At 50.2% G+C, this 57,671-nt stretch carries 44 protein-coding genes (2 of these 44 cut by a window edge); 33 read left to right on the forward strand and 11 right to left on the reverse strand.

From position 1 onward, the window contains the following. Positions 1 to 1,821: the 5' portion of a DNA polymerase II gene (locus tag QNM19_RS09755; RefSeq protein ID WP_049864830.1), read on the reverse strand. The gene continues 522 nt to the left of window position 1, outside the view; only the first 1,821 of its 2,343 coding nucleotides appear in the window; the start codon lies at positions 1,819 to 1,821; the stop codon falls past the left edge of the window. A 67-nt stretch (positions 1,822 to 1,888) separates the two neighbouring features. On the opposite strand from QNM19_RS09755, the gene dinG reads away from it, so the two are divergent. From dinG to QNM19_RS09790, 7 genes are all read left to right on the forward strand, one after another. Continuing rightward, entirely contained in the window at positions 1,889 to 3,958 is a 2,070-nt protein-coding gene (gene dinG, locus QNM19_RS09760; protein WP_049864831.1) for an ATP-dependent DNA helicase DinG, read from the forward strand. 3 nt (positions 3,959 to 3,961) lie between these two features. Continuing rightward, entirely contained in the window at positions 3,962 to 4,741 is a 780-nt protein-coding gene (locus tag QNM19_RS09765) for a TSUP family transporter (protein WP_049864832.1), read from the forward strand. Continuing rightward, complete coding sequence (locus tag QNM19_RS09770) at positions 4,738 to 5,337, forward strand: primosomal replication protein (protein ID WP_284026638.1); 600 nt, start codon at positions 4,738 to 4,740, stop codon at positions 5,335 to 5,337. Before QNM19_RS09765 ends, QNM19_RS09770 begins: the two co-directional genes overlap by 4 nt. A 19-nt stretch (positions 5,338 to 5,356) precedes the next feature. Beyond that, positions 5,357 to 6,283: a histone deacetylase family protein gene (locus QNM19_RS09775; protein WP_284026639.1), complete on the forward strand. Its 927-nt coding sequence runs from the start codon at positions 5,357 to 5,359 to the stop codon at positions 6,281 to 6,283. A 104-nt stretch (positions 6,284 to 6,387) separates the two neighbouring features. Further along, the gene (locus tag QNM19_RS09780; RefSeq protein ID WP_049866118.1) at positions 6,388 to 6,660 is read left to right on the forward strand and encodes a late competence development ComFB family protein; all 273 of its coding nucleotides are present in this window, start codon (positions 6,388 to 6,390) and stop codon (positions 6,658 to 6,660) included. Beyond that, positions 6,657 to 6,821, forward strand: coding sequence for a YbaM family protein (locus QNM19_RS09785; protein ID WP_082225578.1), 165 nt, complete (start codon positions 6,657 to 6,659; stop codon positions 6,819 to 6,821). The genes QNM19_RS09780 and QNM19_RS09785 overlap by 4 nt, the downstream gene beginning before the upstream one ends. An 85-nt stretch (positions 6,822 to 6,906) precedes the next feature. Then, a complete protein-coding gene (locus tag QNM19_RS09790; RefSeq protein ID WP_049866119.1) occupies positions 6,907 to 7,701 on the forward strand; it encodes an NPP1 family protein in 795 nt (264 codons plus the stop codon). Between the two features lie 42 nt (positions 7,702 to 7,743). On the opposite strand, the gene QNM19_RS09795 is transcribed toward QNM19_RS09790, so the two are convergent. After that, positions 7,744 to 8,202, reverse strand: coding sequence for a hypothetical protein (locus tag QNM19_RS09795; RefSeq protein ID WP_049866120.1), 459 nt, complete (start codon positions 8,200 to 8,202; stop codon positions 7,744 to 7,746). 432 nt (positions 8,203 to 8,634) lie between these two features. Here QNM19_RS09795 and QNM19_RS09800 point away from each other — a divergent pair, with 432 nt between their 5' ends. The 3 genes from QNM19_RS09800 to QNM19_RS09810 all read left to right on the forward strand — a co-directional run bounded on the left by QNM19_RS09800 (position 8,635) and on the right by QNM19_RS09810 (position 13,960). Then, a complete protein-coding gene (locus tag QNM19_RS09800) occupies positions 8,635 to 11,757 on the forward strand; it encodes an efflux RND transporter permease subunit (RefSeq protein WP_049866122.1) in 3,123 nt (1,040 codons plus the stop codon). A 9-nt stretch (positions 11,758 to 11,766) separates the two neighbouring features. After that, positions 11,767 to 12,855: an efflux RND transporter periplasmic adaptor subunit gene (locus QNM19_RS09805; protein ID WP_284026640.1), complete on the forward strand. Its 1,089-nt coding sequence runs from the start codon at positions 11,767 to 11,769 to the stop codon at positions 12,853 to 12,855. A 187-nt stretch (positions 12,856 to 13,042) separates the two neighbouring features. Continuing rightward, on the forward strand, positions 13,043 to 13,960 hold the full coding sequence (locus QNM19_RS09810; protein WP_049866121.1) for a glycoside hydrolase family 16 protein: 918 nt from the start codon (positions 13,043 to 13,045) through the stop codon (positions 13,958 to 13,960). 18 nt (positions 13,961 to 13,978) lie between these two features. Here the strand turns inward: QNM19_RS09810 and QNM19_RS09815 are convergent, their stop codons facing one another. After that, the gene (locus tag QNM19_RS09815; RefSeq protein ID WP_284026641.1) at positions 13,979 to 15,610 is read right to left on the reverse strand and encodes a winged helix-turn-helix domain-containing protein; all 1,632 of its coding nucleotides are present in this window, start codon (positions 15,608 to 15,610) and stop codon (positions 13,979 to 13,981) included. 405 nt (positions 15,611 to 16,015) lie between these two features. Here QNM19_RS09815 and QNM19_RS09820 point away from each other — a divergent pair, with 405 nt between their 5' ends. From QNM19_RS09820 to QNM19_RS09835, 4 genes are all read left to right on the forward strand, one after another. Next, entirely contained in the window at positions 16,016 to 17,977 is a 1,962-nt protein-coding gene (locus tag QNM19_RS09820) for an FAD-dependent L-amino acid oxidase (protein WP_049864606.1), read from the forward strand. Positions 17,978 to 18,058: 81 nt separating this feature from the next. Beyond that, complete coding sequence (locus tag QNM19_RS09825; RefSeq protein ID WP_049864607.1) at positions 18,059 to 19,849, forward strand: alpha-keto acid decarboxylase family protein; 1,791 nt, start codon at positions 18,059 to 18,061, stop codon at positions 19,847 to 19,849. A 214-nt stretch (positions 19,850 to 20,063) separates the two neighbouring features. Further along, positions 20,064 to 22,754 (forward strand): PAS domain-containing hybrid sensor histidine kinase/response regulator, encoded by a 2,691-nt coding sequence (locus tag QNM19_RS09830; protein WP_049864608.1) that lies wholly within the window; start codon positions 20,064 to 20,066, stop codon positions 22,752 to 22,754. Further along, positions 22,744 to 23,088, forward strand: a complete 345-nt coding sequence (locus QNM19_RS09835; protein WP_049864609.1) for an Hpt domain-containing protein — start codon at positions 22,744 to 22,746, stop codon at positions 23,086 to 23,088. Before QNM19_RS09830 ends, QNM19_RS09835 begins: the two co-directional genes overlap by 11 nt. A gap of 46 nt (positions 23,089 to 23,134) precedes the next feature. On the opposite strand, the gene QNM19_RS09840 is transcribed toward QNM19_RS09835, so the two are convergent. Both QNM19_RS09840 and QNM19_RS09845 read right to left on the reverse strand, forming a co-directional pair. Then, positions 23,135 to 24,478: a response regulator gene (locus QNM19_RS09840; protein ID WP_049864610.1), complete on the reverse strand. Its 1,344-nt coding sequence runs from the start codon at positions 24,476 to 24,478 to the stop codon at positions 23,135 to 23,137. A gap of 92 nt (positions 24,479 to 24,570) precedes the next feature. Next, the gene (locus QNM19_RS09845; protein ID WP_082225441.1) at positions 24,571 to 25,944 is read right to left on the reverse strand and encodes an MATE family efflux transporter; all 1,374 of its coding nucleotides are present in this window, start codon (positions 25,942 to 25,944) and stop codon (positions 24,571 to 24,573) included. Positions 25,945 to 26,124: 180 nt separating this feature from the next. On the opposite strand from QNM19_RS09845, the gene QNM19_RS09850 reads away from it, so the two are divergent. Next, positions 26,125 to 26,847, forward strand: a complete 723-nt coding sequence (locus QNM19_RS09850) for a hypothetical protein (protein WP_049864611.1) — start codon at positions 26,125 to 26,127, stop codon at positions 26,845 to 26,847. Here QNM19_RS09850 and QNM19_RS09855 read toward each other — a convergent pair. From QNM19_RS09855 to QNM19_RS09865, 3 genes are all read right to left on the reverse strand, one after another. Further along, positions 26,795 to 27,301, reverse strand: a complete 507-nt coding sequence (locus QNM19_RS09855; protein ID WP_049864612.1) for an Ntn hydrolase family protein — start codon at positions 27,299 to 27,301, stop codon at positions 26,795 to 26,797. The two genes, QNM19_RS09850 and QNM19_RS09855, sit on opposite strands and share 53 nt — an antisense overlap. Positions 27,302 to 27,626: 325 nt before the next feature. Next, positions 27,627 to 28,094, reverse strand: coding sequence for a winged helix-turn-helix domain-containing protein (locus QNM19_RS09860; protein ID WP_049864613.1), 468 nt, complete (start codon positions 28,092 to 28,094; stop codon positions 27,627 to 27,629). Positions 28,095 to 28,231: 137 nt separating this feature from the next. Further along, entirely contained in the window at positions 28,232 to 29,137 is a 906-nt protein-coding gene (locus tag QNM19_RS09865; RefSeq protein ID WP_049864614.1) for a DMT family transporter, read from the reverse strand. 652 nt (positions 29,138 to 29,789) lie between these two features. Here QNM19_RS09865 and pigA point away from each other — a divergent pair. The 18 genes from pigA to QNM19_RS09955 all read left to right on the forward strand — a co-directional run bounded on the left by pigA (position 29,790) and on the right by QNM19_RS09955 (position 55,063). After that, complete coding sequence (gene pigA, locus QNM19_RS09870) at positions 29,790 to 30,944, forward strand: prodigiosin MBC biosynthesis dehydrogenase PigA (protein ID WP_049864615.1); 1,155 nt, start codon at positions 29,790 to 29,792, stop codon at positions 30,942 to 30,944. A gap of 2 nt (positions 30,945 to 30,946) precedes the next feature. Beyond that, a complete protein-coding gene (gene pigB, locus QNM19_RS09875; protein ID WP_049864616.1) occupies positions 30,947 to 32,974 on the forward strand; it encodes a prodigiosin MAP biosynthesis oxidoreductase PigB in 2,028 nt (675 codons plus the stop codon). Continuing rightward, the gene (gene pigC, locus QNM19_RS09880) at positions 32,971 to 35,619 is read left to right on the forward strand and encodes a prodigiosin ligase PigC (RefSeq protein ID WP_284026642.1); all 2,649 of its coding nucleotides are present in this window, start codon (positions 32,971 to 32,973) and stop codon (positions 35,617 to 35,619) included. Before pigB ends, pigC begins: the two co-directional genes overlap by 4 nt. Before the next feature lie 143 nt (positions 35,620 to 35,762). Next, entirely contained in the window at positions 35,763 to 38,315 is a 2,553-nt protein-coding gene (gene pigD, locus QNM19_RS09885; protein ID WP_049865998.1) for a prodigiosin MAP biosynthesis protein PigD, read from the forward strand. Continuing rightward, positions 38,312 to 40,864, forward strand: a complete 2,553-nt coding sequence (gene pigE / locus QNM19_RS09890; protein ID WP_049865999.1) for a prodigiosin MAP biosynthesis aminotransferase PigE — start codon at positions 38,312 to 38,314, stop codon at positions 40,862 to 40,864. The genes pigD and pigE overlap by 4 nt, the downstream gene beginning before the upstream one ends. Before the next feature lie 67 nt (positions 40,865 to 40,931). Further along, positions 40,932 to 41,951: a methyltransferase gene (locus tag QNM19_RS09895; protein WP_049866000.1), complete on the forward strand. Its 1,020-nt coding sequence runs from the start codon at positions 40,932 to 40,934 to the stop codon at positions 41,949 to 41,951. A 27-nt stretch (positions 41,952 to 41,978) separates the two neighbouring features. Then, the gene (locus QNM19_RS09900; protein ID WP_049866001.1) at positions 41,979 to 42,227 is read left to right on the forward strand and encodes a hypothetical protein; all 249 of its coding nucleotides are present in this window, start codon (positions 41,979 to 41,981) and stop codon (positions 42,225 to 42,227) included. Positions 42,228 to 42,238: 11 nt separating this feature from the next. Continuing rightward, on the forward strand, positions 42,239 to 44,185 hold the full coding sequence (locus QNM19_RS09905; RefSeq protein ID WP_284026643.1) for an aminotransferase class I/II-fold pyridoxal phosphate-dependent enzyme: 1,947 nt from the start codon (positions 42,239 to 42,241) through the stop codon (positions 44,183 to 44,185). Positions 44,186 to 44,187: 2 nt separating this feature from the next. Then, positions 44,188 to 45,684: a D-alanine--poly(phosphoribitol) ligase gene (locus QNM19_RS09910; protein WP_049865694.1), complete on the forward strand. Its 1,497-nt coding sequence runs from the start codon at positions 44,188 to 44,190 to the stop codon at positions 45,682 to 45,684. Between the two features lie 16 nt (positions 45,685 to 45,700). After that, complete coding sequence (pigJ, locus tag QNM19_RS09915) at positions 45,701 to 47,992, forward strand: prodigiosin MBC biosynthesis protein PigJ (protein WP_049865693.1); 2,292 nt, start codon at positions 45,701 to 45,703, stop codon at positions 47,990 to 47,992. Beyond that, entirely contained in the window at positions 47,989 to 48,303 is a 315-nt protein-coding gene (locus QNM19_RS09920) for a RedY (RefSeq protein WP_010382568.1), read from the forward strand. Before pigJ ends, QNM19_RS09920 begins: the two co-directional genes overlap by 4 nt. Continuing rightward, positions 48,300 to 48,977, forward strand: coding sequence for a 4'-phosphopantetheinyl transferase family protein (locus QNM19_RS09925; protein ID WP_049865692.1), 678 nt, complete (start codon positions 48,300 to 48,302; stop codon positions 48,975 to 48,977). Before QNM19_RS09920 ends, QNM19_RS09925 begins: the two co-directional genes overlap by 4 nt. Further along, positions 48,958 to 50,043, forward strand: coding sequence for a hypothetical protein (locus tag QNM19_RS09930; RefSeq protein ID WP_284026644.1), 1,086 nt, complete (start codon positions 48,958 to 48,960; stop codon positions 50,041 to 50,043). The genes QNM19_RS09925 and QNM19_RS09930 overlap by 20 nt, the downstream gene beginning before the upstream one ends. 100 nt (positions 50,044 to 50,143) lie before the next feature. After that, a complete protein-coding gene (locus QNM19_RS09935; protein WP_049865691.1) occupies positions 50,144 to 50,344 on the forward strand; it encodes a hypothetical protein in 201 nt (66 codons plus the stop codon). A 147-nt stretch (positions 50,345 to 50,491) separates the two neighbouring features. Beyond that, a complete protein-coding gene (locus tag QNM19_RS09940; protein ID WP_049865690.1) occupies positions 50,492 to 51,670 on the forward strand; it encodes a multidrug effflux MFS transporter in 1,179 nt (392 codons plus the stop codon). Between the two features lie 278 nt (positions 51,671 to 51,948). Next, on the forward strand, positions 51,949 to 53,766 hold the full coding sequence (locus QNM19_RS09945; RefSeq protein WP_049865689.1) for a S8 family serine peptidase: 1,818 nt from the start codon (positions 51,949 to 51,951) through the stop codon (positions 53,764 to 53,766). Between the two features lie 192 nt (positions 53,767 to 53,958). After that, on the forward strand, positions 53,959 to 54,594 hold the full coding sequence (locus QNM19_RS09950; protein WP_049865688.1) for a LysE family translocator: 636 nt from the start codon (positions 53,959 to 53,961) through the stop codon (positions 54,592 to 54,594). A 7-nt stretch (positions 54,595 to 54,601) separates the two neighbouring features. Next, on the forward strand, positions 54,602 to 55,063 hold the full coding sequence (locus tag QNM19_RS09955) for a methylglyoxal synthase (RefSeq protein WP_049865687.1): 462 nt from the start codon (positions 54,602 to 54,604) through the stop codon (positions 55,061 to 55,063). A gap of 11 nt (positions 55,064 to 55,074) precedes the next feature. On the opposite strand, the gene yegD is transcribed toward QNM19_RS09955, so the two are convergent. From yegD to QNM19_RS09970, 3 genes are all read right to left on the reverse strand, one after another. After that, a complete protein-coding gene (gene yegD / locus QNM19_RS09960; RefSeq protein WP_284026645.1) occupies positions 55,075 to 56,439 on the reverse strand; it encodes a molecular chaperone in 1,365 nt (454 codons plus the stop codon). Between the two features lie 88 nt (positions 56,440 to 56,527). Beyond that, positions 56,528 to 57,367: a DNA ligase gene (locus tag QNM19_RS09965; protein WP_284026646.1), complete on the reverse strand. Its 840-nt coding sequence runs from the start codon at positions 57,365 to 57,367 to the stop codon at positions 56,528 to 56,530. Between the two features lie 84 nt (positions 57,368 to 57,451). Further along, a protein-coding gene (locus tag QNM19_RS09970; protein ID WP_049866083.1) for an HAD family hydrolase crosses the window boundary here: on the reverse strand, positions 57,452 to 57,671 show its 3' end. 443 nt of this gene lie beyond the right edge of the window; the window shows 220 of its 663 coding nt (coding positions 444-663); its start codon lies off the right edge, out of view; the stop codon is at positions 57,452 to 57,454.

A 57,671-nucleotide genomic window follows, 5' to 3' on the forward strand; every position in this document is an offset into this window, starting at 1 on the left:
CTGACCACGGATAGTCGGCATAAAGAACGGGCTGTAGTGGGTTTCAAACTCAATTTCCAGATAGCTGGGCAAGCTAAACTGGCTGTCAACCTGCTGTGCCCAGCGTTGGTTAATTTCTTTCATCAGGCGCTCACCAAGCTGCTGGCACTGTGCGGGAGACAAAGACTCTGGCACACATACAAAGGTTGAATCTGTATCACCATAGATCACCTCGTAGCCCATTTCTTCAATCCAGCGACGTGTGGTCTGCATAATTTCGTGGCCACGCAGCGTTATTGAACTGGACAATCGCGGGTCATAAAATCGGCACCCCCGAGACCCCAGTACCCCGTACAGGCTATTCATAATGATCTTGATGGCCTGTTGCAGCATTTTTTCGCCCCGATCTTTGGCTTCCTGTCGGGCTTGAGCCAGCTGGGCTACCAACTTAGGTAAATGATGATAGGTTCTGGAAAAAGCGCCTTCATTGAATCCGCTAATTGCATTGTCAGGGGCAATAAGCCCTTCGATGAGTCCCATAGGATCGATGTGGAAAGTACGTATAATAGAGGGATAAAGGCTTTTGAAGTCCAGCACCAGCACATTTTGATATAACCCGGGCCGCGAGTCCATCACATACCCTCCGGGACTGTCGAATGTCAGGCCATGTTCCCCCAGGTTCGGCGCGATATAACCGCTGCGATGCAATAACGGCAGATACAAGTTTGTAAATGCAGCCACTGAGCCACCCATACGCTCGAGCTCAAGACCGGTTAACTGAGTTCGGGCAATAGCAAACTCAAGCAAAGATAACTGAGTAAAAATATCCCAGACTAATACGCAATCTTGCAGGTTATAGGCCGCAAGTGCGGGCTTATCATGGTGAAAAAGGCGGATGATCTCCTCCAGCCTGTCATCCTGAGTAAGTAATTTGCTTTCCCCCAGTACCTGCTGGGCCACATAGCTCAGCTTAAAAGTTTCAAAATGGTAAGTGGCATTCTTCATCGTATCTATGCCATCCAGCACCACCCGACCAGCTACCAGCACACGGGTAAAATTTCCTTTGGATACCTGTATTGGGGTGCCATCCCGGCCAATACTCAATGAGACGCCTAATGCTTCTGAACGCTCATGAAGCACAACACAATCGAACTCAATCACGTTCCAGCCTATGATCACGTCAGGATCGAGGCGGTTAACTTCCTCGACTAATGCCTGCAACAGAGCCAATTCATCATCAACCCAGCGAACATCCACATTACTTGCCTGAGGGTCTCCAATCATGATGACGCGCCGCTGTGTTTGCGTCACCAGTCCAACTGAAAACAACACCCCTTCTCCACTACATTCTATATCCAGCGACAACATAGACAACTCAGGCACATAATGCGGTGCAGGTTTCAGCCGAGCTTGCTGGATCTCGATATAGCCGGCTTTTTTCACTGCATGACCGGATACCCAGGCACCACCGCGTATAAAGCGCTCCATCAAATAGCGATCCGCATGACGAATGTCAGCTTCATATAAGGTAACCTGATCGCTCAGATGCTCCTTGCACTGGTAGTAGCTACTCAATGTACGGCAATAAAGGCCCGTCACAGCGGATTGATCAAAGTGTTTAAGTGCAAGCGGTCGGAACTCCACCCCCTTGACTTGTCCCGCCAGGAGAGTCTGCGCTTTTTCAGCGTCCTCAGTGCGAGTAAACAGCACCGCTTGTTGTGCCTCGGTGATCACCTTTAACAAGCCTGCGGCAGATTTCAGCCAATAACAGAGGTGCAACCGGTTGTTAAGGTGGATTTGCTGCCGTGAAAGGATAAAGCCCTGATATACCGCTTGTGCCAAAGGGGATCCCCGCCTAGAATAGAATACCTGTAATTATATCCATACTTTTTTGCTTAAGCGATCCTACATGCTGTCAGATTCTTTAAAAAAAACCATCCGCCAGGCACACACCAATATTGCTGAACAACTGGAAGGCTATCGCCCTCGCGCCGGGCAAAATTATCTGGTCGCAGAAATCGCTAAAACGCTGGGAGGCGACTATCACAAGTCTCAGCGTGTTTGCGTCATTGAGGCAGGGACCGGCACCGGTAAATCGCTGGCTTACTGCCTAGGTGCACTTCCCATGGCATTGGCAAAAAAGAAAAAGCTGATCATCTCCACTGCCACCGTGGCTCTGCAGGAACAGTTGCTGAATAAAGAGCTGCCCTTTTTTAGAGAGCATTCAGGGCTCGATTTCAAATTTGACCTGGTTAAAGGGCGTCAGCGCTACATCTGCGTACAAAAACTGCTGGCTGCCGTGAGCGGCGAAGAGACACAAATGTCTCTTATGCCCACCACCAGTGCGCCTTTATCTGCCATGGAGCAGCGCTGTTTACAGGAACTGGCGAAAGCCTATCAGGATAAACGCTGGCAGGGTGACAGAGATAGTTGGGCAGACACCATTCCCGACAAAGTCTGGAATCTCATTGCCTGTGATAAGCATGCCTGCCAACGACAATTGAAATCTCATAATCTGTGCCCTTTTCACCTCGCCAGACAAAAAATTGCCCAAATGGATGTATTGGTGATCAATCACGCCTTGTTACTGGCTGATCTGGAACTCGGGGGCGGAACGATTTTAAGCGACCCCGAAGATACCTTTTACGTCATCGATGAAGCTCACCATTTACCGCATATTACCCGCGACTTTTCTTCGGCTGCCGCAACCATTAAAGGCACCATAGATTGGCTCGATAAGCTACTCAAATTCAGCGGTAAAATGGCCAATGTCGTAGTCTCTCAAAAAGCCATCGGACAAAACTTTAAGCTTAACGATACCGCTAATGACGCCAACAAGGTATTACGCCAGGTCAGAGACATGCTGGATCAGTCTGACTACAGCTATAATGATGATGACACGCACCGCTTCTTACATGGTGAAGTGCCAGAGCAACTCAAAGCTCGGGCCAAAGACATTGCCGATGCAACTCAGGATGCACTTCGGGCACTGAGCAAGATGCATGATGCGCTGACACTGGACGTGAATGACGGTGACGTGCAAGGATTTATTGCCGATCCCATCTTGGCCGAAAGCGGCCAGTATATTAATCGTCTGGAGCAGCTCAATAAGCTGTGGTTCAGCTATGCAACAAAGGGCGAAGGCACACCTCATGCTCGCTGGATCAAACGTCTCGATTACAAACATCACCATGACTATTTGTTGTGCGACTGCCCGATAGAAGTTGGCTTTTACCTCAAAGATCACCTCTGGCGTGAGTGCGCCGGTGCTGTGCTGTGTTCTGCTACCCTTAGTGCCATGGGCAACTTTGATCACTTCGCGCGCGAAAGTGGGCTCAGTAATGAACCCGGCGTCAAATACATCAAAGCCGACTCGCCATTTGATTATGCGAAACAGGCGCAGCTGCATATTCCCCAAACAAAAACCGATCCCACAGATAAAGCGTTTAGCGACTATCTGGCCGAGGCTTTGCCTGATTACATGGACAAGAAGAAAGCCAATCTGGTTCTGTTTGCCTCCTACTGGCAGATGGATCACGTGGTTGCTAAGCTGCGAAAACAAGACTGGCAGATCCTGGTACAAGGTGAGCTATCTCGTGAAGAGCTATTGAAACGCCACCAGGCGGCCATCGACCTGGGTGCGGGCAGTATTTTATTTGGTACTCAGAGCTTATCAGAAGGACTCGATTTGCCAGGCAAATATCTCGAAAACCTGGTGATCACCAAAATCCCCTTTGCCGTTCCCACCTCTCCGGTAGAGGAAGCACAAGCTGAATTTATTCAGTCAAAGGGCGGCAACCCGTTTTTATCTATCACTGTGCCGGATGCTGCCAAGAAATTAGTGCAAAGCTGTGGTAGACTGCTGCGCAAAGAAACGGATTCTGGCCGCATCACCATACTTGACAGACGCCTGGTTACTAAACGATACGGCAAGGCGATGCTGGATACGCTGCCACCCTTTGCAAAACAAATAGACTAATCCATGCTCGAATTTGCTTTAGACCCAGCTACCTGGGCTTTACTATGTACAGTTGCACTAGCCGCTGGTTTTATTGATGCGATTGCCGGCGGTGGCGGCATGCTCACTGTACCTGCCTTACTCACCGCAGGCCTGCCACCTCACGTGGCACTGGGCACCAACAAATTGGCAGCCAGCTTCGGATCGTTAACCGCCAGCTTCACCTATTACAAACAAAACCTCTTTAATCCAAGATTTTGGGCTGCCTCAGTTCTGGCCACGGCCATTGGTGCTGCGCTGGGCACTTTGCTGGTTGACTCTCTGAGCATTGAATTTCTCAATAAGCTCATTCCGGTCATCATTTTGTTGGTCGCTTTGTATAGCCTGTTTGGCAAAATGAGTCACAGCGACTCCATCGACTTACCGAAAAAGACTGGCGTGCTGAAAGTTAAACAGTGGCTACAAGGGCTGTCCCTGGGCTTTTTTGATGGTCTGGCTGGTCCCGGCACAGGCACTTTTTGGACAGCATCTAATGACATGCTATACAAAATGAGTCTATTACTTAATTGTGGTCTGGCGCGTTCAATGAACTTTGTCTCGAACTTCATTTCCCTGATCACGTTTGTCGCATTAGGTCATGTCAATTTTATGCTGGGGCTGACCATGGGTGCATTTCTGATGCTGGGCGCCTGGCTTGGTGCGCATTCAGCAATCAAATTTGGCAGCCGACTGATTAAACCCTTATTTAATGCTGTGGTGATCGTATTGACCGCTAAATTAATAGTTGAGGCCTACATGGTATGAGTCAGCCATTGGAGAAACTCAGACAACGCGTTGACGAGTTGCAACATCATGCTGAGCAATTCGATAAAGCAAAATGGTTTGATAAAAATCGCTATATTCAGTCACAACCCAGCCTGTTTGACAGCCACGTGTTTCGTAGCAAAAGTCTGAAGCTCAGTGACTATGTGGATGAAGTGAAAGAAGCAGTCGCAAACTTGCCCCCACAGTCGCAGCGTCATGCTTTGCAATATGCAGTGGAACACATTGGCGAACAAATTGAAGCCATTATTAAGGTGCTTAAATCAACCGGGGTCTGGGCCAAGGAAAACCGCTTTCAGCCACATAAAAAGGCAAAAGTGTACCGTCAGGCCGTGAAAAAGATCATGCAACCGTCTCATGAACTCTATCAGGAATTATCTCAAAATCACGAATTCGAGCGGCGACTGCAAGAAATGATCTCGCTGCGTCAGGACCAACTGATCAAAGCATCGCCCGAGCAGGCAAGCCAGCTAAACAAAGAGATCCTTGCCCTGCACGGCCGACTTGGGCGGTGCCGAAAGGCCATCAGTGCGACCGAGGATAAGATTCAGCAGCAAGAAAAACAGCGTCGTTCCTGAACAGAGGAATAGTACCGCTATGTTGTTTTACCATCCCAGCTACAGTGCGCTATCCTTGCCCCCTAAGCACAGGTTTCCCATTGAGAAATATCGCCTGCTCTATCAACAGCTGTTACAGACCCCGTGTGCCAGCTGGCTGACCCAACCAAATTTAATCGCTTCACCGGCGAAACTCACTTTATGCCATGATCCCGAGTATGTCTCTGCGTTTCTTAATGGCACATTGCCCGACAGCGCAGTCAAACGAATGGGGTTTCCCTGGTCAGAGCAATTAGTTGAGCGTACGTTACGTTCCGTGGGGGCAACATTAGAAGCTGCTCAACAGGCACTCAGCGATGGCTTTGCTGCCAACCTGAGCGGTGGTTATCATCATGCTTTTAGCGACCGGGCTGCCGGCTTTTGTATCTTCAACGATTTGGCCATTGCTGCCAGATACCTTATTCAAACCGGTCAGGCCGATACGGTATTACTGCTAGACTGTGATGTGCACCAAGGTGATGGCAGTGCAGAAATCCTGGCTGACGATACGCAAATAATCACTTGCTCGCTGCATTGTGAGCAGAATTTTCCCAAACTGAAACGTCAATCCGATTACGACTTTGCCTTACCGGTCGATTGCTCAGATGCTACGTATCTGGCAACACTCAGCGACGCCCTGTCTTTGTGCACCCGCCTCCATCAACCAGACATCATCCTTTACAATGCCGGGGCAGATATATATCGCCTTGATGAACTCGGGCATTTAGCGGTTAGCCTGGAAGGTGTACTGGCAAGAGATACACAGGTATTAGGCCATGCCAGGCAGCAGGGTATTCCTTTGATGGCAGCGCTTGGCGGCGGTTATCAGCGTACGGTTAGTCGTTTAGTCAACGTGCATATGCAGCTTTTTATGGCATTGCAGCAGGTCTGGCCGGAACGTTTCACTGTCTCAAAGTCCCTTAAATAACAACACATTTATCCACACACCTGTCGTTAAAAATTGCCGCTGGCATTAACCACTGAGGTGGTTTATGTTGTACAATTACAATAACTTCAAAATGGAGCATGACAATGAAACTTCATGATGATTTGCACAATTATTACGAAAAGATTGTGCTCGAAAATATTGAGCAACGCGGCCTTGACCACAAGTATGATGAAGATGTCATGGCCGACCTGTGTTGTACCGCACTGAACCGGTTACCTGCTCGCTATATTCGCTTCGATGTCGACATGGAGTTTTATCTGCCGACAGACGAAAGAACCGAGATGGAAGCACGGGTTAAGGAAGCCGTTGATTATGCACTTTCACAAATTTCGAAAAAGAAACAATTTCAGCCATGACCCAAAATACCTTAGAACATGCACCTGAGCACATTAAATTGGCCGTAGATCTAATCATGTTGCTGGAAGAAAATAATGTACCGGCAGATCAGGTGCTCGCCGCACTTGAAATCGTTCAGGCAGATTTTGCCAAAAAGCTGGATACAGATAGCTTACTCTAAAACAACAAAAAACTTCACATTATGTTTACCTATATGTCACATTATCGTCTCACAATGACGACAATTTATGATGTAAGGAACAAACATGACAACACTAAACCTACGTGCACTCACCCTAGTAACGACCGCCCTGCTTAGTGGCGGGGCCCTGGCAAATGACTTTGCAGCACTCGATCAAGCCTTACCTTCTGGCTATGCAATCAATGGGACCGAACCTGTATTCGATTTTGATGGTGACGGATGCCTGCCCAGTGCGGGGATCAGCCGTAGCGGACAGCAAAATGCAGGGTTAAAAACCTCTGGCAGTCTGGGTGGCAGTTGCCGTGACAGCCAATTCTTAAACACGTCAAACACGGTTCATCGTCATGCCTGTAAAGAAACCGATCAGGGTCGTTTCTGTGGTCACTTCTATGCAATGTACTTTAAAAAAGATCAGGTATTTCCATACTTCGGCGGTGGGCATCGCCATGACTGGGAATATGCAGCGGTATGGACTAAAGATGGTCAAATAACCCATGGCAGCTACAGCGCCCACGGTGACCTCTATACAAAACCAGCCAATGAATTACCTTTCGAAAACGGCCATCTGAAAATTGTCTACCACAAAGATGGCATTCTGACCCATGCATTTCGTTTCGCCAAATCGAATGAAGTGGCTGAGAACGATTACAACCGCTTTGTGACACCAAATATCATCAGTTGGTATACCATGTCGGGAGATGGCATAGACAATCAGGGTTTGCGTGACAAGCTGAACCAATATGACTACGGCTCAGCAACTTTACCAGTAAAAGACAGCCGTTTCCTGACTAACCTCAACCGATTCAAGCCTTCAGGCTATCCGACCTATAGCACGGCTGACGTATTAGCAGCTCAGTAACCTAAACATCTATCTGGCCCACGGCAAAAGTGGGCCACATTGCTACGCTGTTTTCGCGAGTGCCTCAGCAGAAGTTTGCAATTTATACTGGGCGAAAAAGCGACTGTCTGCTTCTGAGTCACTAGGGCAGGCAAAATACGCAACATCATCGCGCACAGGCTCCGGCTGGGCGTGCTTACCATCTTCCCAATACAATACAGCATGTTTGACCAGCTCTTCCAGGTAAGTGTGATCCCAGCTGTAGTGGCAGTAACCGTGATGGTCAGACAGATAAGGCGCGTAGTCGCCACTGGTTTCAATGCTGGTGACGCCATTTTTATAATCGGCGAACGCTTTTGCGTCTTCCTCGGCAGTGGCAGGGTCGACAAAATAGGCGACATCACGGCGCGGTGGCAGGGCCTGAGGCAAGCCAAACTTCTCTCTTACGGCCGAACATTCAACGACAATCCAGGAAACAAAATGGGCCCCTATCTGGTGATCCCACTTTAACGCAACAAACATCTCAACTCTCCTTCTAAGCTCAATTCATCTTGGTCCGTTCGGTCAATCCCATACTAAATTAGGATTGTACCTAGGAATGCGCGCGAAGCTTACCGGAAATTATTGTCAAAAAGTAGTCAATTCACCGTTTTTTTCATGACATTTTCTGATCTGGATTAGGAAATCAATGACTCACTCAGTACATTTTCACCCTCACTGAGCCAAGCGTACTTAATCTGGTACTCGTTTAAAAAACACTCAGAAAGTACCGGGCTGTGGCAGTCTGAAATGTGTCTAATTTGATGAAATCGTTACAAGGTATTACAGCTTGGTCAATCATCGCTAATATGTTGCTATTTGTCGTGATATTCAAAAAAGCGGGCTTACCTGATGCTAGCAGTTTTTTGTCATTTCATTAAACTGCACAGTGAAGCTCAACACTTGGACGTTGTTATGAACCTGACACGCAATTCACTGAAAAACCCTGCCGCTGTCATCGTGATCCTGGTGCTGCTAATACTGTTTGGCATTCTCAGTATTTTTAAGTTACCGATCCAACTTACGCCGGATATAGAACAACCACAAATAACCATATTTTCTGGCTGGCGGGAAGCGGCTCCCGAAGAAATCGAATCCGTTATCATAGAACCTCTGGAAAACGCGGTTAAAAATACGCCAGGCGCGCTGGAGGTCAACACCACCATCAACCGTGGCAACGGCTTTATCTCCTTAACTTTTGCAGTCGGTACTGACATGCAGCAAGCAATGCTGGATGTCCTGACTAACCTAAATCAGGCGCCGCCACTGCCATTGGACGCCATTGACCCGGTGGTCAGTGCTGGTGGTAATGGTGGTCCTGCCGGACCAAATGCGGCCTCTTTGCTCGTCACCCCGCTAAACTACCAAGGTGATGGCTTAGACCTGGATATGGCACAGTACCAAAAAACCATTGAAGAACTCATTGAGCCACGCCTTGCAAGCATTCCGGGCGTTGCCCGGGTCAACCTTGCCAGTGAGCGGCCAAAAGAGCTGCGCATTACCTTCGATCCTCACAAAGCGGCCGCTCTGGGGCTCACGTTAGGACAGATCAGACAAACTCTGGCCAGCTCCAGAGATACCTCAGGGGGCCTGGTCGATGTCGGGCGACGTCAATACACTGTGCGCTTTACCGGCCAATATGATCTTCAGGATATGCTGCAAATGCGCATTGGCTATTCTCAGGATCGCCCCATCTACCTCGGTGATGTCGCTACCGTTGCCGAAACCTACTCCGACCGCCGGGCGATGAGTGGCCGTAACGGCAAGCCGGCCTATTATATCACCGTCTCCCGAGCTAATGGAGCCAACACAGTGGCCCTGCTTGATGGCATCAACCAGGCGATAGCCGAACTAAACGCAGGCCCGCTGCCTGAAGCAGGCATTGCAATTGAGCTCAGCTACGATGCCTCTATCCATATTAGAAATGCATTATTATTGGTAAAGAGCAATCTCGGACTGGGCGTATTATTGTCCCTTGCCATTCTCTGGCTGTTCTTTAGAGGGATAAAAACCACGCTGATCATCGCAGCGACGATACCGGTCTCTCTGATGGTTGCTTTTTTAGCCCTCAATGCGTTCGAGCGCAGCCTGAACGTGATTTCTCTGGCAGGACTGGCCTTCGCTGTCGGCCTCGTTCTGGATGCGGCCATCATAGTGCAGGAAAATATCGCTCGTCTGAAGTCTAGCGGGTTCGACAACTATAAGGCGGCTTTACGCGGTGCGGGACAGGTTGCCGGTGCCCTGTTTGCCTCTACAGCCACCAGCGTCGCCATCTTTCTGCCCATCTTATTCATGGCAGGTATTGAGGGGCAATTATTTTCCGACCTGGCATTGACCCTCTCCATCGCTGTTGTCGCTTCCTTATTATGTGCCCTGACCATTATTCCAGTCGCCAACCGCTATTTGCCTGATAGCAAAACGCAAACCGACCCTTACAAACACTATTGGCACAAACTGACCGCTCTCATCATGCGTCTGACCAACAGCAAGTTAAAACAACTCAGCTGGGTTTGTGCCTTACTCGGCGGCTCTGCACTCGTCACACTGACCATGCTGCCAAAAACTGACTTCATGCCACGCGCCCCAACAGACGGCTTTTTCTTCAATCTGGTCACGCCCCCCGGTGGCAATATGGCCTATATGGAAGAAGAGCTGTTGAAACGCGTCAGAGCACGGCTGATGCCTTATTATCACGGCGACAAGCAACCCGGGATCAAAGACTTCAACTTTTACATTTTTGGTGCCAATGCCGGTGGGTTTATTTACTCCGCAGATCCGCAGCGGGTTGAGGAGTTAATGCAAGTGGCCCGGGAAGAAATCTTTGTTGACTTGCCAGATACTCAGGTGTTCTTTTTCCGGGGATCGATGATCAACATTGCCAACGGCGGTGACGGTCGCGATATCAACATTGAACTCACCGGGCCAAATATGGACGACCTGGTTGCCGGGGCAGAAGTTGCCCTGCAAGCGGTGCAAACTGCAATGCCTGACGCCACAGCACGCCCTCAGCCTCGTCTGGATATGGCAGAGCCGGAGCTCAGGCTGCATCCCAATGACCGCCGTATTACTCAGGCTGGGCTGACTCGTCAGGATGTCTCGCAGGCAGTACAAGCGTTTACCGGTGGATTATTTATCAATGAATACTTTAACGGCAACGAGCGGATGAACGTTATTTTACGTGGTCAGACGTGGCAAACACCGGAAGAGCTTAAAGCTTTGCCTGTGTTCACGCCAGATGCCGGGATCCAGACACTGGGCGAGCTTGCCCAGGTCACCCGTACCGTGGGGCCCAGCCAGCTCCAAAGGATCAATGGCCGTCGCACAGTCAGCATCATAGTCACGCCACCTGCAGAGATGAGCCTGCAGCAAGCACAGGCAATCCTGACCGAGCAAGTAATGCCTAAGATCAAAGCACAATTACCAGAAACGGCCGGTGTGATCCTCGGCGGAAATGCGCAAAAAATGAATAGCGCGATAGAAGAAATGACCCTCAACTTCTTCCTCGCTCTGTTTATTTTATTTTTACTGATGACTGCATTATTTAAATCGGTCCGCGACAGCGCCTTGGTGCTGCTCGTGATGCCACTGGCCATTGCCGGTGGTGTTGTCGCACTCTATGTGCTCAACCTGTTTGCCTTCCAGTCTTTAGACCTGCTCACCATGATCGGCTTTATCATCTTGCTGGGCCTGGTAGTCAACAACGCGATTTTGCTGGTTGATCAGACCCGCCACGCGCAAGCGCAGGGTATGAGCCGCCGTGATGCCGTCGAGCAGGCCGTCTTAATGCGCGCCCGACCAGTCTATCTCAGTACGCTGACCAGCCTGTTTGGCATGCTACCACTGATGCTGATGCCCGGCGTTGGATCAGAGATTTATCGTGGCCTGGCTACGGTTATCGTCGGCGGCATGGCCATTAGTGCCCTGTTTACGCTGGTCCTGATGCCCAGTCTGTTACAACTTGGTGCGGATAAACAACCAACCTCGAAGGTCAATAACGATAACAACAAACCTCAGTTAAATCTGGTCGCGAATCAGTAGGAGTCCACAATGTTTGCAAGTCAATATAAACACGCTCTGGTCACCGTCCTTTTGACCAGTGCCGTCAGCTTCAGTCAGCTGGTTAACGCAGCCCAGCCTGTGACAGTTGAGCCTGTATCTCAGGGCCAGCTTACCAGTCAGCTGGCCGTCAACGGGACCTTGCATGGCAAGCGTGATATGGTCATCACGGCCGGTGTGTCTGGCCGATTGCACTACGTTGCAGAGCCCGGTTTGGAAGTTGATAAAGGTGATGTGCTGGTACGAATGGATACCCTGCCGCTTGAGCTGGAAAAAGCACGCCAGCTGGAGATGCTCAAACGCGCCCGAGTGAATTTACGATTTCAGAAACAAGAACTCGCACGCCTGACTGAACTGGCTAAAACCAGCAGTGCCGCAGCCAGTCAGGTAGACAAAGTGCAAAATGCCCATGATTTGGTGATCTCAGATATCGCGCTGGCACAGGTTGAGCTCAGAGTGATTGAAGATCAACTCAACCGGGCAACGGTAACAGCTCCATTCTCAGGCATCATTAGCAAACGTTACCATCGCGCCGGTCGAGACGTCAGCCGGGCTGATGAATTACTGAACCTGGTGGACATCCACCAGCTTGAGGCACGCCTGTATGTCCCCGTGAAATACCTCAGCTATGTGCGCACAGGCCAATCCTTACCTGTGAGTGCCGGTAATTTAGATGCCCCGCAAACCACAACCGCGCAGGTCAGTGCCGTGATCCCAGCCACCGATCCGCGCTCGCAAACCTTTGAAGTGCGCGCGATGCTCGACCAGCCGGAAGAGTCAGATAGCCAGCAACACTGGGCAGTGGGACAACTGGTAGATGTATCCGTGCCACTGGCAGCCAGCGACCAGGCATTATTAGTTAATCGTGATGCACTGATCTTGCGCAAACAGGGTATTCATGTAGTGAAAATCGATGCCAGTAATACTGCAACACAAATCCCCGTGACTGTCGGCCAGGGTCAGGGCCAGCAAGTGGCTATTACCCCCAAGCCAAGCCATCAGCTTATCGCAGGAGACAGAGTTGCAGTACGCGGCGCAGAGCGACTGACCGATGGTCAGGAAGTTGAGGTACAAAATTAATACAGCTTACTAGCCCAATGAGCCTGCTTAAGGAAGAGCTAAGGCTCATTTTTAAATTCAATCTAACAAAATCAAAGATTTAATATTTTTTAATAAGCACACTTTTATCAATTTAAGCGTTTTTAACTGGTATATCCTGCTGTTTCGGTCAACGCTGTTGCTGTCCAATAACAACAAGGAATACGCGATGAAAAACCCCGTCTTTTTTTCTTTTTCAGTTTTAAGTGCCAGTATGCTGATTGCCTGTACCAGCCAACCTCTGGGTGCTCAGCCGGTCCAAATCATGTTTGACGATTTCACTTATGCGCGTTTTGAGCAAGCACAAGATAATGGCTGGCAACTACGCTCAGATGTCGGCCACCCCGGCATTAAAAATGCGACCTGGTGGCATGAAGGCGTGAGCTTCCATGCTGATCCACATAACCCGGATAATCGGGTCATGCGGTTAACCTCAAAAACCGATGGTAGTGCCGAAAATACCCGCCATGTACAGGTATGCCATAAACGGAAATACCTTGAAGGGACTTATGCCGCGCGGGTCTTTTTTACCGATAAACCCCAATATGGACCGGATGGTGACGGGGTGATCCAGACTTTTTATGCGATCAGCCCACTGGCCGCTCCTATGGATAAGAACTACAGTGAAATGGATTTTGAGTACCTGCCAAATGGAGGATGGGGCACCGATCGGCATGCCTTGTTCGCAACCTCCTGGGAAACTTTTCAGCTCACGCCCTGGACCAAAGTTAACGCCTATGACTACGACATTAATCCACTGCAAGGCTGGAACACGCTGGTGTTGCAAGTTGGCAATAACACGCTGAAATACTACATAAACGGCAAACTGTACGCGGAACATGGCAGTGAAGTTTACCCGGAAGTGGCGATGTCGATAAACTTCAACCAGTGGTTTGACCCTAATAAAATCGTCAATTCCAAAGAGATGCGACAATATTATCAAGATGTTGATTGGGTTTACTTCGTCAAAGATAAGATTGTCGCAGTCAATGAGGTAGGCAAGCAGGTTGAACAATTACGCAAACAGAATGTGCGTCAAAAAGATACCGTGCCATCCTCTGGGTATGATGACTATTGCAGCCTGTAAAAGCACGGCGCTGTGCCTTTAGTTAACCGTGTAAATGGGAGCTTTGGCAAACCAGGCCTCAACACGTTCAATCAACACCGGATCATCTGCACTTTTGGCCAAGGCTTTGGCACGTAATGCAAGCTGATTTGCCTGCTCAACCTGACGAGCCTGGCGCAGCAAATCAGCCTGCGCCAGCCAGATCCAAATCTGGTTAGGAACAGCGTTACTGGCCTCAGCCACCCGATGTGCCTGTGCAAACAAATGCGTCGCTTCCTGCTCCTCTCCCTGCTCAGTTGCGATCCGCGCCAGCTCAATCAATGCATTGGTCTGGCCATAAATCGCATCAAAGCGCTGATGATAGCTCAGCGCTGAGTGCAATAAACGAGAAGCCTCGCTATAACGACCCTGCATGCGTTTTATCTTACCCAGCTCTTCCAGCGCGTAAGCAATAAACAAATGATCCGAATTATCACTGGCCTGCTCACGCGCAGTCGCTATGTACTTTTCCGCCCTGCTCAGTTCGTGCTCACGATCTGTTTGTTGAGGCCAGTTAATGAGCAAATAACCCATCATCAGATTGGCACGCATACGCTCACGCCGAGTCACGACGTCACCGCCCCTCGCCACAATATTTTGCTGCAGCAGAGATAGCGCTGCCGCTACATCGCCATTATTTGCCAGACTTGCGGCAAGATAACGTCTGACCGTTAAGGGATCGGCAGCGTGCCTGAGCGCAGAGCGCAACAAAGCAATCGCTTCCTGATAGTTGCGCGATAAATACATCTGCAAGCCCCGGGCAAAGGCTTCATTACTGAAATCCAGATTGCTTTGTATGTCTAATCTCTGGTCATGTTCGCCGTATCGCGTCACGAGTCGCGCTATCAATGCCTGATAGGCCAACTCAGGACCTGACGCAAAGACCACCCCTTGTTCAGCCCCGCGATTAAAGTGCAGCGTGTATTGCAACTGCATATCTTGAGGAAAGCCACTGAGGCGAGTTTCGACCAGTAAATCCGCCCCCAATCGCTCCTGGAGTTGCAACACATCCTGGCGTCGAGACAACCGGATCTGCGCAGTATCGTTAGAATACCAGGGACTGTGAGACAAAGTTGTTAACACATGCTCTGCCGCGACGACGGGCAACCCCCCTTCTGCCTGAGTGTATTCACTTAAATAGGCAAGGCCATGTAAAGGCACAGCAGCATGCACATCATCGAGCATGGCATTCTCTACCGGCAGAAACGCAACGGTGGGGTATCGAGTCTCAGGCTGATTGACTGTGCGCATCCAAGTTAGCCACAATCCGCTGATAATAAGCATAAGCACGACTGACACCATAGCAAAACGCCACTTTCCGGTCACTTTAGCTCCCTGGATGGGGATTGGCGCCACAACCAGTTGATAACCGATTCTGGGATGTGTTTTGATGCAATCTGCGCCCAGAATTTCACGCAGTTCGCGGATAGACTGAACCAACACTTGTTCCTGAACCACCACGCCCTGCCAAACAGTTTCCAGCAGCTGTGTTTTGGTCACCACCTGATCTGAATGTTGGATCAATATTTTCAGCACTGCCAACGTCTTAGCTCGAATATCCTGCGATGCTTCGCGTGTGGTTGCGGTGCCTTTAAGTAAGTCTATTTCAACCTGGTTGAGCAGATAACGCATCGTTCCTTCTCTTGCAAAAGCAGTAATGGCACCGAATAGCACGGTGTTCCCGTCATGAGTGTGCAATATTTCTTTAACGGGCTCAAGTCCCCTAAAGGCAGACATCGTGGATAGGATTAGTGAGGTGACAAATTTAACTGTTTTGTATTCAGCGACCTAGTGTAATTACTGTGATTTTTTGGACACAAACCATATAAAAATTAACCCCTGTGCTACATTTTATGTGGATTATGTCTTTTTGGTGTCAGCGTTGTAATAAGGCTGCTCTCTATTTTTGGCTCATGCCTGTCAGGCCTTCACCAAAAGACAGCGATAACAAGCCCACACAACTGAACAGAAGTCGTCGTAAAGATTGTTGCCGTCGTTTGTGACAAAAAACGGTAAATAACGAATTAAGGAACTACTATGACGCATTATTCTTTTGGCAATGAGATCAGCGACAAAAGCCTCCCTAAGCATCTGAAAGTGGCCATTGTAGGAGCTGGTATGGCCGGATTATACAGTGCATGGCGGCTGCAAAATGAATCGGGCTGTGACAACCTGGCAATCTTTGAGCGCTCCAATCGCACTGGCGGTCGACTGGATTCAGATTTAATTCAATTCAAAAATCAACGCAGTGATACGCCCCCCACGATTACAGTAAAAGAAGAACAAGGTGGCATGCGATTTTTATTCGATGGCATGGATGACTTGATGGCGCTGTTCCTTAACCTTGACCTCCAGGATCAGATAGTGCCTTTTCCCATGAACAGCGGCGGCGATAACCGATTATTTTTCCGCGGTAAAAGCTTCAGCGTTAACACCGCAGCGCAAGATAACTATCAGATTTGGTCTGAGCTTTATAATCTGGCACCATCTGAGCAGGGCGTTAACCCAAAGGACATTGTGAATGTGGTCTTCAATCGCATTCTTCAGGCTAATCCTCAATTTAAGGCCCGCCCAGAAGTAAGGGGCCCGGAATTCTGGCAGGCATTCAGACTGGAATGCCAATGGCAAGGCAAAACGCTCAATGAGTGGACGTTATGGGACCTTTACACGGCCATGGGTTACTCTCAGGAATGCATAAACATGCTGTACCGTGTACTTGGCTTCAATGGCACTTTTCTGTCACAGATGAATGCCGGGGTGGCTTATCAGTTGCTGGAAGACTTTCCGGCAGGTGTGCAATTTAAAACCTTTAAAGACGGATTCAGCACATTGCCCAATGCATTAGTTGATAAAGTAGGCACTGACAACATTCACCTGCAAACCAGTATTGAAGAAATCTCTTTTGTAGAAGAGAACAACCACTACGAACTGCACTACCTCCACACAGACGACAACGGACGCAGCCACAAAGGTAAAGTCACCGCCGAAAAAGTCATTCTTGCCCTGCCCAGATTAGCACTGGAGAAACTTTTTGTTCGCTCCAACGCGTTTAACACGCTGGATAAAGAGCGCTCAGAACAACTGTGGAACACGTTGCAATCCACCTCAAACCAGCCACTGTTGAAGATTAACCTCTATTACGACACTGCCTGGTGGGGACGCGGCACCACCGGACGTCCTGCCGTCGAGTTTGGACCTAACTTTGCCGATTTACCGACCGGCTCGGTATACCCATTTTATGCGGTAAACGAAGAGTTGGTTGCGGCCCTGATGTATCAGGAGCGTAAAACCGAACCTTCACAAAGCACTCAGGCAAAACTGGACCATATCAGCAGTGAAAAATACGAGCGCCCCGCTGCATTGACGATATATTGTGACTACCTGAACATTAATTTCTGGAGCGCGCTGCAGAACATTGGAGAGATCTATCATCACCCACATCAGGACGACTATGTCACCGACGTACCGGGTGATATCTATCCAGCATCAACCGCGGTGGTAGAGCAAGCCACTCGGTTCTTCAAAGACATTTTCAATACACACTACGTCCCAGAGCCAATCCTGACCAGTGCGCGGATCTGGCAAGGTAGCGTCCGTTTTGATGTGCCGCCAAGCCAACAATTTGGCTTTGGTGTACACCAGTGGGCGGTGGGTGCCGATGACAAGCAGGTGATGGCTGAACTCACAGAGCCCCTGCCAAACCTGTTTACTTGTGGTGAAGCCTTTTCTGATTACCAGGGGTGGGTAGAGGGTGCATTACGCTCTACCGATCTCGCACTCAAACAAGGATTCGGACTCCAGCCGCTGAGCGAAGTGTATGAGCAGACGACACACATCAGCTCATCTGAAGCCATTAAAGTTGCCTATGAAGAAAACGCCAGCAAGCTTATCAATCAATATATTGAGCCAAACTTCTCAACGGGTAGCGCTCCGATTGAGAAGCCATCAGAGGTCGAAAACGTGCTGGGTGTGAACCTCAGCTACTTCGACCTTAAATGATCCTGCATTGGGCACCTGTTTCGGGTGCCCTCACTACCTACAGGCAGGAGACACCTGCCAAGCTTGCCCAGGAGAGAATCAATGACTCAAATAACGCACCATTTTACAGTCGCGGACTATTTCAAAGCACGACTAGAGGAAATTGGCGTCGACCAAATGTTTGGTGTCGCCGGCAACTATACCGCGGCTTTACTAGACACTATACTGGCTGACAGTCACTCACCGATTAGAATTAACGGCAATGCCAATGAAATTTGTGCCGGGTTTGCAGCAGATGCATATGCCCGATTAAAAGGCCCAAGTGCTCTGTACGTTACCTATAGCGTAGGTGCATTCAGCCTGCTCAACACCATTGCCGGTTCGTTCGTTGAGCAGGTCCCAGTGATCTTGATCAACGGCGCCCCCACCAACAAAGAAGATCAGATTTCAAAGAATGCCGGACTGCTCTACTCACACACGACCGGCTATGAATTTGTCGATATTCACATGTTCAGACCAGTCACCGTCGCAGCTGAACGTATCACCAATGCCAATCAGGCACCTTATCAGATTGATTCAGCCCTGGCGGCTCTGCTGTCAGAGCGCCGACCCGTGTATTTCGAAGTCAGTGAGGATGTCTGGCGGGCAGACTGCATCAAACCTGGTCAGCCTCTGGCACTGAATAATCCAGCCAGCGTCACCGTCAGCGAAGCACAGCAGGCAGCTAAAGCAACGGTAGAGCTGATGCTTAGCCAACCAAAAAGTATTTTTTGGGCAGGCGTAGAGCTACAACGTTTTGGCCTGCAAAATACCTTCTTGGAATTGCTTGAAGTGATAAATCGCAGTCATACGGTGCCCGAAGGACATATTCACTTTGTCACCTCTGCCTTAAGCAAATCGGTTATTGCTGAAACTCACCCCTGGTTTGAAGGCTGTGTCACCATGAGCCCCTCCGAGGTAGATTCCCTGGTTGGAGACGACGGGGTTTTAGTTGGTGTTGGTGCCTGGACGACCGGCAAAGATACCGGTAATCAGGATATTCGCAGCAGCCGCACTGTGCTCGCTGCGCAAGGAGGGGTATACGTTGGTGCCAACTACTACGCCTCTGCGACCCTTAAAGATTACCTACAGTGTCTGATTGAGGAGTTCACTGCACTGGCAACGCAGCAACCCGCCAGTTTAAGAGGGTTGCGTATGCAAAAACCACTGCTGAAGCGCGCAACAGCAGATATCCAACTGGGCTATGACAGCTTCTTTGCTACCCTCAGCCAATGGCTTGATGAAGATGATGTTCTGGTCGTAGATGCGGGCTTCCCGCTGATTGGCGCACAAAGTGTAAAAATACCAGCGCAAGATGGCTTTGTTGCTCAGGCTGCCTGGCTGTCCATCGGCTACTCTGTACCTGCCGGCACGGGAATTAAATGCGCCTTCCCGGATAAACGTGCGGTTGTTGTCGTTGGTGATGGCGCTTTTCATGAAACTTGCCAAGCCGTTGCTGACCAACATGCTTATGGACAAAATACCGTCGTGTTTGTATTGGCAAACGGTATTTATGGTATCGAGCAATACCTGGTCAACCCTAACCCTTTCAGAACACCGCCGGTTGATTATCAGGACAAGCTGCTCGACACTGTCTACAGCTACAATGATTTACCAGCCTGGAAAATTGCCAATATTACCCAGGCATTTGGTGGTGAAGGACGGCGAGTGAATAACCTGAGTGAGTTAATGGCTGTGATGGAAGAGATCAGAACCGATACACACAACAATTATGTTGTAGAAGTAACCATTCCCAAAACAGATACACCTCACTCTATCAGCCTTGAAGCTAACAGCGCCGTCGGGGAAGACGAAATCGCGAACTCACAGTGGCCACCTGCCAGCAAGTTCTAAGTTATGTAAGCATTGGCCTCCGGATGCGGGGGCCAATATCAGGCCGCAGACATCAAAAAGTCCACTCCCTATGCGGCACTTTATTAACATGGCTTCTGCGAGATACTCCCGAGCACGCACACTAACACTTAGACACATTATCTGAGTCAATTTTTCCCCAATCGTCGCAAATTGTACAATAATAAAGTTAGGCATAGTCAGGCAGGGAAAAGACATGGATATCCAGAGCTTGGATCTCGCGATACTTACCGTAAACAGCCAATGGCAAGTAATTGATTTCAACCAGGCTGCGGAGACACTCCTGCAATTGGGCAATCACAAAGCGCAACCTGTTTGCTTTTTTGATCTGTGCCAAATTGCAGAACCCGGCGAAGCGGACAGTGACTTTCTCAGCCAGACAGCGGGCAGCTCTGCGCTGGCCATCTTACCCTCAGGCATACGACTCAATATTATTGTCAGTAACCACCTCAGCGCTGATACCTGCCTGATCATTAATCCAATCAGCCATCAACACCTGCCACATCTCGGTGAGCTGGCTGAACTGGCACTACAATGTAGTGACATTGGGGTATGGCAGGTTGATACCACCTTCGAAAACCCTTACTTTTCTCAGACTTTTTGCGCACTACTACACTGCCCCTCATTAACCGACTGGCATGATTTTACCAATTTGATTTATGAAGATGACCGTCCACTGGCACTGAGTTTCATTGAGGAGCATATTCAGTCTAACGTCCGGCTAAAATTTGAATTTCGTGTATTAATAGACGCTGTGCCACACTGGTTTGAACTCAGTGGCGACCAGCGCCACGGCTGTGGTGCTCATCTGAGCTTATTTGGTACCTTGCGTGAATGCACCCAGGAAAAACAGATGCTCATCCACCTTAACAGCGCCCATGAAAGCCGTCGTATTGCACTGGAAGCTGGTAAAGTCGGTACCTGGAGTGTGCTCAGAAAAAACGCTCAGTGGTATTGGGACTGGGACCCACAAACCAGTTCCATTTTTGATTTGGCAGCACAAGATACCGGACGCTATGAAAAGTGGCTTGAACGCATTCACCCGCAAGACCGTGAACGTGTCTCCAATGGACTCAAAGAAGCCCTTGAAAGCGGCAATGATTTTGAACAGGTATTTCGGGCTACCCTGCCTAGTAACGAGGAGCTGCACATATTCGCCAAAGGTGTGGTTGCTCAGGATGATTATGGTAACAACTATCGCCTTGACGGTGTCTGTGTCGATCAATCCGAAGTGTATCGTGCCAACATGGAGCTATCCAAATTAAATGCCGAGCTGGAAACGCGCGTCAAAGCCCGCACATCAGATCTGAAATGTGCTGTTACTAAAGCTGAGCGCGCAAGCCGGGCCAAGTCTGACTTTTTGGCGATGATGAGCCATGAGCTGAGAACACCAATGAATGCCATAATCGGCTCACTAGAGCTGCTCTCACTGCAAAAGCATGATCCTGAAGAGATGGAGCTGCTCGAAACCGCATCCGTCTCAGCTAAGAATCTGGTCGACATTCTGAATGATATTCTGGATATCAATAAAATAGAAGCAGGCAAGTTAGAGTTAGAGTTTAGGGAATTTGATATTTCAAAAACGCTGCATAATGTACTGCTGACCTTTGCCTCCAATGCTGAAAAGCGCCATGTCAGTCTCAAGGTCATTGAGTCACAGCAGTTGCCCACTATGCTTTACTGCGACGAAAACCGGATCCGTCAGGTACTCTTCAACCTACTCAGCAATGCCATTAAGTTCAGTGGTCCCCCGGCCAAAGGCAGTGGTAATGTCGTCATTGAAGTGGATTGGCAGATCCAAAGTCACAGTCAGGGCGAGCTCTGTATTTTAGTGAAAGACAATGGTATCGGTATTGATGAAAAGACCCAGAGAAAGCTCTTTCACCCCTTTACCCAGGCCGATAAATCGACCACTCGGGTGTATGGTGGAACAGGCCTGGGGCTGGCCATTTCGAGGCAAATCATCACCCTGATGGGCGGACGCATAGGACTAAAAAGTAAAGTGGATCGCGGCAGTATTTTCAGAGTCAGTATTCCGATCCACCGATTCTCACATCACTGCGACACCGCTTTATTCCAGGACATTTATATCACGCCCGCTCACCTTAATCCGTCAGAGTCATATCCATACTCAGTACTGGAAGGATTAGCGTTACACATGCACCAGGCGGACTTAGAACAACTTCCTCCTCCTGATTCGGACAAGGCATTAATATGTTGCTTTATTCTTTCAGAACAGAACCTTGCGCAATTAAGTGACTATCAGGAAACACTTAAAACACACCGGGTATTAATCTGCCACCAAAGTGGTTTTACCGAACAACTGAAAAACTTGCTACCAGACGCAACGTTTCTGAATATCGACCTGACAACTCGTTATGGCATCACGCGTCAGGCGATGCATCTCCTCACCTATACAGCAGATCAACAACCTGTTTCGAATGTTCCCCTGCCAGCGGTTCCCAGTAGCACACATGCAGGTACTGACGAACCTGGTACGGTAACGGACCTTCGCCCGGGTATTCTGCTGGTTGAAGACAACACTTTTAATCAAAACTTAATGGTCAAACAGCTAGCGAAGTTAGGCTACACCTGCACACTCGCAGAAAACGGCCAACAGGGGTTTGAAAGCTGGCGTCAGGATGATTACAAATTGATCCTCACCGATTGCCACATGCCAGTTGTTGACGGATATGAGATGGCGAAGCGTATTCGCCAGACCGAAAAGCAGCTGGCGCTCAAGGCCATTCCAATTGTGGCAGTGACTGGCGCAGCGATAAAAAATGAATTAGAAAACTGCCACTTATACGGCATTAACGATTGCATTGGCAAACCCGTTCAGCTCGAACGTTTTAAAACCGTCATAGAGAAATGGTATGGAAAGTAACAACGCACAGCTAACCAGACTGAATCAACAAACACTGATAGATTTAATTGGCGAAGACTTGCCCACCATAGAAAAGTTTCAGCGCGATTTTGTCACTCAGGCAGAATCCAGTTGCAAGCTATTTTTAAGCGCCTATAGCAACGCGGCTTATCCAGAGCTAAAGGAACATGCGCATTTTCTTAAAACATCTGCCCGGGCCATAGGCGCAGAGCGGTGCAGTGAATACCTGGCTCAGCTCGAAGAGGCAGCCCTGTCAGCCGACCGTCAACATTGTCGCTCGCTGTTGATCAATATAGCGCAGGAAGTTAAAGCCCTTAACGCGCTGATTAATTAACCCTGATCACACAACACGACAATCGCAATTGATACCTGACAGAGGATCAGGCACATTCCGTGCCTAACAGCTTGTTTACCGCATCCAGAATACTGCGCTTTGTTGATGGCTTCACAATATAGCCTCCAAGACCCAGAGAAGCCCATTTCCGGATCAGGTCTTTGTTGCGGTTACTGGTAAGCGCCACAATGGGTATGCCACGGCAATGTTCAATTGCCCGGACATTTTTTGTGGTATTATAACCATCCAGGCCCGGCATAAATAAGTCCATGAAAATCATATCGTAGCGATGCTTTCTCAGCTCTTTAATTGCGGCCAGTCCGTTTTCCATGCCATCGACCGAAAAACCCTGTTCACGCAGTATACCTGAGATCATCTCGCGATAGATTTCATTGTCTTCAACTATCATGATCCGTTTATCTCTGGGCATCACAGGCTCAGACACCTGCGTAGTATCGAAGGCATGCGCAGCATCGAAGCCATGGCCATGATCTGAGTGGTCGTCATGATGACTCTCAGAACCGAGAGGCCGTGCACCGGACTCATGTACCTGATGCTCATGTGATTCTGGCTCGTGCTCAACACTGGCCTGCTCAGCATGTTCTAGCGCTTCTTTGTGCGCACCACCGTGGTCCAGAACCGACGAAAATACCGATGCCTGTGAGCCACTGAACATGTCGACAAGCTCATTAAGGGTAAAGTGACTGTCATTGAGTTGCTGAGTGATCTGTTGAATGTCTTTGATCAACTGTTGCTGCAACATGTCCAGTAAAGGCAAGACATGTTTTTCTTTTAGCTGCTGTAACATTTGCGCTTTTATTTCATCGTCTTCTTGCGCTTCGTTTAATGATGCTCTGGCTTGCTGGAAAGACTGCTCTGTGTTAACCCGATAGTTAGACGCCTGATCAATCAATTGTTTCAGCCCGTTATCTATTCGGCCAAAGTGCTCTTCTTTTAGTTCAGTGATCTGCTGAGTATCTTCGGCTTGTTGCAAGATATTGTGTAAAATCATCCGGAGCCGATAATTTTCATACATAGGTTTAAAGACAAAGTAGTCATTAAATATGTCTTTGATGCAGCAGCGAAAGGCGACCCCCGATTCTTTATTTTCGCATAACAAGATACTCTTATGCGGGTAATCTAGCACGCCCCTGCGCGCCAAAGCACTGTATGACTCGATGCTCGCCTTAACGTGCAGCATAGCAAAAATAAGCACAGGCGGTTTGCCTGCTTGGATCACTTTATGGGCGTCGTGTGTGCCCTCCAACGTTCTGAACGCCGTAACCTGAGAGCTGATAACTTTGCAAACACCCACCATTTCGTGCGCGTCATCACAAATCATGATTACTTTTGGATGTCGCTCTCCATAATCCACCTCACCTTTATGCATACCTGTCTCCTGAGCCTCGGTGACCATCAATTCATTGACTGCACCTTAAGGATAGTCCAAGCAGAGGTGTTTATGCTAATGCCTCTAAACGCTTAACTGCGCACAGCCGGTGGCATTATTTCAGCTTCGCTCAGCACCAATTTTTTATGCATTTCTCGACGCAACAGCAAATAGCTGATCACGGCCTGACAATACACCGTCGTAACGGAGAATATCCAGACCTGTTCGATTTCAAAGTCTTGCTGCCCTGCCAGCCAGACAACTGGCGCTGCAAACAACACAAATCGACTGGCGGTGCTGTATAACGCGGGCCAGGTATTGCCCAACGCCTGAAACATACCCGAGGCCGTAAAGGTGTAACCCGCAGGAACAAAATTCAAACAGACATATCCCAAAAACGTCGCGGCAACCAAAATGACCTGAGGCTCATCGCTGAATGGAGCGAAAAACCAACTTGCATTAATCAAACATGCCAGGGTAAGTATGGCCATCAATGCACAGGTCAATAAACTGGTATAGCGGTAGGTTTGCTGTACCCGGTCATATTTACCGGCAGCATAGTTTTGAGCAGCGATTGCAGGAGCAGCAAATGCAACAGCCATAACGGGCAAGAAAAGTACTTGCATGATCCGGACACCCAATCCAAACCCTGCCTGAGCGCTTGCGGCAAACTGACTGAGGGCCCAGTAAATCACTGACATGTACATGAAAGTCAGTAAAAACTCGCCGCCTGACGGTAACCCCAGATTAATAACCTGGAGGATCCGCTTGCGATCAGGGCGCAGCGCCATATTTGGCAAAGTAAGGTAATCGACTTTTCTGATGAAGTACCACAGTGTCATCACCATAGCAGCGAACGCAGACAGAGAACTGGCCAACCCTGCTCCTGTCACACCCAGGGCATTGCCTGTACCCCAGCCGGATATCAAAATGGGCGACAAAATAATATTCAGGACCACCGCCAACATCGAAATCAACATAACGGGCTTAACAACACCCGCTCCGCGCAGTGCAGCCGCCATAACGGTAAGCCCAAACTGCAGTAATAAAGCAGGCAGAAACCAGTAAAAATAGTCCGTTGCTGCTTGGCGAGTTGCGGCATCAGGTGCCATAAACTCAAAAAACAAATGCCCAAATACATAGCCAAGTACGCCAAACGCCACCGTGCAAAACACCGCAATCAACATACTCTGATGGAATAAAGCGTTGGCCTCAGCGCGATCCTTTCTGCCAACCGCATGGGCCACTAAAGTACCACACCCAATATTTAAAACCTGAGTCAGGGCCATAATAAAAAAGAACACACTGCCCGCATTACTCACGCCTGCCAGCGCCGTTGCCCCCAGCGCACCAACAAAATACAGGTCAACCAGAAAATACAACGTCTGGATAAACATGCCAATCGCCATCGGAACGGCCATAGTAATAAGGTGTGTAACAATTTTCCCCTGAGTCAGATCCTTCATTAAAGTCATTCCTGTATGATTAATTTACTCATTGTACCGTTTATTTTTAGCTCGTCATCGACTATTTTGTGTTTCACTTGGCACAGCAAAAGACGTAACAGGCAAACAATATCACTGTCATATCTATACACACTATGAGTATGTGGCATACTGAAAGCTCTGTTAATAAAGGTAATATTTATGGCAACGCACACGAGCAAAGGGCACACATCTCCAGATATCACTGTTGCAGTAACGGACATGATCCAGGCGATACGTAGCCATAACCTGGAACGCATTAAACAATGCTATGAGCAAGCCACTGACACACAACGCACAGCGCAGCTCAGACACTGCTTTGAAGCAGCCAGCAGCCACTCATCAAACTACGAACATTACCAAAATATCGCAGCCCACTGTATCAGTCAGCATGGCCTGCCTGCGGGTGTGATTGCGGGGATCAATACCACTGAGCGGGTCGACTTTTTTATGCCTGCACTGCAGGCTGCGAGTGCATTTAACGTAACTAACCATCAGGGCAATACATTTTTGCACTGCCTGTTTGCCAATCCCGCTAACCCGCTGCCGCCGTTTAATTACATTCGCTCTTTGCTCTTATTTGAGCGCAATGAGTCTTTGGCCGAAGCATTAGTCATACGCAATCATCAGGGATTCAATGCACTAGAAGTCTATTTGAGTTTCAACCCACAGCACAACGCGCTCCCCCAGCATGAGCTGACTGCCTGGCTGGCATTATGTGAGGCCCTGCGCACCTTAAACGGGGTAAACAATGATAATCTGACTAAAGTAATGGCTCACCTGAATGGCGCAAACATGGCAGGACTGTCAGGCAATAAGCATCGTCTCACGCTCATCGCCAGTTACTACCAGGTGTCAGTGAGTTCACTATCATCGATGAATTAGGCTTGATTGGCGTACGCACCCAAAGAGCTCGTTCATCATGGCGGTAAGTCATGACCGTGCCCCCACTGGACTTGTCCCGCAGGCAGGCATACTCCACGGCCTCAAATGCCGAGCGGCCAAAGTCCATGGCGGCGATAGCCCAGTTGGCGCCACTGCCAATTGCCCAGTTTAACGACAAAGGCTCCAGAAAACGGCGACCATGGCGGATCTCACCAAAAAACACGGCACCTTCATCATCAACGAACAAGAAGGTACAGGTAACTTTATCAAATTGATTATCATGCCAGTGAGTCAACAAATGTTCAATTTCGGCACAATTGCCCGATGCAAACACAAAGCCGTCTTCTACGCGTCGGCACTTACGTGTTGCCCAGGACACAATAGTTTGGCTGGTCGAAGTGAGACTGTCTGTGCAGATAGTTTTTGAGTCATGATGGTAAGCGATGGTTGTCAAAAGCACTCCTTAGTGACGTTCCTTCAATTCAAAATAACCCAAACTTATTGTCAAGACCGGGCCTTTTTGACCTGATAATCACAATAAATTGCTGAACATCCGGTTTAAACATCAATATAAAGAGTAAAAAGTTAATACAACATTAACAACCAATAAATACTTCATCGAATACGAGCCGCCAGCAATCAACTTCACCAGCTGCGAGCTAAGATGCAGTCTTATCAACCTGGCAACAGCACACTTTCAGGCTTTAATAAACAAGCCCCACCAGCATGAAACGTCACCATGCAGCGCTTATTATCGAAGGTAACAGCGTAAGACTGGCTTAAACCATCAAGGCAAGAACACCAGCACCGATAATCAAAGCAGCCAAAGGCGCTAACCATTTCCAGGGCAAGCTCTGCGCTTCTTCTGATACCTGTTCGGTGCTTGTCGCACTCGGAGCTGCAACAGGTTGAGCTTGCTGTTGCTCTGCTTCGGGTTGGGCTTCAACAGGCTCGGATGGCTGCACTGGCAGTTGCCACTGATAACCTTTCTTGGAGAAAGTCTTAATCGCGTCATCCCCAAACAAGGCCCGCAAGTGACCAATATTCTGGAATACCACTTGCTCAGTGACTGTTCTGCCTGGCCATACATGCTCAAGGATCTCAGCTTTACTATAGATCTTCTGTGGATCAGACAAAAACAACCCCAGTAACATGGCTGGCTTTTCTTTAATACTTATTTTTCGACCTTGTTTTGACAATGCCAGATTCTGGCAGTCAAACTCGAAATCTTGGAATGTTAACTTCATCGTCCTTCAGCTTTATAATTATAATAATTGTCACATTACAGGGAGCACATGACCATCAGATCAACGACATGTCCCTGGTGTTAGTTCAACAAGCTTAACATGTTCCCAACCTCGGATCAGTACTCCAATGTAACGATTTATAACAATTGCCTTCTTAGCTTATTCGTCAGGCTTGTCCAGCCGCTTTCACCAAACTGAAACACGGCCAGACTTACCATGATCACGAATGCCCCAACCAGTAAAGTCAGCGTGATCTGCTCATTGTTGATCCAGGCACCTAACAGCATGGCAAATCCCGGTGTGATCAAGGTGGTTAACGCAACCGTGCTGGCTTTGAGTTTCTGCAACACATGAAAATAAGCGATAAACCCAACCAAAGAACCAAAGACACTCAGGTACACAGTGGCCAACACGGCGCTAACTTGCCAGCTTTGCGAATTCAATTGACCGTCGCTGAACCACCACACCAAACCGAACATAGGTGTTACCAGTAACAGTGCGCCAAAGGTAGAAGCCAGCGGATGGATCGCCAATTGCACGCGTTTTATCATCACACCACTGAGACTAAAACAACTCACGGCCCCAAGCACATATATCAAACCTTGGGGTGCCAGGGCCAACTCATTGAGTTGTGACATGCAGACAAGATACAAACCAACCAAAGACAAAGCTAACCCAAACCACTTAATAATGCTAAAACGGGCCTCTCTCAGTAGTCGCTGTGCCAGCAAGCCGGATAGCACAGGCGCAAGGCCAAATATCAGGGAGATCACACCCGATGGTACAGTTTGTGCGGCGAGGTAACTTAATAACATACCGCCAAAAATACCCAAGCTTGAGTAGCTATATAATGCCCAGGCCTGCCTGGATACGGGAACCCGGTAACGACCAATCAACACGATGATACAACACAGCGCCAGGGCGATGGCCATGCGCAAGAAAACACTCAGTGTTGGTGACATACCCGCGCTGCTGATCACAATGCCCAACGGCGTCGTGGACCAGATGATGATAACCAGAATGTAAGATGCCTGAACTGGCATAATGAACTCCCCAATTCGGGGCAGTACAAGAGGCTGGAAATACACAATGATGACTAACCGCTGATACTGCCGCGGTTAGTAAGTGACCCCTACAAACCGCAGACAACACGCCATACACAGGCCAAATTATTCAGCCAGGTAGTGAGCGATGTAGACACGGTCATCAGAGTCATGAATTTCTTCTTATTTGTTAATGAATAACCTTTGTATCATGCCAAATACCAAAGTCAATGGCTGACACCCGAAAATTATTATCTACCGACTATCTTGCCAATCACGATGACAAAAAATCAGCCTACCACCTTTGTACAAACTCAAAGCCCAGAATAGCCCTACTGAGCAAATTTCACTCGTTTCACTATTGGCACCACAGTTAAAAAAGTACAAAACAAACAATAATTTAACAATAAAAGTTTACAACCCAGGTCTGACCCTGTTATAAACACAGATAACACATTTAGAAAATAACCTTAAAAAACATATTGTTGAACCATTTACCATAAAACCATGTAGAAAATGTGAACCACAAAATTAAAACTTAAATAAAACATTTAAAAAACACAAGTTAACAGGATTGACAGGTACATTAACAAGTCTCCATAATAGCGTTTAATGCAAAAGCAGTATTTCAACCAACTCAAAGTGCAATATTATGGATTTTAAGCTTTCCGACTATCAAACCGAGTTATACGATTCCGCGCTTCGCTTTGCTTCTGAGGTGCTCGACAAGGATGCGCACCAGCGTCAGCGCAATCATCACTTCGCTCCTGAGCTTTGGCAGCAGGCAGCTCAATTTGGCTTCACTGGCCTGGCAGTAGACGAAGCCTATGGCGGTGCAGATCTGGGGGCACTCAACACCATGCTAATGGTAGAGGCACTGGGCAAAGGCAGCCGCGATCTCGGATTATCATTCTCGCTGTGTGCTCATCTGTTTGCCTGCGTGATGCCTCTTGCACGTTTCGCAAGTGACCAATTAAAGCGGGACTTTCTTGAACCGCTGGTTGCGGGGAAATTAATTGCAGCCAATGCGGCTACCGAGCCCGGTGCAGGTTCAGATATCTACAGTATGAAAACGACCGCCGTCAAAGAGGCGGGTGGTTACCGGCTTAATGGTCAGAAAACCTATATCACCAATGCGCCCGTTGCCGACGTATTCGTCGCCTACGCACGAACCAACCCCGATCACGGCTTTATGGGGGTTTCCGCCTTCATCATTCCCAAAGACACGCCTGGGCTATCAACCGGTGCCAGTCAATCCAAAGACTGTCTGGCCAGCTGCCCGATGGGGGACGTGTTTTTTGACAATGTGTTTGTCAGCGAATCACAGCGCATCGGCTTTGAAGGGGCCGGCGGTGCTATCTTTCATGACTCTATGATCTGGGAGAAAGGTTGTTTGTTTGCCCTGTTTGTCGGTGCTCTGGACAGGTTACTTGAGAGCACACTGAGCTATGCCACTGAGCGCAAACAGTTTGGTAAAAAAATCGGTCATTTTCAGTCCGTATCTAACCGAATTATTGACATCAAACTGCGCCTTGAACAGTGTCGCCTGATGCTCTATCGCGCCGGCTGGAAATACGACCAGGGACAAGATGCTGAGATTGACATTGCTATGAGCAAGCTGTTGATTTCGGATTACGCCGTCCAGTCTTCACTGGATGCCATTGCCACTTTTGGTGGCGCTGCAATCGATGCTGATATGGGCATTGTCCAGGTGCTCCTAGATACGCTGCCCAGCCGTATTTTCTCCGGCACCAATGATATTCAACGCGAGATCATCGCCCGAAAACTTGGCTTAAGAGGAGCCTGAACATGCTAGTTCAACGGATCTTTGCAGTACTTTATATGCTGGCCGGACTGGCCAAAGCATTTCCACAATTAGAAAATGTCCCCGACATTCTGCGTCAGGCAGCCGCGGCCAATCAGGGCACTTGGTATGCGGGACTCAGCAATCTGCTCGCGCAGCATGGCGAAATCACCAATGTCGTTGTTGCAGTCGCATTATTTGGTTCAGGTCTGGTGTTATGGCTCAACCCTCGCTGGACGCGCTTTGTGATCTACGGCCAGCTTGCCATGATGGCTGTCTTTATCACCATACTGCACCGCTCTCAGCCACAAGTGATCCCGCTGGATGCCATTTTTATTATTGCCGCACTGGCGATGTTACGTCAGCAATTTCGCCGTACGGGTTCTAAACGTGTCTTTGCCAGCCAGGATTTTGCCAAACCCAAAGCGCAAGCAAAGTCACCCGACAAACCTAAGTTGGCAGATGAGTATGACGTGATCATCATAGGTGCAGGTGTCTCAGGCCTGACCGCTGCCAGCGAATTTACCACGGAGCGTGTACTGGTACTGGAAAAAAGCCCCACCTTCGGCGGCAATGCGCGCTGCAACAGTCATCGCTCACTATCACATCCCATTGCCGGGGTGTGTTTTCAACAGCCCATACCTGGTTCAGATATGGATCAGTTACTGTCTAAACTGGGCCTGCAAAATAAATTTAAAACCAATGCCGAAGATACCTTAGTTTTCTTCGATACTATTTTACTGCTCAAGTGTCTCAATGAGATCACTTTAGGCTTTATAAAATTTCCCAGTTACCTGCTTAAGCCATCCGTATGGGGATTAACAGGCCAGCTACTGCTGAACGCCTTAATTGGTAAGCCTTATGTTGTCGCCGCCAAGCAGTTGGGCGATCCTATCTTCGCTGATCTGTACCAGTTTCTTGACGGGTTTGCTGCCACAACGGAGCGCTTCCCACAGGTGCCCTGGCATGAACAAAGTGGCTGGAAAAAAGAAGAAATGGTACAGCTGGACAACCTTTCTTTATACAGTTATCTGTTCGAGCCGGAAAAAACCGCGTCATTCCCAACGCATTTACAACCGCCTCGCAAACTCGGCAAGCTGGTTGAGAATGCGGTAACCACCACGCTCAGAGTGGAGTGCCTGGATATCCATGAAGTTTCGGCCTACGTAGGCCTGCACTTTCTTGTTGGTTACCTGCGTGGCAATTTGGTTACCCTGCCAGGCGGTAATGGCCATATCAGCGAAGCATTAGTTGCCCACCTGAGCAAACAAACCAATATCACACTGCTAAGCGACGTGGTGCTAAATAACCTGGACAATACCGAAGCGAGCGTACAACTGACCGCCAAAGTGCAACACCATAATATTTCGGTCAAAGCCAAAAAGCTGATTTGGGCCGCGCCCAAGCATCACGTGACAGACTGGCTACCAACGCTACCCGAAACCCAGCTCAAGGCCATCAAAGCCATTCGTCACGAAGATTATTATCTCGCCAATGCACTGTTATCGCGCCCGGTACTCAGCCATTCCTTTGGCGGTTATCTAATTGAACCTGAGCGCCAGGAGCAACCGTATGCCTGGTGCAAAACAGGCACCTGTCTGGTCGCAAACTGGATGGACAGCGATAACCACAGTGAAGGCGGTGTGCTGACCTTACTCAAACCAACAACACGTGAGCAACGTCAAGGACGCACGGCAGAAAACGACTTTACAGGATTGCAGCAGCAGACATACCGCGAAGTCTCACTGATGTTAAACAATATTGGCGTTGATCCTCGCATCGTCGAAGACATTCAGATCTGGTACTGGCCTGACGCCTTGATCACTTCGGTCATTGGACAACAAGCCAGCGGCTTATTTCAAAGTGCCTCACAACCACATTTTAGCGTGCACTTTGCCAACCAGGACAGCGTTGGGATCGGTAACCTTGAGAGTGCCATCTTTGCCGGCAAACAGGCTGCGACACAAATTAAACGCGCATTACAACATACGGAAACAACCGCCATTTCGCGTAATAAGGAGACGGTATCATGAGCCAATCACTCGTCGTCGCCCTCAGTGGCAACGAACAACTGGAACTAGGTCACTTAGGCGGCAAAGGCCACTCACTGAATCACTTGATCCGTGCAGGTCTGCCCGTCCCACCCGCTTTTTGCATTACTGCAGAGGCCTATCAGACCTTTGTTAACACTGCATTGCCGGATGACTTGCTCAGTGCGCCTGAGCTGGATAAAGTGCGAGATACTATCCTCAGTGCCGATATTCCTGAGCAGCTACGTACCGCGATTGCATCAGCCTATCAGGGGCTGGGTGACAATGCCCAAATAGCCGTTCGTTCGTCCGCCCTGGACGAAGATGGTCAGAGCCAGAGTTTTGCTGGTCAGTACGAAACCTACCTGCATGTGCAGGGCAATGACAGTGTGATGGAAAAAGTGCGCGCATGCTGGGCTTCCTTGTGGGCAGAACGTGCAGCCGGATATCGCAACAGCAGTGCAGCAGATACCGCCATTGCCGTGGTGCTGCAAACCATGGTGGATGCCGATGCAGCCGGCGTCATGTTCACTCAGGACCCGCTCAGTGGCGATACCAATAAAGTGGTCATAGATAGCTGCTGGGGCCTGGGCGAAGGGGTGGTATCCGGGCAAGTGAGCACCGACAGCTTTATTCTCGACAAAAACAGCGGAGAACTGCTGCAACAGGAGATCCGTGTTAAGCCCCAGTATTGTCAGCGCAACGCACAAGGTCAGGTCACCTTACTGAATACCCCACAGGCGCAACAGCAGTCAGCCAGTCTGAACGAAGCTCAGCTCGCACAATTGCTCACTTTAGCTAAACAGGCACAGGCACTCTATCAGACCGAACTGGACATTGAGTGGGCCCTGAAGGACGACAAGATCTGGCTACTCCAGGCGCGCCCGGTCACCACTCAGGCGAGTAAAGCAGAACCTATTTATGCGAACCCCTGGGAACAAGACCAGCGTGTTAAAGACGGGGCATTCTTTTCTCGTATGGACACCGGTGAAATCGTCACCGGGCTCATGACCCCACTCGGCTTGTCATTTTGTGAGTTCTATCAAAAGCACATTCATGGTCCGGCCATCAAAACTATGGGTTTGGCTGATATCAGCGACTGGCAAGTTTACATGGGCTACATTCAGGGTCAGGTATATCTGAATATCTCCGGCTCCGCGCACATGCTGCGCCAGTGTCCTCCCACCCGGGATGAGATGAAGTTCACCACTCGCTATGCCACGTCAGATATCGATTTCAGCAACTACCGTAACCCTTATGGGCCAGGTGTAGAAGGCTGGGATTATGCGAAAAGTGCCTGGCACTGGTTAAAACAGCAAGTTCACAATATGCGTAATGCCGGTAAAATTGTGGATGAGATGATTGCGCTGCGCGAAAGCGAAACGAAGCGCTTTTTGGCCCTGGATCTGCCCAGTATGTCACTCAGTGAGCTGGACCAAGAGCTGACCCGTATCGACAACTACTTTTTAGACTCCTGTGCCGCCTACATGCCTTTCTTTTTACAGTCATTTGCACTGTACGATGCGCTGGCCGAAACCTGTGAAGAACACTTCAAAGATCAAGGCGAAGGGCTTCAGAATCGCATCAAAGCCTCGATGAACAATCTGCGGACCATAGAAGTGACACGGGGGATCCTGGATCTCGTCGAACAGGTTGAAGGTAACCCTGAACTAAAAGCCGTATTTGAGCGATTTGAGGCTGAAGAACTGGTAAGCATCCTCCCCGCACACCCGCTGGGACAACCATTCTGGCAGGGGCCCTTTGAAGCCTTTTTGCTCGAATTTGGCGCCCGAGGCCGTCAGGAGTTTGAATTAAGTATTCCACGCTGGCGCGACGACCCCAGTTATTTGTTACAGGTCATGAAAATGTATCTGAAACACCCGGTCGATCTGGAGAAAAAGCTCAAAGAGACTGAAAGTTTGCGCGAAGCCGACAGCGAGCAACTCTTTAAGGCTTTACCCGCCGGCGCGCGTTTTAAACTCAAGACCATTATCAAACTGTATGGGGTGATGGCAGAACGCCGTGAAGCGACTCGCCCGACCTTTATTACAGAGACCTGGTTCTATCGCTGCATCATTCTTGAAGTGCTGTCGCGCCTTGAGCGAGACAATCTGGCAAAAGTAGCCGACTTGCCCTATATCGATTTCAACCGCCTGCGTGACTATGTCGCCGGACGCATGGGTGCTGCTGAAGCGTTCAGCGAATCCCTGCTCAATGCCAACCGCCACAGTCACTTATTCAACTTGCATGCTGAAGAGCCCCCCATGGCAATCATTGGCCCGTACACGCCAAAAATGAAGGCCACGACACAAACACACAGCGATTCAATGAGTGGCCTGGCCGCCAGTCCCGGCAAGATAGTCGCCAAGGCACGGGTTATCACCGATCTGCAAGCACAAGCTGGTGAGCTGGAGCCTGGAGAAATTTTGGTCGCACGCTTTACCGACGCAAGCTGGACGCCTTTATTTGCACTCGCCAGCGGGGTTGTCACGGACATCGGCTCCACGCTATCGCATAGCTGTATTGTGGCGCGTGAATTTGGCATCCCGGCTGTTGTGAACTTACACAGTGCAACCCAGGCGATTAAAAGCGGCGACACGCTGATCCTCGACGGAGATCAGGGCACAGTGATCATTCAGCGGGAATAATCTAATCCATCGCGGGCCACAGGCCCGCATCCAAACATTCAACTTAACAATACAACGGCAAGTAGCGTGCTGCCACCGTTGCGGGTCGTTGCGTGCAGTTTTCAAGCGAACCGAGTTTTATCAGGCAGCAGAAGGAATAAATTATGACAAGCATTACAGGATTAAGCACTCAGTCGAGCGCATCCGGCTTTGAGCATATTTGGCAAGCCGAGACGCAACGCAGTGGTGCAAAGCAGGATACCATCACAGTGGGTGTGATTGTCGTAACCCGAGATGAGCAATTTTTCCATACCGGGTTAAGTGTACTCAGCGACATTCGGGAGTACGTCTTTAACCGGGTACATATCCAATCAGAGCTGGCGTTGAAAAACCCGTCTTTGGTGCCTTGCTCGCTGTATGACGAAGTGAGAGACAAAGCCATCCACTTTTTAAAGGGACAAAAGAAAGCCATCAATATCCAGGTGATCCAATGTGCCAGCCTGGCAGAGGCCACCGGTAAGGTTATTCACAGCAACGCGCTCAATGAGCAGCCCGATTTTCAGGTCGGTATGCTGTTTTATGATCAAACCTCAATGGGGTTCCAGGACGACAGCATAGATCAGATCGATCGGGACCTGGATGCCTTTTACCGGGCGATGCAGAAAATCGGCATTCCCGCTTTTTATACCAGCTTCTCGACCGTGACTTTTATTCGCGCACTGCGCACGCCCTACAGCTACCTCCCTCAGCAATATCGCGAGATAGTGCGCAGTACCGATCCGGCGACATTCCAGACCGAACTATTGCGTCTGTGGATGGATTTTTTCGAAATGAACTATGCCAATCGGCGGGTCAAGCCTGTCGGCTCGCTGGCGCTACACAATACCCTTGGCGACCAGCTCATTAACTTCTTTGCCCGCACAGCGCCAGAGCACTGGCTGATGTCTTATTATACCGGCTCAGTCGTATCTAACCTGATCGGTCACCTGGACCGCCATGCCGAACAACAAGGCGCACTGGTACTACGTGGCCCAAATGAACATGCGATTGCCTGTGGTGCCATGGCGAACTGGCAACTCTACCGCATGCCATTCTTGGCAGTCGTCACCTCAGGCATGATGGACGAATTCAAAGGCACGCTGGCGAATCTGAAAGAAACCGCCGCGCAGGGGATCATCGTCGTTGCAGAAAATCGCCTGAGTCAATGGTACAGCTTCCAGGGCACCATCACGGCCAGCGAAGATATGCGCGACGTATTGGCAGCTAAGCGCATTCCCTATGTATACATGGATGAAATCGAGCAGATCGGTGAAAACCTCGCTGAGGTATATCGTCTCTATCACCAGGGTCAGGGGCCGGTAGTGATACTGGCAACGCAAAATGTACTGGAATCTTCGATAGAGCTCGACCTGCCAGCACTTGAGGCTCTGCCAGCCAGCCCAAGCGATGAGCCCGTTGAAATCATGACCGATGAACTCCGTCAGGCCATCGACCTCATCAATCACGGGCCTGAAAAATTGGTCTGGCAACTCGGCCCCGTCAGCGATGACGAATATGCCCTGATCCATGACATTGCCCAGCAGGCAGGTATTGCCCTGGTAGACAGCCTCGCCCACCCAGGTACAGCCCCTAAATACTATCAGGGTAAGCGCAACGACAATTATCTCGGTACCCTGGCGATTTATGGTTATACCCCCAGGGTTTACAACTATTTTCATACCAATGACAAGCTTAACAGCACCGATGAACAGTGTTTGTTTATGCTCAAAAGCCGTGTCGCACAGATAGCCACACCATTTTCTGATGGTCGCCTGGAGCGTAAGGTTCATCTGGTCCAGTTGACCCAGGAACAAAGCCACCTGTCACCCTTCGCCGACCTGCATTTACATATGCGCTGTCGCGATTTTCTGCAGGCGGTCAAAAAGCACCTGAATGTCAGTGAGTCATTACGCGCCAGGCGCATGGCCAAGATCATGGCTTACCCGGATACGCAATCTGATGTACTCAGTAAACTGCCCAGTCTACCCATGTCGCCTAACTATTTCTTCTGCCAACTTAACCGCGTGATAGAAGACTTAATTGAGCACGAGGACTATGACTACACCGGGGTTTACGATGTCGGCCGCTGTGGCATTTCAGCTGTACGCAATGTGGCAAAAACACGTCGCGGCTTTTCCGGCTGGTATGGCCGAGCTTTAATGGGCGATGCCCTGCTCGCCAGCGGTTATCTGGCATACACCAGCCCAACCAATGTCATTGCCTTTATCGGCGACGGAGCCAAAGGCATAGTGCCGGATATTCTCCCGGCGTTTATCGACAATATTCTGACCCACCCGCAGCTACTCGATAAGAGCATCAGCGTGTTCTATTTCTGTAATGGTGGGCTGTCAGTCATTAACACCTATCAGGAGCGGATCCTGTTTAATCGCACCTCGCGCCAGATGCGCCTGGTCAACCTGGCGCAGTCACAGTTTGAACAACAAATTGGCGACTTTGATATTTCTGCGCAAACCCTGACTCAGTTCGATGAAACCGCAGTTCGTGCAGCGCTCACGGCACAAAAACGCCTGACCCTGTTCTCTGTGGTCCTTGGCCACAACAATGAAGGGGATGGCATTTCTCTGGCCACAGCCAAAGGCTGGCAACGCGACAGTGCCGATCCCGTTACCCACAACACAGACTCAGATACGCCACCAGCACAGGAAGTTAACTCATGAAGTTTGGATTTATCGCCCACCCGACCTCAGTCGGCCTGAAACGTTACGTGAAAATGCTCGATCTACTGCAACGTAACACCCAAGATCAGCATACCGGCTATAACCGCGAACTGTGGGGCAAGGCAAACCTGGTGCCCTTTATGAACTTTGCCAAAATCACGTCTGCCAGCGGCGCAACCTGTGAAGGCATGATCAAATATATGCCACTGATCGCCGAGGAGATGATTGCCGATCCCAGAGCCATTGCTGAACGTGTTGTTGCGGGCGTAGAAGAGTTTGTCGCCGACGGTGCAGAGTTGGTTGGCCTGGGTGGATTTACCTCCATAGTTGGTCGTCGTGGTGAAGCCACGGCCGCCAAATCCCCCATTCCCATCACCTCAGGAAACTCTCTGACCACCTATGCCGGCTACAAAGCCCTGATGCAAATTAAAGAGTGGCTGGACATCAATCCGGAAAAAGAAACTGTCGCCATCGTGGGCTATCCAGGTTCCATTTGCCTGGCTCTCAGCCGGTTATTGCTCGCCGAGGGCTTTAATCTGAAACTGCTGCACCGCGCCGGTCACAAAGACAAAGCGGAAATGCTCAGTCACCTGCCCGAGCAGTATCACCAGCGGGTTTCCCTGACTGGCAACCCGGACGACCTGTACGACGAGTGCAAACTATTTGCCGGTGCCACCTCAGCCGGTGGCGTGATTGATGTGGCCAAGCTACAACCTGGCTCCATTTTCATCGATGTGGCACTGCCACGCGACGTCAATGTGGATGCCCGCCCTGCCCGTGACGACATTTTGATCATCGATGGTGGCTGTGTCACAGCCACCGATGCAGTCAAATTGGGAGGCGAGTCACTGAATGTCACCATTAAACAGCAACTCAATGGGTGTATGGCCGAGACCATTGTCCTGGCCCTGGAGCGGCGCCGGGAGAATTACTCTCTGGGCCGTTACCTGGAACCGGTCAAAGTGCTTGAAATTGGTGAGCTGGCTGAAAAACATGGTTTTTATGCCTATCCACTGGCCTCATTTGGGGAACGTATTGACCGTCAGCACGTCACCAATCTGAAGCGCTATTATCATCAGGACATCTATGCCATCGACAAGGGCGACACCAGTCAGCGCCTGACCTTTATCGATAACATCATTGCCCAGGATCCGGCCAAAGAAGACACGCTGGACCGCCACCACCAGTTTATTAACCCAATGATGGTAGAGTTTTTAAAACAACAACGCTGCGACAATGTATTCCGCAAGGCACAAGGCACCATGTTGTACGATAACGACGGCACAGGCTATCTCGATATGGTCGCGGGCTACGGCTGCCTTAATCTGGGTCACAACCCCAGTGCCGTCAGCCAGGCAGTCAAAACCTTCCTGGATGAGCAAGGTCCCAACTTCATTCAATATATTTCCGTACCGGAGCACACCGCCAAACTGGCTGAAGTCCTCTGCCACCTGGCACCTGGCAATATGGGCCGCGTGTTTTTCAGTAACTCGGGAACAGAAGCCGTTGAAGCCGCTATTAAACTGGCCAAAGCCGCTACCGGCAAGCCTGGCATTGCTTATCTGAAAAACAGCTACCATGGTAAAACGCTCGGCGCCTTGTCTATCACCGGGCGGGAAAAACACCGTAAGTACTTCCAGCCGCTGATCCAGGCCATGGTCGAAGTGCCCTTTGCCGACCTCGACGCTTTACGCGAAGCCCTGCAAAGAGATGATGTAGGTGCACTCATGCTGGAACCCATTCAGGGGGAAGGCGGTGTCCACGTGCCACCAGCCGGATACCTGAGCGCAGTACAACAGATCTGTCGCGATACCGGCACCTTGCTGATGGTCGATGAGATCCAGACTGGTCTTGCCCGCACCGGCAAACTCTTTGCCTGTGAATGGGAAGGCATCGAGCCTGACGTGCTGATGCTGTCCAAGTCACTGTCCGGTGGTTTATTGCCCATTGGCGCCACTTTATGCCGCAGCGATGTCTGGCAACGAGCTTACGGTACCTCTGATCGCTTCTTAGTACACACCTCCACCTTTGGCGGCGGTAACCTGGCGTCTGTCGCCGCGCTCACTGCACTGCGAGAAATTGTCGCACAAGATTTGGCAGCCCGTGCTGATGAGCTGGGCAGCTATTTTAAATCTGAGCTACAAGCCATTGCGGACCAGTACCCCTTTATCGCCGAAATTCGGGGTCAGGGCCTGATGCTGGGGATCCAGTTTGAACAAACCTTTGACGGCGCAGTTGCGGCTTCTGCCAGAGAGTTTGCCACCCGTCTGCCGGGTGACTGGCATAGCACCTGGAAATTCTTACCCGATCCGGTGCGCGAACATCTGCAAGCCGCCATGACACGCATGGAGCAAACGCTGGGAGAAATGTTCTGCCTGAAGTTTGTCACTAAGTTCTGCCTGGATCATCAGATCCTCACCTTTGTTACTGCCAACAGTTCAACGGTGATCCGGATCCAGCCGCCATTGGTGATCAGCAAACCCGAGATTGACCGCTTTGTCAGCGCTTTCGCCAGTGTCTGCGAAGAACTTTCAACCTTTTTAGACTAAGGAAAACGGGTCGCGCAGCCGAGCAGGTCCGACCCTAAACGTACTACATAATTGATAAGGATTACTTATGACTCTCAACAAACAAGATGTCGTTAACCATATGATGGGCTTCTTTCAGGCCAAAGCGGTAACCGCTGCATTATCACTAAAACTGTTTGATCATTTTCGCGACACCGACCTGAACGCAGCGCAACTGGCCGACAAAATCGATGCGCCACTGCGCTCAACAGAGCAAATGCTGATTGCGCTGCACGCCATGGGGTATCTCACCAAACAAGATGACCTGTATCAATTACCGGCGGAGCATCATACCTTTTTGTTAAGTGATGAACCCATGTGGCTGGGCTGGTTGGGTCGTCATATCGACACCTTCTTGTATCCGCTGTGGGGCGAACTAAGCAGCGCCGTGAAGAGTGACACCAATCAACGTGAAGCCGTCTTTGGTGACAACCGCAGCTGGTTCGACATCTTGTATCAAAACCCGGATGACGTCGCTGATTTTCAGGAGTTTTTGGGTAAATTTGCCGCGCCGTTCATCGAAGGCTTCGTTAAAGACTACGACTTCTCGCAGCATCACTCCTTTTTAGATATTGGCAGTGGGATTGGCACCTTACCCATTGCCGTAGCCGATGCACACCCGGGCGTGTCGCTGGCGATCTGTGAACTGCCGCAAGCGTCGGCATTTTTGAGAGATAAGCTGGGTGAGCAAGGCTATGGCGACCGCATTGAGGTGGTTGAAGGCGACGTTATTGCCGGCAACCTGCCAATTGGCAACTATGATCTCATCCACCTTGGCTGGATGTTGCATGACTATGCGCCAGAAACCCAGGTCACCATCCTCAAAAATATCTATAACGCCATGCCTGTCGGTGGCCGCTTTATTGCCTCAGAAACCCCGCTGAATGATGACAAATCAGGCCCTGAGTTTACCGCTTTGCTGTCACTGAACATGCTGGTATCCACAGACGGCGGCATTGAAAGCAGCAGTGAAGAATACCTGGCGCGTTTCCATGAAGCCGGATTCAGCAATGCCCGTATTCTAGAAATCCCCGGGCCACGGACCCTGATTGTCGGCGAAAAAGCCTGATCAGACACGAACAAAAGGAGTAGCAGGATGTTAGTCACTAAATTACTAGAGCATATCGCCGAACAGTTTCTCGACGGCGAGCAAGACGGCCTTGAGTCGCAAACCCCCTTGTTTGAGCTGAATATCGTTGATTCGGCGGCCATTTTTGACCTGGTCGATTACCTCAAACAAGAAACCCAGTTAAACATAGGTATGCAGGAGATCCACCCAGGCAACTTTGCATCAGTCGATGCCATGGTCACCCTGGTTGAACGCCTTCAGACAGAGCAAGCATAAGGAGGCTTGATATGAGTGCCACAAACCCAAAAGTAAACCCGGATATTATGGAAACTCTGCAACAGGAAGTTCTGAAGACCTTTACTGAGCTGACTGAGTACCCTGCTAATACACTGGACCTGACCAGCCACCTGGAGAACGATTTCGGGATAGACTCTATCGCGCTGGCTGAAGTCACCGCAGCATTGACCAAGCAGTTGCAACTCAAAACCCCCCTGTCTATTCAGAACATTCACTGTATCGCTGACGCGGTGAAGCAAATCGCCGCACAGGAATTTCACCTCAGTGAAGCCAAAACAACAGGAAGCAGTGATGGTAAGCAAAATGCACACAGCTGGTTGCGCGAGCAAGTGATTACTGTGTTTGCCAGCTTCAGTGGCTACAATGCCACAGAGCTGAGTATGGATGCCGAGATTGAAAGTGACCTGGGGATAGATTCAGTCACCGTGGTTTCAGCACAAGGCGAGCTGCTAAAAGCGCTGGGACTGAGAGACAACCTGAGCATCCCCAGTTGTAAAACCCTGGCGGAACTGGAACAGGCATTTGCTAAGCTACTGGTTGAAGAAAAAGGCGCACAATGGGCCGATGAGCTGGTCACCAAAAACCCCTTGATTGACGAACTGCTCAACCCTGCGACCCGCGGCGACGACGTGCAACATCAAATCGACAGTGATGATGGCGATAACCGCACCATGCGTGACTTTGTCGGGATCCAGCACGGCGATCTTTTTCACAAAGCCCGCGAGTTCAAATCCTTCTACGACAAGAAAAAAGCGCAGCAACTATACTGGTACGGTATGCCACTGGAAACGCCCTGTAAAAATCGCGCCGTGATGTTCGATGAAGTCACTGGCACCAGTCGCGAGTTTCTGATGTTTGGCTCCAACAGTTATCTGGGCCTGTCGAATCATCCCGAGGTGATCCAGGCGATCCAGGACGCTGCTGCCCAATATGGCGCAACCAATACCGGTTGTCGGATCATTGCAGGCAGTAACGTTCTGCACCTGGAGCTGGAGCGTAAGCTGGCCAAACTAAAAGGCCGTGAAGCCTGCATCGTTTACCCTTCTGGTTACTCAGCTAACCTGGGTTGTATTTCTGCACTGACCTCTAAACATGACCTGATCTTTACCGATGCCATTAACCATATGAGTATCACCGATGGCTGTAAACTGGCAGGTGCCCAGCGCAAGATTTACAATCACTCACTGAACAGTCTGGAAAAATCGCTGGCCAAGTATGCCGACCACCCCGGTGGCAAGCTGATCGTCACCGATGGCGTCTTCAGTATGCACGGAGATATTGTCGATTTGCCGCGTCTGACTAAGCTTGCTAAGCGCTATGGCGCACGCGTACTGGTTGATGATGCCCACTCCACTGGCGTACTGGGTAAAACTGGTTCCGGTACCACAGAACATTTCAATATGAAAGGCGAAGTCGATCTGGAGTTAGGTACCATGAGTAAGGCCTTGTCCGGTCTCGGCGGATTTGTCTGTGGTGACGGTGATGTAGTGGAATTCCTGCGCTTCTATTCTAACTCTTATGTCTTTGCCGCAACCATTCCAGCCCATGTTGCAGCCGGCGTTATTGCCTCAATCGATGTGATGTTGCGCGAACCAGAGCGGTTAACCAAGCTGTGGGACAATATCTATTACTTCCGCAACCTGTTATTGCAGGCAGGCTTTGATCTGGAAAACTCCGATTCTGCCATTGTGCCAGTGGTTGTCGGTGATGATGCTAAAACCCTGGCGCTTGGCCGTGCTGTACGTGCCCGAGGCCTGTACTGTCAGACCGTGGTCTTCCCGGGCGTGGCAGTTGGCGATGCTCGATTGCGTCTGAGCATCACCAGCGAACACACTCAGGCCGACCTGGATGAGGCCTATCGTATTTTGGTTGAAGGCGCACTGGAAGTAGGCGTCCCACTCAACCAGGATGTTAAAGCAGGACTGGCGGAGGCCTGAGTATGACGAAAATTCCGTCATCAGCCCGTTTTGCACTGAACCTGCTGAGCCATGCTCAGCAGACCCCGCATAAAACGGCGCTGATCTGTGCCGATCAGCAATGGGATTATGCCCGACTCGCTGCACGCGCCTGCCAGATAGCCAATGCATTGTGCGCACTGGGACTGGATCAGGCACCGGTGCTGTTAAACCTGCCAAAGCACCCAGACACCGTTGCCGCCATTTACGCCTGCTGGCTCAGTGGTAACCACTATATTCCCATTGACTACAGCCAGCCTGAAGCCCGGGTTGAACGTATTATCTCTGCAGCAAAACCTGCATTGGTACTCGACCAGGATTGGCTGAATACACTCGATAGCCTGAGCCATAACAGCGACTACGAGCAAGACCTGAGCGCTTACATGTCACGATTACGTCAGTACCGGGATACCACTGTTGCCGCAATCCTTTATACCTCGGGCTCAACTGGCACACCCAAAGGGGTGCAGATAAGTCATGACATGTTGGACTTTTTCATTGACTGGGCGGTGCACACGACTTGCATTGACAGCGAAGACATCCTGGCCAACCATGCCAGCTTTGCCTTTGACTTAAGTACTTTCGACCTCTTTGCCACCGTGCGCGCCGGTGCCTGTGTGTGGTTGATCACCGAGCAGGAACAAAAAGATCCCCTGGCCCTGATCAGAGGGATCAAGAAGCACCAGGTGAGTATCTGGTACAGTGTGCCTTCAATCCTGTCTATGATGGTACGCAGTGGTGAGTTGAACAGTCATAGTACCGCGACCCTGAAGCAGGTCATTTTTGCCGGTGAACCATTTGCCGTGGCGGCATTACAACGCTTGATCACTTGCCTGCCCGCCTGTACCGCGCTGCATAACTGGTACGGCCCGACCGAAACCAATGTCTGCGTAGCCTGGCAAGTTAACCGCCCCCAGCTGAACGGATTACGTCATCTGCCTATCGGGTCCTTACTACCCGAATTACAAGGCTGGCTGGAAGATGATACAGGCAAGCGAACACCACTGTCTGAAAGCCTGGGGCAATGTGGCGAGCTGATTATTGGCGGGCGCTGTGTTACACCTGGCTATGCCAATGTGGACCTGCCCAGAGCCACGGCTCTGCACCAACAAAACTGTCATGCAACAGGCGACCTGGTTGAACTGACCGAGGCCGGGCTCATCTATCGTGGCCGTATCGACGATATGGTTAAGCTAAACGGTTATCGGGTTGAGCTGGGCGAAATCGAATCCCTGCTACATCAGCACCCGGCCATAGAGCAGTCTGCATTACATCTCTCGCTGGGCGAACAACAGCATCAGCTTATTGCCGTGATCGTTCTCAAAGATGGGGCAGAAAAACCCTCGCTACTGGCATTAAAGCAATTTTTAAAACAGCAACTGCCAGCCTATATGTTGCCACACAAAGTGATAGTTACAGCACAGCTACCACTCAATGCCAATGGCAAAGTTGACCGTAAACAACTGGCAGAGCTGATGTAATTATGAGAGGCGTATTATGAGCAGACCCCCAACTTCCCCTTTAGCCATAGTCGGGATCGGCTGTGCCTTGCCCAACGGCATGAACTTTGCCGACCTGGCAAAACAGGGGACACTCAATCCGAGTCAGTTTACCCACCCATTTGGCTGGTCGGTCGCTGCTGAGCCACTCAGAGGTGGGCAAGTGCACACCGATAACTTTGATTACAAGAAGTTTTCTATTCCCCCTTTGTTTCGCAAAGCGGTCAGTCGAGAAACCCGAATGGCGCTGCTAGCTGCTGAAGAAGCACTCAACCAGCTAAACCTCAGTGAGACACTGCGCGACCATTGCGACCAACTCTGTGCAACACATATGGCCAGCGACGCGGCGTATCGTAATGCCACCAAAGTGACTGCGTTACGAACCCTGGGTGAACAATTGGCTGATACTGACAGTGCGCAAATGCGCATCGATGAGTACAAGCAGGCGCTGGCAGGTACCTTTGGGGCCACCTCTCACGATCGGGTTGGGGAAATGGCCTCAACCATACCCGCCCGGATCGCACATTTTGCCCACACCCGGGGGAAATGTCAGACCCTCGATGGCGGCGATCTTGGCGGTTTGCGTCTGTTACAGGCTGCGCAGGACAACTTCCGCTATGCCGACAGCCAGCTTGCAGTCCTCACCAGTATTCAGTGCTTTCACCACCAGCCACAAGCCGAAATCCTGCATCATCAGGGCATTTCAACTCAGCAACCCTGGCTCGAAGGTGCCATCTCTCTGGTGGTCTGCCCTGTCACCATGGCCGAACAACAAGGCTGGCCGGTACTGATGCAGCTAGGGACTGTCACCACCACAGCCACAGAGCAGGAAGCCGCGCGCTATTTCGCCGGTGCAAGCCAGGTCTTTTATCAGTTACTTGAAATGCATCTGAACCAGGCAACTCGCTGTGCCGGCGCCGCAACTTTTGGGCCACACTGGCAGATAAGCCAAGCTGTATCAGACGGTGACACCAACGCGAGCGACGACCAGGTGGCCATTACTCAGTATTGCCCCATCACTGCACTGGGTGAGGACAAAGCCCGTTTCTGGCATACACTGGCCAATGGTGACGACCTGTTACGTTCGCAATCGGCACAGCAGCTCAATGCCTCAGCATTTGTCAGGGCAACACCGCAGAAACTGAGCACCTACATAGACCAAGCAATGAGCTTTGACAGCCATAACCCGTGCGACCAGGCCCTGAATAAACCTATGATGCCGGCCAAAAAAGCGCGCCTGGATGTGTCCCAGCTGCGGCTGTTGAACGCCACAGAGTCCGTCGAGATTGGGGAATTCAAACGCCCGGCAGTGATCCTGGCATGTAACCTGTCTCTGAATGCCGATCGTCAGTTAGGCGCGTGTGCACTGTGGGATCAGTTACCAGCAGCTCCGACGCATTTGCCTAAGCCTACGCCACCGCCAATCAATCGCTGGAGCTGGTATGGCGCAACGGGGTTAGGGGGTGCCCGATTGTTGGCGGAACACCTGAAGATCCCACATGCCGACTGTATCGCCATTGAGGCGGCCTGTGCCAGTTCCATCGCCGCACTGCACAATGCTGTCAGAGGACTGCAATCCGGACGTTATGACGGCATTGTGCTGGCAGGGATTGAAACCGCGACGCTAGAGCGAGACCTGGTGCTGTGTGGCGCACAAATGATGTTGTCAGCTACCCGCATTCGGCCTTTTGCCAAGGGGGCTGATGGCTTTACCCCAGGGGATGGCGGCGGTCTGTTTGTCCTGCAGGCAAAATCGGACGTAACCCATGCCATTGCCCATATTGATGCCATTTCAGGTTCCTGCGACAGTCGCTCTATGACCGCGCCCGATCCACAAGGGCAGGCACTGGCCATGTACAAAACCTTACAGCTGGCATCGGTCAACCCGGAACAAGTGCAATACCTTGAAACCCATGGCACAGGCACCACGCTTGGCGATCAGGCTGAGCTGGAATCACTGTGTGCAGCCTATCGTCGTGAACACACACAACCCCTTTATCTGGGGTCCGGCAAATATAACTTTGGTCACTGCTTTGCCGGCGCTGGCGCCATTAGCCTGGCAAAAATGCTGGCAGCGCTGGAACATGGCTGCATGCCACCGACCCCAATTCTGGGGGAGCTCAATGATGCACTGCCATTCGAAAACATTCCGGCTGAGGTGCCACAACAGGCGCAACCCTGGCCCTTGCTGGACACCCAACAGCGCATTGGAGCCATCAATGCCTTTGGGACCGGTGGTATTAATTATCACCTGACTTTAATACACGCTCATTCACAGGAATCATTATGAAACTTATCGTACACAAAATTCGCCTTAAGCACATTCAGCACCTCGGCGCCTTTCGCGACTGGGTCGAAACCACGGACTACAAGGCCTGCGAACAGCTTGATTCAGTCAAAGCCTTTGCGGTGTTTGAAGCGTCCGCCGAGGCCGATGCCCCGTTCCACTTTGTAGAAACCATCTACTTAGAGTCTGAGCAGGCGTTTGAGCAAGATATGACCACCCCGCTGTTCCAAAGTCTGGTTAGTCGCTTTGATGAGATGGCTGAAGTCGTCGAGGAGTTTAAAGGCGAGCGTATCGCACAGGGTTATCAACAGTGATCACTGAGCACGGTATGACGCCTGCGGGAGAGACACTTGTCTCGCCCGTTTTGTACATCAGGCAGTATACTGACGCTTTATTACCCGCCCGCGCTCGTTTGAACCAGGGACTTGCCGTCAAGCAGCAGTGCCGGGCACTGGCCAATGTCGCACTACAAAGGGCCTGTGCCAACCCCTCAGTCAGGCTCAATCATACCAGGTATGGGCAGCCTTTTGGCGATCAGGGCCAGGAGAAGCCTGCTCAGCCTGTATCCACCAGCCACAGCCAGAACTGGTATGCTGTTGCCACAGCCCCGGCTCCCCTTGGCATCGACATTCAGGTCTATCGACGCTTTTCTGTCTCCAACCAGCAGCGTTTGTTTGATCATAACGCAGTGTCGGCTGACACAATCACCCAGACCGCGCAATGGTCTTTGTGCGAGGCCTATCTCAAATCCCATGGCCGGGGCCTGCCATTTGATTTGCGCACAATCCGCATCCAGCAACATGCAAGCCTGGGTGCCACCTCATGCGGACGCATAACAAGCAAAAATAACACGCTGACACCTGCCAGCTATTGGCTCTGGCAAACACTCTATTTTTGCTGTGCCGTCTGTATTGCCGGCCACCAGGAGATAGTCCCCACACTCTCTATACACACAATGGAAAACAATCATGACACACACTGCATTTGAACAAACACTGGCAGAGGCTGTCGCACTGGCACGGCTTGCGCCGTCTTCACACAACTGTCAGCCCTGGGCCGTTCACTTCGATCCCGTTATCCACTGTGGCTACCTGGCCATAGACAACCGCCGTAAACTGACCGGCCTGCCATCATTAGAACGGGAAATGCTGCTCAGCTGTGGTATTTTCTTCCACTTTCTTGAGCAGCTAATATGCCTGCGCGGGTATCAGCTGCACTGGCGCTGGTGCGATGAGCAAGAGCAACAAGTATTGGCCGGCGAAGACCGAGCACTTATCCGTTTTATGCCGGGACCGGAGCAGGCGCACCAGGCAACCGCATTTGCGACTTTGTCTGAGCAGCTTCAACAACGCCATACGGTACGTTCAGCGTACCGTAACACGCAGCTCAGTGAGCAACAGCGTAACGAGCTGAGCACGGTGCTCAAACCTTACCCGGTGACGCTTGGGATATATTATCAGCAGACGCATGGCAAAACGCTGGCCCATCTGACGCAAACTTATGCCGGACTGGATTTTGCCAACAAAGCTGCATGGCGCGAAACCTATAGCTATATTCGCTTTGATGAACGGCGTCAGTACGAAGATGGTTTTTACCTGCACAACCTGTTCGGCCCGGTTTCTGGCGGTTTCAAAACCTTTTTTAAAGTCGCCTTTCATCCTCACCTGAGTGGTCTGAATAAATTGCTCAGATTGCCAACCAAAATGGCCCAGGGCCTTGCTGAGTTGGTTGAAACCGGGCCGCACTACCTGGCGCTGAATGTCAGTAAAGAAGGCGATGAAGCCCTGTTTCGTGCAGGCTTAGGGCTAGGTGCTTTATGGCTCAGACTACAGCAATGGGGATGGGCAATGCACCCAATCAGTGTACTTGTGCAACACGATTCTGCCAGAGAGGCCTTAGCAGCCAGCCTCAGCCAGTCTGAGTTACCCGTTTTTTTCGCCCGATTCGGCGAACCCGAGCAATCCGGTAGCCCGGCACCAAGGCGGCACTGGCAGAGCATTCTGGTCTCAGACACCCACAGTCTGACTAAGTCCACGCCGACTCAACGTGGATAACAAACAAAAAAGAATAAAAAATAAACCATTGCGTAGTTGTAAATTATGAGATAAAACAAATAGGTAATAAAAAAACAACTAACACTATAAGGAAAATAAAATGAAGCTCATCAAAAAACAAATCAAAATGCTTTCTAAGGACACAACGCGCCTGCCTGTACTTATGACTGCCAATATCGCGGGTGGCAGACGTACCCGTGGCAATGAGATTGAAAACACAGAAGAAAGCATTTGCACCGCGAATGCCCTCGCTTCAGCAAACGAAATCGAAAACTCTGCCCACAGCATTTGTACGGCCTAAATCTCATTACCCTGATACTTTTCAACAAATATGCCGACTCAAGAGTCGGCTTTTTAATGTCTCCTGGCAATAAAAAATTCTAATCCCGGCGCTTTGTCCTGTCTTTTTTTCTTAGGATCCCTACAATACCCGCCATAAGGAGACAGCATGCAGCAAAAAACCAGCAAACTATTGATTTTTATACTCGCTCTACTGGTGGTGTTTTGTCCACTGGGGATCGATCTGTACTTACCCGCATTTGTTAATATGCAGCAAGACCTGGCCGTCAGTGAAGCGCACATTCAGCAAACGGTGGGCATCTATATGTTGGCTGTAGGCCTTGGACAACTACTTGCCGGCCCGCTTGCCGACAAATATGGCAGACGCCCGGTTGCTTTGTCCGGCATACTGTTATTTGGCGTTGGGGCACTGCTGGCCACCTTGCTGGACGAATGGCACTGGATCATGCTTGCGCGTGTATTACAGGGCTTGGGAGCTTGTGCCACCTTTGTCAGCGCCTTCGCAATTGTACGGGATAGTTTCGGTCACAAAGGCAGTGGTCAGATGATCACCTATCTTAACGGCATTGTCTGCTTTATTCCGGCACTGGCCCCTATTCTGGGTGCCTGGCTGACCATAGAGTTTGGCTGGCGCAGTAACTTTACCTTTCTGACGGGCTTTGCCGCTGTTGGCCTGGTATTGGTGCTGGCACTGTACCGGGAAACGAAACCCGACACCACCGTTTACTCTGGCCATTTACTTGATTTTCGCCGTTTCCGTCCCATGCTGAGTAGCCCCCAATTCATGTTCAACGCCAGCATTACGATGGTGTGTATGGCGGCTATGTTGGTATTTGTCGTCGGCGCTCCGGGCTGGATCATGACCGGGCTTAATCGTCCCGTTGAGGAATTTACCATGTGGTTTACCATCAACGCCGCGATTAGCATTGCAGCCAGTTTTACTGCGCCCCACTTTATTAAACGCAACTCGCAGCAAGCACTGAGGTTTGGCCTGAGTTTATTTACCCTCGGTGGGATCTTGTTGCTAATCACACCGCAAACTCACCCGCTGGCGTATCTGTTACCTATGTACATCGCCTCAATCGGTTTTGCCTTTACACTGGGTGCTGCCGCAGGCAATGCCCTGGCTCCTTTTGCCAATCAGGCCGGGACAGCTTCCGCCCTGATCGGGGTTATGCAAATGAGTGGCGCCGGACTATTAGCGATGATCAGCCAGCCGCTGGCGTTACCCGCTCCGCAACAGTTAGCCATGCATATGCTCATCGGACTGCCTTTCTTATGTTTACTGTTCAGTCGTTGCAAAGATAATTTGCATACTCCCACCTGATCAACAACCTCACCAACATGGTATCATTATCTTCATATTAGGCACAAAATAGATAATGATACCAATTTTCATTACTATAAAAGAATAAAAATTCTACATATCCAGACTTCTGCTAATATTATTTAATTATAGATAAAGAATAATTAATTCCTATAAATTCCAAAAACGTGGATAATTCCTCTTTACGTTAGCGCAATATTACGTCTATCTTAATAAGCGTTAACCAATGGTTAGCAATGTAACCAAGTTAAAATAATTAAAACCAAGAGATAATAATAATGAAATTCAACAAGTCTACGATGTCACTCCTACTTGCAGGTTTATGTGCCACAGCAACAGCTCAGGCAACCGATGACAGATTCATCATCCAGGTTGATAACAATAAAAAGGGCATAGTCAAAGCACTGGCACAGAAAATGGGTGCACAGCTGCACATAGACGGTGATGGCTTCCTCGCCGCCACATTTAGCGGCAAAGAGCTCAGTGAGGTTAAGGGATTGCTTAACAACCCGCATATCAAATTGATAGAAGTGGACCAAAAGCGTCAACTGATGGGTTTATATAATGATGATGCCGGCGACCCAATGCAGCAACAGGTTGCCCCATACGCATATTATCAGTCGCAGGCAAACCAGGTGACCTTTGATGCTAATGCCGGCATGAAAGTCTGCGTCATCGACTCAGGTCTGGATATGTCCAATCCGGATTTCATCTGGGGCAACATCACAGGAGATAATGACTCAGGTACTGGCAACTGGTATGAGCATGGTGGTCCACATGGCACCCACGTGGCGGGGACCGTGGGCGCTGCGGACAATAACATCGGTGTGATTGGTATGGCACCGGGTGTGGACATGCACATTATCAAAGTGTTCAATGCGGAAGGCTGGGGTTATTCCTCAGATCTGGCACACGCAGCAAACTTGTGTAGTCAGGCAGGTGCCAATATCATCAGCATGAGCCTGGGTGGTGGTGGTGCAAACAGCACCGAAGAAAATGCTTTCGAAAGTTTTAACAATGCTGGCGGCCTGGTCGTTGCGGCAGCTGGTAATGATGGTAACAATGTCCGCTCCTACCCTGCTGGCTACTCATCTGTCATGATGGTAGGTGCAAATGACGCTGACAATAACATTGCAGATTTTTCTCAGTTCCCAAGCTGTCAAAGTGGCAAAGGTAAAAATGCTGGTCAAGATGAAACTATCTGTGTTGAAGTTACCGCTGGTGGCGTTGACACTCTGTCTACGTACCCTGCAGGTCTTGCAACATCGTCCAGCCTGAGCGTTGATGGTGCAGCGTTTGCTTCATCTGCGATGGAAAACAGTGGCAGCGTTTCTTCGTCAGTATATTTCATGGGCACAGCAGAAGCGACCGACAGCTCGGCAAATGGCAAAGTGTGCCTAATCGATCGGGGCAACATTTCTTTCCATGACAAAGTCGCCAACTGTGAAAACTCAGGTGGTGTCGGTGCTATTATCATCAATAATGAAGCGGGTATGCTCTACGGTACGCTGGGCGATACCAATACCACCAGCATCCCGGCAATTGGCGCAGCACTGGAGGACCGTACAGCTCTGTTAGCCGCCACTAACGCAAACATTGTAATTGGTACTTCAGATTACGGCCTGATGAGCGGCACCTCAATGGCAACCCCGGCCGTGTCAGGTATCGCCGCCTTGGTTTGGTCAAACCACCCTGACTGTACTGGCCAGGAAATTCGTGCTGCGCTCAAAGCAACGGCACAGGATAGTGGCGCCGCAGGTAAAGACGTGTACTTTGGCTACGGCATTGTTAAAGCGGCAGATGCAGATGCTTATCTGACTGCTAATGGCTGTGCTGGTGGCGGTAATGGCGGCGACCTGCAGCTCAGCGCCTCAGGATACAAATCAAAAGGCAGCAAGTATGTCGACCTGAACTGGCAAGGCGCTTCTACCTCTCAGGTCGATATTTTCCGAAATGGTAGCAAGATTGTCACAACCAGCAACGATAATAGCTACACAGATAGCATCAGTGGTAAAGGTGGCGGTAGCTACACTTATCAGGTTTGCGAGCAAGGCAGCACATCTGCTTGCTCTGCAACTCAGACTGTTGTGTTCTGATACTGACCTGCTGGTGTTATGACGAGACACACAGGCACCGTGCGTGCCCACCTATCTCGCTGCACTGAGCCTGGTTGGTATCCCCCAACCAATTGATAACCAGTTTTTATGCGGGCGTATGCCCGCATTTTTTATAGGTTTTTTTATTTAAGCTGGTTACACTAAGTGCAATTATGTTGAACAGAGCCCGTCATGCTAAACCCGGAATTACTCGCCTCTTTTTTATTTGCCAGCTTTATTATTGCCATTGCCCCAGGCCCTTCCAATGCCTTTTTAATGGCTCAGACCTTTACCAACGGCCGCACAGCCGGAATGCAAAGTGCTTTTGGCTTTGCGCTGGGCGGAGTGGTCCATACACTGTTTGCAGTGATTGGCTTGTCGGCTATCCTTAAAGCCTCAGAAACCGCCTATACCACAGTACAATACCTGGGTGCGGCCTACCTTGCCTATCTGGGGGTACGCACTTTCAAAGACACTCTGTCTCGGCCAGAAAACAACGACGAAGAAAAGCCCCATGTCAGCAATAAGAAGCAACAAAATGTCATGTTCCAGGCTATGATGACAGAAGTGCTCAACCCCAAGGTTGCGTTATTCTTTATCGCCTTCATTCCTCAGTTTGTTGATCAAAGCCTGACAACGTCTACCACAGTGCAACTTGCCATGTTCGGGTTGCTCTATCCAATTCTGGCCTTTCCTATTGATTGTGTGTATGTTTACAGCGGCGATAAAATCGCCGGCTATTTTCGCGCTCATCCCAGTGCACCGATTTGGATAGACAGGATCTCTGCTTTTATCTTCGTCGCACTGGCAATTAACTTATTATTATGAGGTAAGTATGGATACCAAGTCGCAGGTCATTCCGGCTAAAAAACGCATCGCACTGGTCGCGCATGATGGCAAAAAACAGGCTATGGTCAGCTGGTGTCAGGGGCACCTGGATAAGCTCGCAATGCACCAACTCTATGCCACGGGAACAACCGGTCACCTCATTGAAAAGACCTCTGGGTTGGAAGTCACTAAGTTACTCAGCGGCCCGATGGGAGGCGACCAGCAACTCGGCGCTAAAATCGCCGAGAACGAAATTCACATGTTGATTTTCTTCTGGGATCCACTTGCATCACAGCCGCATGATCCGGATGTCAAAGCGTTGTTGAGGCTTGCGGCAGTATGGAATATCCCGGTAGCCTGTAATGAAACCACCGCAGATATGTTGCTGTCATCCATGATGATGACCACTCCGATTGAGCGCCAGCTCCCCGATTATGAGCAGTACCTGGCACATCGTGTGGCGCTATAGCGCCCCATATACTAGCGGTATAATTGACTCGCCCACTTGGTCAGACCGGCGGTAACACTACCAAAATTATCGCCATTAACCATAGGGATATCGCCCAGGCGTTGCTGTAGCGCCAATTTTAACAGCGGAGACTGAGCACTCCCGCCTGTCAGATAAATCACATCGGGACGCGTGCCTGCCTCAGCTATTGCCTGCTCAGCCAGCACCGCGGCTTGCTCTAGACAGCTTGCCACCGACTCAGCCATAGTCTGCGCACCAATATCGACACTCAGCTCGCTATCCAAAAAGTCCAGTATTGCCGTATGTGAATCCTGATCAGACAGAGCAATTTTTGCCAGCTCGCCCTGACGCACGAATTGATGCGTCATCTTGCTGCGCTGGATCTTTAACAATCGCTTGAGTTTTTCCGGCTCACAGACATCTCTCAACATACCGGTCAGCTCGCGCGCCATTTGCGCACTGTAGAAGTCACTTTGCATCTGAATGTCATTAATTTTACATGCCTGCCAGAACAAAGGGTTGGGCAAGGGCAGACCAGATGTAAACTGGCTGCCCAGCCCACATACTGGCATCAAGGTGTGAAATGCCAGTGCGATATCGAGATCATTCCCGCCTATTCGCTTACCGGTGTGAGCCAGAAAGTCCTCACTGCGATCCGCCTTAGCACGAAACCCCGGTCCCATCTGTACAAAAGAGCAGTCACTGGTACCACCGCCAATATCCACCACCAGCACTTTCTGATCCTGGGTCAGGCGAGACTCATAATCAATGCCCGCTGCCAGAGGCTCATACAAAAAGGCCACGTCTTTAAACCCGGCGCGCTTCGCGGCGGTCGTCAAAATATCTATCGCCTGGCGGTTGCTGTCCTCACCCCCAATGGCCTGGAAGTTGACCGGTCGACCAATGACCGTTTGGCTGAGCGGCTGATCCAGATGACGTTCGGCACGGCTTTTTAGCTCCATGATCATGGTCGTTGCAATGTCTTCGAAAAATGCCAGCTGAGCCGGTTTCAGGCCGACCGCACCAAAAAAGGACTTGGGCGACTTCACGAAGTACCCTTCTTCCGGAAACGCGATGTATTCTTCTATGGCTTGCTGGCCAACAAACACCCCTTGCTCGTCAGGCGCCAGGTCAAGCTCACGCCGTGCCATAGCTGCACTGCCTAACAAAGGCTTACGCGCTGCCTGATAGTCCGCAGCAAATGCTGAGCCCGCCAGATTGTGCGCGACATACTCACTCACCAGGCTGTTGTGTAACGCGTATAGTGTCGATGGCAGGTAAGGTTTGCCCTGTTCCAGAGGCACCAGTGTTACATCGCCTTGGTGCATCACACCAATTGCGCAATTAGAACTACCGTAATCAAATCCTGCTATCATTTGTCACCTCACAACCATAAAAAGGTCGCGCACTGTATCACAGCAAAGTGGCAAGTAAAAGCCTCAGCATGCGTCTGCCACACAATCCTTAAAGAGGTTGCCTGACACGTAAAAAGCGGGCAAATCGCGGTTTACCAAATTTTGTGACGCCCTGGTATCGGTAGGTCACCTGACTGCCAATTGGGGGAGGCTCGCGACGCTGGTCATCCGTGAATCCCGAACCAATTTTAAAGACAATGCCCTGCGGCGTTTTAACCCGGATTGCACCCATCATGCCCTGATATTTACCTTTACCGGGCAAATGTGCCAAGACCTCAGCTTCGGCGTCGAAATAAGGTTTGTACTTTAGAATGGCCGAACTGCGACCCGCCAGATGCTGTGCCTGATGTTCATGCAGCATAACCCCTTCACCACCGCGTGCCAGTACTTGCTCAAAAAATTCATCCAGCTCAGCCTTGGTTGTAAACCGATACTGAGGTACCGCGCGAACATGGGGCTGTACCAGCTGATTGATAAGCTGAGAATAGAGGTCATACCGCTGTGCAAAGGGCATGGCTACGCTGGGCGCATCAAAGATCAGATAGTGTATTTGCCGCCAGTCCTGCTCGGATGCCTGATGACGCCGCACCACAGCACTGACAAACTCAAAGTTGTGATAGCCAGCCCACAGCTCTCCGTCCAGTAACATATCTGGCAATTCAGAGGTAAACCAGGCGGGTGCATGGATCACCTGACCCGTTCGGGTAAGCAGCTGCTTACCATTCCACACCGCTCTGACGCCATCAAATTTTTCGCTTACCAGATAATGAGAGACCGGCCGCTGTGCCTGATACACTTTGGCCAATTGCACACCGGGGGCTGAACTTGCACAGGCTATTTGCAGATAACACAGGCAGGCCAACAGCCAACCTGTCAGTTGAATGTTCATCGCTACGCTCCTTGTAGGCAGATTTAAGATATCCTCCCTCAGAGCTTAGCGCGGCGTCAGGAAATCGCCAGTCGCAATTTGGTACTAACCTAGTGCGAGCAGCTCGTCAATAACAGCCTGCGCCGAGCGCAGCGATTGCACTTGCCAGGCAGCCTGAGAAAAGTCCTGTTTTGCTGAATGCTCGTTGGGGATCACCAGTACCTTCAAACCTGCGGCGCTACCTGAACTCAGCCCGGTTGTACTGTCTTCCAGCGCAACGGCGTTTTCTGGCTCAACCTGCAATGCAGACAGTGCCTGCTGATAT

Source organism: Pseudoalteromonas ardens, assembly GCF_030125445.1.
GTDB lineage: Bacteria > Pseudomonadota > Gammaproteobacteria > Enterobacterales > Alteromonadaceae > Pseudoalteromonas > Pseudoalteromonas ardens.

Coding starts and splice junctions, on each gene's coding strand:
- QNM19_RS09865 (WP_049864614.1), bottom strand. CDS start 29,137: ATGCCAGTTCAGGCATCTTACATTCTGGTTATCATCATCTGGTCCACG.
- QNM19_RS09955 (WP_049865687.1), top strand. CDS start 54,602: ATGGATACCAAGTCGCAGGTCATTCCGGCTAAAAAACGCATCGCACTG.
- QNM19_RS09830 (WP_049864608.1), top strand. CDS start 20,064: ATGGATATCCAGAGCTTGGATCTCGCGATACTTACCGTAAACAGCCAA.
- QNM19_RS09790 (WP_049866119.1), top strand. CDS start 6,907: ATGACAACACTAAACCTACGTGCACTCACCCTAGTAACGACCGCCCTG.
- pigC (WP_284026642.1), top strand. CDS start 32,971: ATGAGCCAATCACTCGTCGTCGCCCTCAGTGGCAACGAACAACTGGAA.
- QNM19_RS09795 (WP_049866120.1), bottom strand. CDS start 8,202: ATGTTTGTTGCGTTAAAGTGGGATCACCAGATAGGGGCCCATTTTGTT.
- QNM19_RS09895 (WP_049866000.1), top strand. CDS start 40,932: ATGACTCTCAACAAACAAGATGTCGTTAACCATATGATGGGCTTCTTT.
- QNM19_RS09965 (WP_284026646.1), bottom strand. CDS start 57,367: ATGAACATTCAACTGACAGGTTGGCTGTTGGCCTGCCTGTGTTATCTG.
- QNM19_RS09930 (WP_284026644.1), top strand. CDS start 48,958: ATGACACACACTGCATTTGAACAAACACTGGCAGAGGCTGTCGCACTG.
- QNM19_RS09940 (WP_049865690.1), top strand. CDS start 50,492: ATGCAGCAAAAAACCAGCAAACTATTGATTTTTATACTCGCTCTACTG.
- QNM19_RS09825 (WP_049864607.1), top strand. CDS start 18,059: ATGACTCAAATAACGCACCATTTTACAGTCGCGGACTATTTCAAAGCA.
- QNM19_RS09905 (WP_284026643.1), top strand. CDS start 42,239: ATGAGTGCCACAAACCCAAAAGTAAACCCGGATATTATGGAAACTCTG.
- QNM19_RS09770 (WP_284026638.1), top strand. CDS start 4,738: ATGAGTCAGCCATTGGAGAAACTCAGACAACGCGTTGACGAGTTGCAA.
- yegD (WP_284026645.1), bottom strand. CDS start 56,439: ATGATAGCAGGATTTGATTACGGTAGTTCTAATTGCGCAATTGGTGTG.
- QNM19_RS09840 (WP_049864610.1), bottom strand. CDS start 24,478: ATGCATAAAGGTGAGGTGGATTATGGAGAGCGACATCCAAAAGTAATC.
- QNM19_RS09780 (WP_049866118.1), top strand. CDS start 6,388: ATGAAACTTCATGATGATTTGCACAATTATTACGAAAAGATTGTGCTC.
- QNM19_RS09845 (WP_082225441.1), bottom strand. CDS start 25,944: ATGAAGGATCTGACTCAGGGGAAAATTGTTACACACCTTATTACTATG.
- dinG (WP_049864831.1), top strand. CDS start 1,889: ATGCTGTCAGATTCTTTAAAAAAAACCATCCGCCAGGCACACACCAAT.
- QNM19_RS09860 (WP_049864613.1), bottom strand. CDS start 28,094: ATGAAGTTAACATTCCAAGATTTCGAGTTTGACTGCCAGAATCTGGCA.
- QNM19_RS09815 (WP_284026641.1), bottom strand. CDS start 15,610: ATGCGTTATCTGCTCAACCAGGTTGAAATAGACTTACTTAAAGGCACC.
- QNM19_RS09785 (WP_082225578.1), top strand. CDS start 6,657: ATGACCCAAAATACCTTAGAACATGCACCTGAGCACATTAAATTGGCC.
- QNM19_RS09910 (WP_049865694.1), top strand. CDS start 44,188: ATGACGAAAATTCCGTCATCAGCCCGTTTTGCACTGAACCTGCTGAGC.
- QNM19_RS09810 (WP_049866121.1), top strand. CDS start 13,043: ATGAAAAACCCCGTCTTTTTTTCTTTTTCAGTTTTAAGTGCCAGTATG.
- QNM19_RS09800 (WP_049866122.1), top strand. CDS start 8,635: ATGAACCTGACACGCAATTCACTGAAAAACCCTGCCGCTGTCATCGTG.
- QNM19_RS09820 (WP_049864606.1), top strand. CDS start 16,016: ATGACGCATTATTCTTTTGGCAATGAGATCAGCGACAAAAGCCTCCCT.
- QNM19_RS09835 (WP_049864609.1), top strand. CDS start 22,744: ATGGAAAGTAACAACGCACAGCTAACCAGACTGAATCAACAAACACTG.
- pigD (WP_049865998.1), top strand. CDS start 35,763: ATGACAAGCATTACAGGATTAAGCACTCAGTCGAGCGCATCCGGCTTT.
- QNM19_RS09900 (WP_049866001.1), top strand. CDS start 41,979: ATGTTAGTCACTAAATTACTAGAGCATATCGCCGAACAGTTTCTCGAC.
- QNM19_RS09945 (WP_049865689.1), top strand. CDS start 51,949: ATGAAATTCAACAAGTCTACGATGTCACTCCTACTTGCAGGTTTATGT.
- QNM19_RS09935 (WP_049865691.1), top strand. CDS start 50,144: ATGAAGCTCATCAAAAAACAAATCAAAATGCTTTCTAAGGACACAACG.
- QNM19_RS09805 (WP_284026640.1), top strand. CDS start 11,767: ATGTTTGCAAGTCAATATAAACACGCTCTGGTCACCGTCCTTTTGACC.
- pigE (WP_049865999.1), top strand. CDS start 38,312: ATGAAGTTTGGATTTATCGCCCACCCGACCTCAGTCGGCCTGAAACGT.
- QNM19_RS09765 (WP_049864832.1), top strand. CDS start 3,962: ATGCTCGAATTTGCTTTAGACCCAGCTACCTGGGCTTTACTATGTACA.
- QNM19_RS09950 (WP_049865688.1), top strand. CDS start 53,959: ATGCTAAACCCGGAATTACTCGCCTCTTTTTTATTTGCCAGCTTTATT.
- pigB (WP_049864616.1), top strand. CDS start 30,947: ATGCTAGTTCAACGGATCTTTGCAGTACTTTATATGCTGGCCGGACTG.
- QNM19_RS09920 (WP_010382568.1), top strand. CDS start 47,989: ATGAAACTTATCGTACACAAAATTCGCCTTAAGCACATTCAGCACCTC.
- pigA (WP_049864615.1), top strand. CDS start 29,790: ATGGATTTTAAGCTTTCCGACTATCAAACCGAGTTATACGATTCCGCG.
- QNM19_RS09775 (WP_284026639.1), top strand. CDS start 5,357: ATGTTGTTTTACCATCCCAGCTACAGTGCGCTATCCTTGCCCCCTAAG.
- QNM19_RS09850 (WP_049864611.1), top strand. CDS start 26,125: ATGGCAACGCACACGAGCAAAGGGCACACATCTCCAGATATCACTGTT.
- pigJ (WP_049865693.1), top strand. CDS start 45,701: ATGAGCAGACCCCCAACTTCCCCTTTAGCCATAGTCGGGATCGGCTGT.